This is a genomic window from Levilinea saccharolytica (assembly GCF_001306035.1).
In the GTDB taxonomy this organism is placed as follows: domain Bacteria; phylum Chloroflexota; class Anaerolineae; order Anaerolineales; family Anaerolineaceae; genus Levilinea; species Levilinea saccharolytica.
Genome location: NZ_LGCM01000055.1, coordinates 57,672 through 113,843, shown reverse-complemented (window position 1 = coordinate 113,843; position 56,172 = coordinate 57,672). Strand labels below are relative to the sequence as shown.

The following is a 56,172-nucleotide window of genomic DNA, read 5'->3' as shown; positions in this document are numbered from 1 at the left end:
ATAGCCCAATTCACGCGCTTTCTGCTCCACCGCCTGAATCAACATGCGCCCTACCCCCTTATGTTGGTAGGCTTCCGCCACAGCGATATGCGAATACTGACCCACACCGGGTTCCTTTTCAAACAGTTTAACCGCGCCTATGATTTCGTCCTTCTGATCATCTACCGCAGCAAAGTGGATACTGATGGGCTCATAATCGTCTTTTTCACTGCCGTGCGGCTGACCAAGCGGCTCGCGTAAAATCTTGTAGCGGAGGGCATAATACGCTTTAAATTCTTCTTTGGTGCTGGGGGTGCGGATGACGATCATAGTGTTCTCTCCTGACAGTCGCGGGTTAGCCGCGTAATAGAATTGCTTGAGACTATCATATCGCATTTTTTTGGAAATGGCGTATCAAACCAACAGATAAACCGTTGGCTGTCCAAAACGACCGGTAAGATGTTCCGGCAGTCCCGTTTTCTTTTCCCCCGCCCCATCTTCAAGTACAATAAGAGTATCTTGCAATGCGGGTCTTGCTGGATCAGGAGGTCCATCATGAACGTGGTTCATGCCTGTTTGCCCCTTCCCGGTGATTCTGCCCTCGAAATCGTGCACGGCGACCTGACCGAAGAGCACGTGGGGGCCATTGTCAACGCGGCCAACCAGCACCTCGCCCACGGTGGAGGTGTCGCGGGGGCCATTGTGCGCAAAGGCGGCGAGCAAATCCAAAAGGAGAGCCATGCCTGGATCAAACAGCACGGCCTGGCCGCCCACGACCGCCCCGCCCTCACCGGCCCCGGCCGTCTGCCCTGCACCTGCATCATCCACGCCGTTGGGCCGGTTTGGGGTTCAGGGGATGAAGACGCCAAGCTCATCACTGCCCTGTATGCCGCCCTCGATGTAGCCGACGCCCAAAATCTGCCCTCTATTGCCGTACCGCCCATCTCTACCGGTATTTTCGGCTTTCCCAAGGAACGCGCCGCCAACATCTTCCTCACCGCCCTGCCCCATTGGCTGGCCGTCCACCCCCAAAGCACGCTGCGCGAAATCCGCATCACCATTCTAGATATCCCCACCCTCAACGTCTTCCTGCATACCTTCCACACCCTTTACCCACCCCTGCCCGCATGAGCCTGCCGCCCATCACGTCCATTCACAACCCCAAGATTCAGCGGGTGCGCGCCCTGTTGGGGCGCCGTTCCGAACGCGAAGAGCAATCGGCCTACGTGGTGGAAGGCGTGCGCCTGCTAGAAGAGGCCGCCGCAGCCCACCTGCACCCCCAACTGCTCCTCTACACCCCCGATCTGGCCCCGCGCGCCCAACAGTTGGTGCACACCTTCCAGAAGGCCGGTGTAGAGTGCCTGCCGCTGGCCCCTGCCTTGTTTGCCTCAGTGGCCGGAACGGAATCCCCCCAGGGGCTGCTAGCGGTTTTACCCTTGCCCGCGTCCCAACTGCCCTCCCAGCCCAATTTCGTAGTCATCGCCGATAATTTGCGCGACCCTGGCAACCTGGGCACCCTGCTGCGCACTTCCGCCGCCGCTGGGGCACAGGCGCTGCTCCTCTCGCCGGGCTGTGCGGATGCCTTCTCCCCCAAGGTGGTGCGTTCAGCGATGGGCGCCCATTTCCGTTTGCCTATGTGGGCTGCTGCCTGGGATGAAATCGCTGCCTGGATCCATCAGCACAGCCTTTCCGTTTTCCTGGCGGATGCCAACCTGGGGCAGCCTTACTGGCAGGTGAACCTGCGCCCGCCGTTGGCCCTGGTCATCGGCAGCGAAGCCGAAGGCCCCGGCCCCCAATCCGCCGCCCTCGCCACCGGCTACCTGTCCATCCCCATGCCCGGCGGGGTTGAATCACTCAATGCCGCCGTAGCCGCGGGAATCCTGCTCTTTGAAGTAGCTCGTCAGCGCGCCGCCGCCTGATAATTTTGCAAACTGTCACTTTTTCGCTGCGCGCGCATCGGATAAATAGTATAATATTGATGTGAATTCAATCCTGGCTGGCCTCTGGCTGCCAGGGTTTTTATCGGAACATTACAGGTAGTAAAGGATACAATCAAACGACCGATGGGAACCTCCATGACAGAACCCTCCAGCCCTCTTGCAGAACCTCGCCGAGCGGAATCTCTTTTTCCTCTCCCCCCCACCTCAAAATTTCACAGGCGCATTCAGCAAACCGCAGCCAGCGTGTTGGCGGGCTACCTGCGCTTTAAGCTGAAAAGCCAGCTCAATCTTCAGCCCGCCTCCCCCGACATCCAGTTACCCCCACCCACCCCTGGGCAAAAGTACGTTCTCTATGCGCATGTCCCTTTTTGCGAAAGTCTCTGCCCGTACTGCTCCTTCAACCGCTTTCTCTATCAAGAGGACCGCGCCCGCAAATATTTCCAGCGTCTGCGCGAAGAAATGCGCCGCGTAGCTGACCTGGGCTACCGCTTTGAATCCCTTTATGTGGGCGGCGGCACCCCCACCATCCTTCCCGAAGAGCTGGCGGCCACGATTGATCTGTCGAAATCGCTGTTCGGCATCCAGGAAGTCTCCTGCGAGACCAATCCCAATCACCTTACTGACGAAATCATTTCCATTCTTGCTGGCCGCGTGGATCGCCTCTCCGTGGGCGTGCAGAGTTTTGATGACGACCTGCTCCAGCAGATGAACCGCTATCAAAAATTCGGCTCTGGTCAGCAAATCCTGGAGCGCATCCAGTCTGTTGCCGGGCGTCTCCCTGCCCTCAACGTGGACATGATCTTCAATTTCCCCACCCAAACGGAAGCAAGCCTGCGCCGCGATGTGCAGTTTGTCGTGGATTCGGGCGCCGAACAGGCCACCTTTTACCCGCTGATGAGCTCCCCCTCCGTGGAACGCTCCATGCAGGTCTTGGGTACGGTGGATTACCAGCGCGAGGCCGATTACTACCACATTCTCAGCCAGGAGCTCAGCCGCGCCTTTGTGCCCATGTCAGCCTGGACCTATTCGCGCAAGGGCATCGCCATGATTGACGAATACATCGTCAAGTACGATGAATACGTCGGCACCGGCTCCGGTTCGTTCAGCTACCTCAACGGCACCCTCTACGTCAACACCTTTTCGCTGAACGAATATGAAAAAGCCCTGCGCGAAAGCCGCTTCCCCATCACCGCCACGCGCACCTTCGCCAAAACCGAGCGCATGCAGTACCGCTTTATGATGGAATTGTTTGATCTCATGCTGAATAAAAAGAAATTCCACCAGGATTTCGGCCTTCCGGTGGAATTGGGTCTCTTCAAAGAAATGTTCTTCATGAGTTTACTGGGCGGCCTGCGCACAGATGGCCCCGACTTCCTGCGCCTCACGCATCAGCAGCGCTATTTGCTGGTGGTGATGATGCGCGAATTTTTTGCCGGGGTCAACCGCATCCGCGACCAGGCCCGCCGCGCCCTGCATCCCAGCGAACAGCTCATGTGTCAGGTGGACAACCGCGTCATCGTACCCTGATTTAGCTCAATCTTGCTGGAAGGTCTCGCAGTTGACCGCGGTGTCCCACCCTGGACCGCCGTAGCAAACGTCGCCTTTGTTGTTGCCGCCGTCCAGGTAATCATTCCCTTCACCGCCCAACAGCACGTCCGCGCCGTTCCTTCCATAGATGGTGTCGTTGCCGCCACCCCCCACTATACAGTCGCTGCGGTTCATTGCGTCAATCGTATCACTCCCAGAGCTGCCCAGGATCAGATCGCTCTGATTGGTGCCGTTGATGCTCCCGCTGCCAAGGATGATATTCGTTACTGGCACTGCACTGCATTCATCGGGCCGGAAATACAGCGGTTCGGTAGTTTCGGAATAAATGCCCGCCGAGGAAGGCGGAATCACATTCGCCGCCGCAAACGCCCCAATGGCGCTCAGCAGCACCAGCAGTACCAGAACCCCCATCACCCCCAGCGCCGTTCGCAGGGGCCTCATGCCGCACCTCCGCTGCCGTTGCCCAAGGCCGGGTTCTTAAAGTCAGGCCCGGCTTTCAGCGCGCGCGTCAAATCCTCCGCGGGCATGGGCGGGCTGATAAAGAACCCCTGGGCCTCGTCGCAGGCACTGAGTTGGAAGAATCCGTACTGCTCCTGGGTCTCCACCCCCATCGCCACCACCTTGATGTGCCGCTGGTGCGCCTGGTGAATCCACTGCCGCGCCGACTGGCTGTTGCTCTCTGTAGCCAGCACCTGCTGCACCATATTCCGCCCAAATTTGACCTGATCCACATCCAGCAGGGAATGTACCGCCTCCAGCGATTCACCTCGTGGGGCCGTGATAGAGATCCCCACCCCCATCGCCTTCAACTGGCGCATATTGTCCAATATGGCGGGCTGCAGGCTGAGGTCTGATTCGTCAATCTCCACCCGCAGCATTTCTGCACTTAATTCATGGCGCTTCAAAACCGTCTCCACCAGTTTGGCCAGCCCTTCCTGACGCAGTTCGTACGAGGAAATGTTGATCGCCAGAGGCAGGTTGAGGTAACCCTGATCCTGCCAGCGACGCAGTTGCAAACAGCCGGTGTTCAGCACCCACTCATCAATAAACTGCACCAGGCCGCTCTTTTCGGCCCAGGGTAAAAACTGCATCGGCATCAAGAAGCCGCGCTCTGGATGCTGCCAGCGCAGAAAAGCCTCCACCTGTGAAATCTGCCCGTCCTGCATGGAAACGCTGGGCTGGTAAAACAACACCAGTTCATCGTTGCGCAGCGCCCGCACCAAATCTTCGCCCCAGTTGCCCACCTCTGGCGCAGAATCGCGGTTGGCGGCCGAAAGCGTGCGGTAGTAATACGAAACCCCGTTTTCGCGCACCAAATAGGTGGCCCACGGAGGGTCTTCATGAAAAAACACCACGCTGCCGGCTTTTTCTGCCAGGCGCGTCAAATCTTCCAACTGCCGCACCTCCACCGTGCGGTCGCCAAAAGCCAGCAAGCTGCCGGCCGCTTCCACCAGCTTCGGCCCCGCCACCAGGTGTGCCCGCAGCTTCTCTTCCTTCTTTTCCGCCTGCTGCAGCATCACCACCGGCACCGCCAGCCCCACCAGCGACAGCACCACCAACAGCACCGCCAGGCCCCGCGCCGTGTTCACGGGGATGCGCACCCGTGAAATATCCAACGTGTTGGCTTCCAGGCGCGAACCCTCCAAAAGGCCCGCCGCCGAGGGACGCAGAACATCGGCCCCAGGGACTGCGGTGGTGTTCAGGAAAACCTGCTGATCCTCCACCACAAAGCTCAGCGCCGGGGCAAAATCGGTTTTGATGATCCGCCCGCCCAGCGTCCCCGCCACCTGCACGTTGGGGGTGATATCCAGATAATACTGCGGGCGCTGCACGCCGGTCATCTCTTCCATCTCTGTGATCAAACGCTGCGCCGCGCACACATCCAATACCTGCTGAGCCTGAAAATCACCGCCGCTGAAATTCGCCGCTTCGCCCAGGGGAAAACTGCGGTGCCAGCCCGCCGCGTCGCGCACCCGGGCCTGCAAAGCATAGCTGCCCCCGCCCGCGAACTCCGCCGCCGAAAGCAGCTGGTAATGGAACAAAACGTTCACCTGGCAGTTGAGCTGTGGATAAATGGCGTCGCCGCTTTCTAACCGGCGGTTGTCATACAGATTCACCGGCAGATCGGCGTAATACACGTAGTAGCCCGTCTGTTGGTAAGGCAAATTATCCGCCACCTGGCGCAGCGCCGGGCGGGTAAACGCAAACAAGCCCAGCACAATTCCCGCCGCCGCCAGGATATACATCACCATAAAATACGGTTCTTGCCAGCGTGCCAGCCAATAACTGGCGCTGCGCGTCCAACCTTTCCACCAGAAAGGCGTTTCGCGCTTACCACGAGGTTCAGGCAGTTTTAACATAAGCACCCCTAGAACGAATATCGTCCCTCCAGCCACCGCCGCAGCCGCCCACGGCTCACGCAGCCATCCGAACGCAATTCCCACACGCGGGATATGCAGCCAAAACGTACCAGCAATTTCACTGGTCTCCGGCTCGTAGCTGTCTTCCCAGCCATTGTTATCACCCTTCAGGACAAAACGCGTCCCATTTTGCCGCACAATGCGGTGGATCACCGGTCCCAGCCCAGGGTAGCGGTACATGACAATTTCGCCCACCGTATACTGTTGGGCCGGGCGCAGCAGCACCAGGTCGCCCTTGTGAAACCCCGGCTCCATGCTGTTGCCGTTGACAATCACATAGGTCGTGCGGCCCCCAAACGGCATCGGCGCGAAAATACCCCACAGCGCCGCCGTGATCACCACCATCAGGGCGCTGCCCATAACCGCGGGGCGGAGCAAAAAAGAACGCAGCATACGCTTTATGATAATAGAAAAAGGGCGCGAGCGCCATGATCAGCGTCCGCGCCCTTTTCCAGGGTCAAAGAAGGCTTACTGGGCCGCGACAACCGTCAGGCGGTCAGCCTGCAAAACAGTCACACCCGTGATGGGGCAGGTCCACGTGCCGGCCGTCAGCGAGCAGGGGAACCAGGTGCCGCCATTGACCACCTGCACCTGCACCGAAGCCGGAGCCGCAGCGCCGGTGGCGGTGAAGGAAACACTCGCCAGATTCTGGGGGTTGGCAGCCAGGGTGTAGTGGATGTTGGTGATGGTGTAGCCGGAAATCGCGGCATAACCGTCGCCAGCGCTGCTGGGGTCCACCGTGTTGGCGGCAGCAAAAGCGTAGGTGGAAGCGGCAATCACTAAAGCGATTAAGATAACTGCGATGGAACGAAACGACTTAGACATTTGAATTTCCTCCCGGTTTGTTTCTAGTTATTTAATTTTTTATTTTTCCTGACTTCTTTTACGGCTTCATTTTACATCAGATTCCAGCGACTGAATATAGCAATCTCATTGCAATATCCTAACCAGATAGGTCTTTTTTGGTAATATTCCTGAAAGGTCATTTTCCACCAGAGCGCAAATTCTCGTTTCCGAGGGGCTTGTCCCCTGACGTGGGGTTTCATCCGTGGTTGAAAATTAAGAGTTTCATGAGAACACCTTGACTTTTCTCTTTTTTTGATTATTATTTTGATATCAAATCATTTGACGTGAAAGGATTTTATGCCCACGCATTTCCGCGGTGACCCGCAAACCGTTCTGGCTCTGGATACCTTCATCAAGTTCACCCGCGCCGCCTCTGCCCTGGAGAACCGTTTGTTCTCTCGCGGCATTTTGGCCCCCCTCACTCACAGCCAGTTCGGTGTTCTCGAAGCCCTCTATCACCTCGGCCCGCTTTGCCAGGGAGTGCTCAGCAGCAAGCTGCTCAAATCCACTGGCAACATCACCCTGGTGCTCGACAATCTCGAGAAGCGCAGCCTCATCCGCCGCGACCGCGACCCGCAAGACCGGCGCATGATCACCATCTCCCTCACCCCCGCCGGGCAAGACCTGATACAAGAGCTGTTTCCGCTGCAGGCTCAGGCCATCGCCGAAGAACTGTCCGTGCTCACCCCAGAAGAACAGCGCACCCTCAGCGACCTTTGTCGTAAACTCGGAAAAGGTCAGACAGCCTGATCTTTTTTTGAGACTATCGTTTGACATCAAATTACTTGTAACCCTAAGGAGCTTAACCATGTCTTGGACCGTTGATCAAGCCCATACCGCTATCGAATTTTCCGTTCGCCACATGATGATTTCCAAAGTGCGCGGCTCATTCGAACAGTTTGAAATCTCCGTTCAGGCGGACGAAGATAACCCATCTGCTTCTGTGGTCGAAGCCAAAATCGCCACAGCCAGCATCAACACCCGCGAAGCCCAGCGCGACGCGCACCTGCGCTCCGCCGATTTCTTCAACGCCGAAGCCTTCCCCCACATGATCTTCCGTTCCAAGAGCTTTACCATGCAGGGCAGTTCGCGCGGCGTCCTCGTCGGCGACCTCACCATTCGGGATGTCACCCGAGAAGTGACTCTGGATGTTGAATATTTGGGCCAGGCCAAAAGCCCCTGGGGCGCCGTCAGCGCCGGTTTCAACGCCGCTACCAAAATCAACCGCAAGGATTGGGGCCTCGAATGGAACGTCGCCCTGGAGACCGGCGGTCTCCTGGTAGGCGAAGAAGTGGAAATTCACATCGAAACGGAGCTGGTCAAGCAGCCTGAAGCCCAAGCCGCGGCCTAAGCATTCTTCCACACACTCCCCCTCGCTGTCACAGATGAAATGCCTCTGGATGGCGAGGGGTTTTCTTTTCTCTGGGCGCTTATGCTATAATCCACACACGTTCTTGACCCCTATGCCCAAAGAGGATGAAGCGCATGAGCCGTTATCAACTGATCTTAAACCCCCTGGCCGGCAAAGGAGCCGCCGCCGAAGCCATCCCCGAAATTGAGGCCGCCTTTCGCCGCCTGGGGCTGGAATACGACATCGCCCTCACCGAACACCCCTTCCACGCCGCCGAGCTAACTCAGAACGCAGTCGAGGCGGGCTGCGAGATCGTTGTGGCCGTGGGCGGGGACGGAACCGCCAACGAGGTGCTCAACGGCATCATGCTGGCCCGCCAGGTGGGCGCCAACGGCGTCAAGTTTGGCGTACTCCCCATTGGCCGCGGCAACGACTTTGCCTTCAGCATGGGCATCCCTACCGATTTTGAAGCCGCCTGCCAGAATCTGGCGGCCGCCGAGGCTCATCCCATTGACGCTGGCTTCATTAAAGGCGGGCTCTATCCCCAGGGCCGCTACTTCTGCAACGGCGTCGGTATCGGTTTTGACGCTGTGGTGGGCTTTGTGGCCGCCGAAAGCCGCCTGACCGGCTTCATCGCCTATCTGGTGGCCGCCCTCAAAACCATGTTCCTCTACTTCAAGGCCCCCACCATCGAGATTCAACTGGATGATGAAACCATCACGCAGCCCTGTCTGATGATTTCCATCATGAACGGCCGCCGTATGGGTGGGGGCTTCTTCATGGCTCCCCAAAGTGCCCGCGATGACGGCAAATTTGACCTGTGTATCGCCGCCCAGGTGGGGCGCATCCGCATGCTCGACCTGATCGGCAAAATCACCAAAGGCGCGCAGATCAACGACCCTGCCATCAAAATGCGCCGCACCGCGCGTATCACTGCCAAAGCTGTGGTAGGCAGCCTTCCTGCCCACGCCGACGGTGAAACCATCTGCACTCAGGGCGATCTCCTCGAAATGTCCATCGTTCCCAACGCCATCCAGCTCATTTGCCCGCCCCAACCCCCGGCCCTGGTATGACGCTTACCGCTTCTTTGGTCAATTCAGGAGTCAAAGGTCTGGCGCGCCTGCTTTGCCGCGTACACGACCAGCCTCTGGCGTTGGTCCCTCACCAAGGCCCGCTGATCCTGGCGGCCAATCACGTCAACTTTTTGGACGCCCCCATCATCGTCACCCACCTTCAGCCGCGCGCCGTCACCGCCCTGGTGAAAGAAGAGACCTGGGACTCACCCCTCATGAGCTACCTGTTCAATATTTGGGAGGGCATCCCCATCCGCCGCGGTGAAGCCGACCTGCAAGCCTTCCAAAAAGCCCTGCAGGCTCTGCAAGAAGGCAAAATCCTCGGCGTCTCCCCCGAAGGCACCCGCTCTGGAACCGGCGTGCTGGGCAAAGGCCACCCCGGTGTGGTGCTTTTGGCCCTGCGTTCGGGCGCGCCCATCCTGCCCCTGGTCTATTACGGCGGCGAACGCTTCCATCAAAACATCCGCCGCCTGCGCCGTACCGACTTTTTCATTAAAGTGGGCAATCCTTTCACCCTCCGCCCCGTGCCCAGCCCCATCTCGCGCGAGGTTCGCCAGCGCATGGTGGATGAGATCATGTACCAAATGGCTGCCCTGCTGCCGCCCGCTTACCGCGGGGTCTATGCTGACCTTGAGGCCGCCACCCAGGATTACCTGGTCTTTGCCCCCGGCGTCCAAAGCAATCTGCCTCCACCGCCGCTCCGCTGACCCTGACGCTCTCCTTAAAGGTACTGCCGTCATGTTTGAGAAAAAGTACACTCGCCGCGAATTCATCCGCCTGGCCGCCGCCGGCATCATCGGTTTGGCCTTTCGCCCCCTCTTCAAACGCTGGGAATCCTTCGCGGGTGAAGACGTGCTGCGCATCTGCACGGAATCGGTTTCGGTTTACAGTCAGCCAGACGACACCAGTGAAATCCGTTTCCAGCGCTTCCGCGACGACCTGGTGCATGTCTACCGCGAGGTCATCTCCGACCGTACCCCCAAGTACAACCCCCGCTGGTACCGCGTTTGGGGCGGTTACATCCACAGCGCCCACACCTACCGCGTCACACCCCGTCTGAACCCCGTCCTGCCGCATATCCCCGAAAGCGGCCTGCTGGCCCAAATCACCGTTCCCTACACGCAAGCCATGCGCAAAGATGGGCGCGGCGGCTGGCGGCCGGTGTACCGCCTGTACGCCGATTCCAACCATTGGATCACTGGCGTGGAAGAAGGCCCCGACGGTGAGCCCTGGTACAAGATCATTGATGAGCTGCTCGAAGTGGATTATCACGTCCCCGCTGCCCACATGCGCGCCTTCACCTCCGCCGATTTCGCCCCCATCTCACCGGATGTCCCTCCCGAAAAGAAGCGCATCCTGGTGTCCATCGCCGAGCAAACCCTGACGGCTTATGAGGGTGATCAGGTGGTACTGCATACCGAGGTGTCAACCGGCATCCCCTCGCCCAAAGTCCCTGGGCGCATCCCCACCAGCACCCCGCGCGGCACCTTCCACATCCAGGTCAAAATGCCCTCCAAGCACATGGGCGACGGCAACCTCACCGATGACATCGAAGCCTATGAGCTTCCCGGCGTGCCCTGGACAGGCTTCTTTGAGCCCAAAACCGGCGTTGCCTTCCACGGAGCCTTCTGGCATAACAACTTTGGCCGCATGATGAGCCACGGCTGCGTCAACATGCGCGTTCACGAAGCCCAGTGGCTTTACCGTTGGACCACCCCCGTGGCTGAAAAGGATCATTGGGATAAAAAAGGCTACGGCACGGTTGTGATTGTGGATTAATCCCCGCCCAAAAAAGCGCTGAACACGCGGTTGCCTAACAGCCGCCCCCGGCGGGTCAGGCGCAGGCGGTCATCGGTCAGCTCCACCAACCCTTCGCGCGTCAGCTGCTCAATCTGCCGCGGGTAACGGTCTTCCAACGCTTCCCCAAAGCGCGCCCAAAAAGCCTGCCGCCCCACCCCCTCATCGGTCAGGCGCAGCCCCACCATTAAAGTTTCTTCGATCTCAGTCTCGCGGTCAATCTCCAACACTTCCACCGTCGCCGGTCCGCGCGGATAGGCCTGGCTTTCACCCGCGGCACAGCGCGTGATGTACTCTGCCATCTCGGCCGCATTCACCAGGCGCAGCCCATTCAAGCTGCCGTGCGCCCCCGCCCCAAAACCGTAATACGGCTGGTTGCGCCAATACTGCAAATTGTGCAGGCTGCCCCAATGCCCGCCCTGTGCCCGCCGCCGCGCCCAATTGGAAATCTCATAATGGACATACCCCGCCGCTTCCAGCCTCTCCATGGCCCATTCGTACTGCTCCGCGGCGCTGTCCTCATCCGGCGCTTCCACCTTGCCGGTTTCCACCCAGCGGGCCAACGGCGTGCCTTCTTCCACAATCAGCGAGTACAGGGATAAATGTTCCACATCCAGCGCCAGAGCTTCCTCCAGGGTGATCTTCCAGCGTTCCAGGCTCAGGCGCGGCAGGCCAAAGATCAAATCCAGGCTCAGGTTCTCAAAACCAGCTTCGCGCGCCCAGCGCACCGCCTGGCGCACATCCTCAGCCGTGTGGCCGCGCTGTAAAAGCTGCAAATCCTCTGCGTGCGCCGACTGCATCCCCATGCTGAGCCGGTTCACCCCCGCCGCGCGCAGGGCTGCCAGCCCCTCGCGGCTCACCGTGCCAGGGTTCGCTTCCAGGGTGATCTCAGCCTCCGGCTGCACAGCAAACACCTCGCGCGCCGTCGTCAAAATGCGCTCAACCGATTTTGGCGGCAGCAGCGAGGGCGTGCCCCCGCCAAAAAAGAGGGTGTGCACCCGCACCTTTTGGCCGCTGCGCCCGCCCACGCTGCGCATTTCGCGGGTCAGGGCTTCCACATACGCAGGAATATGCAGCATCATCCCCGCGGTTGTGTTAAAATCGCAGTAACCGCACCGTGTGCGGCAAAATGGAATGTGGAGATAGACGCTGTGGTTTTCCATCTCCCATAGAATATCACACTCTGGCCGAAAAATCAGCCAGACCTTGACCCTCCAAAGGATATGGTATAATCCCACCGACCGGGGGCAGCACCCCGGTTCCTGAATCCTATGAGTCCTGAAAACACTTCCGCTACCAAAATTTGTCCAACCTGCGGCACCCGCCTGACGGAGAACGCCACGCGCTGTCTCGTCTGCGGCCGCAATTTCGTCCCCGCGCCCACCAAATCTCCGGCGAAGGCGATCAAAGGCCCCAAAATGCCCGAGGTCACCATCAGCCTGCCGGTTGCGCTGGGTCTCCTTTTGCTGGTTTTGGCCATCGGTGCGGCTGTGGTGTACTTTGTCCTCCAGGGGACGGGGCGGGTTGTGGAACCCACCGTCACCCCCACGGTCACCGTCACCGCCACCGCCACCCCCACCCCCACCACCAGCCCCACTGCCACGGCAATCCCCACCTTCACCCCGCTGCCTACTTTGGAATACATCGTCAAATCCGGGGATTACTGCTCCACCATTGCGGGGTTCTTCAACGTTTCGGTCAACAGCATCATCCTCATGAACAATCTGCCCACCGACTGCAGCAGTCTGGTTATCGGTCAAAAATTGTTCATCCCGCAGCCCACCCCCACCGCCTCACCCCAGCCCAGTTCCACCCTCTCCGGCGTGCAGGCCACGGATGCGGCTTGTGAAAAAATTGAATACACCGTGGCCGAAAACGACACCCTGGGCGGCATCGCCCGCAATTACAACGTGTCGATGGATTCAATCAAAGAATACAACGGCATGACCAGCGACATCGTGTACCAGGGGCAGCAGCTCACCATTCCGCTGTGCGAACGGCTGCCAACCCCCGGCCCCACTTCTACCCCCACGCCGCCCCCGCCCTATTCCGCGCCGAACCTGCTTCTCCCCGCGGACGGTACTGCCTTCGCCAATTCGGCTGATTCCATCACCTTGCAGTGGGCCTCGGTCGGCACCCTGCGCGATAACGAATCCTACATGGTCACGGTAGAAGACATCACCGAAGGCACCGGTCGGCGGTTGACCCAGTATGTCACCGACACCAAGCTCATCATCCCCGCCACCTTCCGGCCCAACGATACCGTTCCGCACATCATCCGCTGGACGGTGACCACCGTACGCCAGACCAGCACCGATAAAGAAGGCCAGCCGGTGTGGGTTTCTGCCGGTGCAGTCAGCACCCCGCGGGTCTTTACCTGGTGGGGCACAGGCAGCGCACCGGTCAACACACCCGCGCCCTAACCAACAACATTCTCAAGAAAAACCAACGCCCTGGCACATGCCAGGGCGTCATTTTTTTATTCTTTGCGCCAGTTCAGACTATTCTTCGGCTTCCAGGAAGCGCGTGGCCGAAATGGCCGCCGCCGCCCCCATGCCCGCCGAGGTGATCACCTGGCGAAAATGCGGGTCGTTCACCTCGCCCGCCGCGTACACGCCCGGCACGCTGGTGCGCATCTCCATATCCGTCACCACATACCCCGCCGGGGTCATCTCCACCTGCCCCTGGTACAGCTGCGTGTTGGGGGTGTGCCCAATGAAGATAAACAGTCCGTCCGTGTCCAACGTGCTCTCTTCGCCAGTTTTCACGTTTTTCAGGCCCAGCCGCTCCACCGCTTTTTGACCCTCCACGGCCGTGACCACCGTGTCGAACACAAAGCGGATCTTGGGGTTTTCCTGCGCTCGCCGCTGCAGAATGGCCCCCGCGCGCAGTTGATCGCGCCGGTGGATGATGGTGACCTCGCTGGCAAAACGGGTCAAAAACAAACCTTCCTCCAGGGCGCTGTCGCCGCCGCCCACCACCACCACTTTTTTATCCTTAAAGAACCAGCCGTCGCAGGTGGCGCAGTAGGAGACGCCCTTGCCGGTCAGTTCGACTTCCCCCGGAATCTGCAAATGGTTGGGGCTGGCCCCCGTGGTCAAAATCACCGAATCTGCCAGATACTCTTTGGAATAGGTCTTCACCGAAAAAGGCCGCTTGGAAAGGTCCACGCTGGTGGCCGTGTCAAATTCAAAGCGCGCCCCAAAGCGCTCGGCCTGCTTTTGGAACAGTTCGCCCAATTCCAACCCGCCCACGCCTTCTGGGAAGCCGGGGTAATTTTCAATCACATGCGTCAGCGAGGCCTGCCCGCCCAAAGCCGTGCCCGTCAGCACCACCGGTGCCAGCTCGGCCCGCGCCGCATACAGCGCCGCCGACATGCCCGCCGGGCCTGCCCCCAAAATCAGCACCTTCACCCGCTCGCTTTCCAGGCTGCGCTTGGCGCTCGATAATCCGCTCAGGTTAAAATCCATGTTCGATGCTCCTCATCGCAAATTTGTTCATTAATTGGACGCGGTACTGCCCGAAAAGTGACATCAACGCGCAGCCTGATCGGTGATCTCCAAAGCCTGATCCAGCACCGAGAAGCCTTCCATCAGCTGCTCGGTGGTAATCGGCAGCGGCGGAATGATCAGCGCCGTGTGCCAGTGGGTGTACAGGAAAACGCCGTGATCCAGCATGTACTTGCGGAAGGCGGTCATCTCTGGGCTGCCCCCGTTGAACGGCGCCATCGGCTCTTTGGTTTTGCGGTCGCGCACCAGTTCCAAAATGCCAAACAGGCCAATCGAGCGCACCTCACCCACCGAGGGGTGGCGTTCCTTCAGCTCCGCCAGCATATCCGCCATCGCCTCACCCGTGGCAGCAGCCTTCTCCACCAGCTTATCCTCCTGCATCACCCGGATGGTGGCAATCGCCGCCGCCAGAGAAATGGGGTGTCCGTTATAGGTCAGCCCGCCCTCATAGGTGCGCTCGCGGTAAGCGTCGGCAATTTCAGGTTTCATAGCCACCGCCCCCAGCGGCGCGTAACCGCTGGTCAGCCCCTTGGCCATGGTCATGATGTCCGGGGTCACATCCCAATGATTCACCGCGAACCACTTACCCGTGCGCCCAAACCCGCTCATCACCTCATCCGCGATCATCACAATGCCGTAGCGGTCGCACAGCGCGCGCACACCCTGCATGTAGCCCTGAGGCGGGATGATGATCCCGTTCGTTCCCGTCACCGATTCCATCATAATGGCCGCGATGGTTTCCGGGCGCTCATACAGGATGATCTCTTCCAGATGGTTGAGGTAATCCTGGGTGAATTCTTCCTCGCTGATATCGGGGTTGTGCCGGTGGAAGGTGGAGCGGTAGCGGTACGGATCCAGGAAATGCACTACCCCCGGCATCACCGCCGGTTCCCAGGGCGCGCGCCGCGGGTCGCCCGTGGCGGCGATGGCCCCATAGGTGGCCCCATGATACGAGCGGTAGCGCGTCAGAATCTTAAATTTGCCTGTCTTCCCCCGCGCCAGTTTGATGGCATTCTCGTTGGCGTCAGCCCCGCCCAGGGTGTACAGATAGCGCGTCAGCCCGGCAGGCACAATCTCGCTCAGGGCCTGGCCCAGCAGCGCCCGCGGCTTGGTGGCCATCCCCGGCCCGGCAAAAGGCAGCTCACGCGCCTGTTCCACCATCGCCTCAATCACCCGTTCTTCCCCGTGGCCGATGTTCACGCACATCACCATCGAATTGAAGTCCAGATAGCGCTTGTCATTCACATCCCAAAAATACACGCCCTTGGCGCGCTTGACCGGAATGGGGTTGACCTTGCCTTGTGCAGACCAGGTCCAGAAGTTATGTTCCAACGAAAGCGGGAGAATATCCTGATCGTCCAGTTCGAACATGGGTTCCTCGAAAGGTGAAATGGGTTGCTTCCCGTTAATCGTATCATAGAACCGCGCTTTTGGTCCGCTCTGCTCCCACCCTTTTCCGGCGCGTCCCCATGCTATAATCAAGCCACGATGAACCCGCCCGAGCCACTTCCCTTCACCCTCACCCCCGCCGAAAAGCGCGCCGCCTGTCAGGGGTCGCTGCCGGAAGATGTACTCCTCGGCCTGCGCCTGTTTAACGCCGGGGCCTATTTTGAGGCCCACGAAGCCCTGGAAACCGCCTGGCGCGCCGAAACAGGCCCGGTGCGCGAGCTGTACCGCGGCATCCTGCAGGTGGGCGTCGCCTATTACAAAATTCAGCAAGGGAAATACAGCGGCGCCTGTAAACTCTTCGCCCGCGCCCAGGGCTGGCTGGCCCCCTTCCCAGATGTGTGCCGCGGTATCCAGGTGGAACGCCTGCGCCAGGACGCTGCCGCCGCCGAGCAGGAACTGCTGCGCCTTGGCCCCCAGGGCACGGCCATTTTCCCCACAGCCCTCTTTCGCCCCGTCGAATATAACTCTTAGGAGACAACCGCATGAGCCTCTCCCCCCTTCAAGGCAAAATTGCCCTCGTCACGGGCTCCGGCCGCGGCATCGGTCAGGCCATCGCCTTGCGTCTGGCCGCGGATGGCGCGGATGTGGTGGTCAACTTCCACCGTAATCAGGCCCCCGCCGAAGAAACCGCCGCGCAAATTCGCGCCCTGGGCCGTCAGGCTCTGGTGGTGCAGGCCAACCTCTCCAAACCCGAAGACATCGAACACCTATTTGCCCAGATTCAGCAGCACTTCGCCGGTTTGGATATTTTCATCAGCAACGCCGCTTCCGGCTTCAACCGCCCCGCCATGCAGCAAAAGATCAGCGGTTGGGATTGGACCCTCAACGTCAACACCCGCGCCTTTCTGTTTGCCGCCCAACAGGCTTTGCCCCTGCTGCGCGCCCGCGGCGGCGGCCACATGGTGGCCATCTCCAGCCCCGGCGGCCAGCGTGTGCTGCCTGAGTACGTGGCGGTGGGCGCCTCGAAAGCTGCCCTCGAAGCCCTCACCCGCTATCTGGCGGTGGAACTGGCCTCTGAGAATATCAGCGTCAACGCCGTCAGCCCCGGCATCGTGGAAACGGACGCCCTCAAGCACTTCGCCGCCCTCAGCGACCCGCAGACCATCACCCGCGCGGTGGCCAACACCCCCGCCGGACGCCTGGTCACCCCCCAGGATGTGGCCGGCGTGGTGGCCTTTTTATGCTCACCCGATGCCAGCATGATCCGCGGACAGGTGATTGTGGTGGACGGCGGCTACACCCTGCCTGTCCCGCGCTAAGCCAGCAAAATCGCCCGCGCAGGCGCGCCCTCCACGCCCATCAGTTTGAGCGGCAGGCACATCAGGGTGTACTCCCCCGGCGCCACCGCGCCCAGGTCAATCCCCTCCAGCGCCATGATGCCCGCCCCCAGCAGAATCTGGTGCGTGGGGGTGGGCGCATCAAAGGGCGCCACCGAGTAGTAATCAATCCCCACCAGCTTCAGCCCGCGCTGCGCCAGAGCATGCGCACCGTCCGCCGTGATGGCCGTAAACTCACCATGAAAGCGCAGCGGCTCTTCCCGCCAAAAGCGGGAATTGCGCGTCTTGAACAGCACGCGCTCCACCCCGGGGCGCAGGCCGCAGCCCGCCACCACCCCGGCGTCCACCGCAGTCACATCATCGCTTACCTCCACCACCTGCACCGGCCCCACCAACGGGTCCAGGCCCATCGCGTCCACCGTGGCGGCCCCGTCCACAAAGTGCAGCGGCGCGTCCACGTGTGTGCCGGTGTGCACCCCGAAGGCCAGACGTGAAATGTTAGCCACGGACCCGTCCGCGATGCGGTCCGGCATGCTGATCTCAATCGCCGGGTCCCCCGGCCAGGTGGGCAAACTGGGACTGATCGGCACAGAAATATCGTAGATTTTCATGGTTGATTCTCCTCATCGGCGGGCCAAAGACTGACCCGAAAGGCTTCCTGTAAAAACACGCGCCGTTCCGCCGCGCTCATCGGGCGCGGCTGCGCGTAATCTTCCAACACAGCGGTCAAAATCTCGCTGCCCACATAGCGGCCATCGTAAAACACGTGCCGGTCAATGAATTCCAGCCGCGTGCCGGGGATGGGCAGATCGGGGTGAAACGACTGTCCCCCAAAGCCCTCCGGCACATACATCTGGTCAAAGAACAAATTGCCCAGGCCGTAATGGATCAAACTGTTGCCCACAAAGCCAAAGCCCTGCGGGTAATGCGCCTGACTGCCCTGCACAATCACCGCCCCCGCCTCGGCCAGCGGTGGAAAATCGCGCTGCTGGAAAGGGGTGATGGTCATGGCGTAGTGCTCAAAATACTGCACGGTGGCGATCACCAGATAGCCCTGGTCTCGCAGTTCGCCGATTTTGGCCGTCATCCAATCGTCATCACAGTTGGCCACCCCTGGCCGCGTTTCGGTAGCCCAAACGGTTGGCGGGCCGGCCGGGTTGCAGCCCACAAAGGCAATCTTGTTGCCGTGATGTTCCAGCAGCAGCGGTTCGCGCGCTTCTTGCTGGGTCATGCCTGCGGCGTAATAGCGCATGTTGCGCTGCCGGTACTGCTCCAGCGAATAGGGCAGCGACCCCACTTCGTAATCCATCACGTGGTTACCGCTCAGCTCCACGATATCCACCCCCACGTAGCTGAGCAAATCCAGATATTCCGGGCGGCTGCAAAACATCAGGCTGGTTTGGTGCGGGTTGGCGGGCGGGCAGCGCGGATCAAAACTTACTTCGTTGGACACATGCGTAAAATCCGCATCCCGCAGCCAGTCTTTGATCTCTTCGCCCGGATAGCGCATCCCCAGGGTTTCCATCTTCGCCCCCGTGGAGCGCACCAGGGCCGTCACCCCGCTCATCACCACCACCGTCAGGCGTTGGCTGTCGCGGTTGCTGGCCGGAAACTGCACCCACCCCGCCGGGTCGCCCTCCACCACACCGTAATACACCGTCAGCGGGTAGGATTGCGCCTGAAATTCGCGGTCCAGCGGCGAGACGCCGTCCACCCGCAGCACCTTCCAGCGCGGTTCCAACGCCTCAAAGGGGATCAGCGCCCAGCGCTGCGGCTGGCCCCAGGCAATCTTCAGCAGATCTTCCGCTGAGGCCACTTCCACCGCCCCCGCCGCGGCCTGCCCCCAGCGCGCCTCAAAAGCCGCCAGAGTCTCAGCGCTCATCAAAATCGGCTCCTCCGGCATCCCTGGGGCTTCCTTTCCGCTCCAAAAAGCCCGCAGCGCCTCACCATCCACCCCATCGTCCAGGCTGGAAAACGGCGCCGCCAAAGCATACACCCATTCCGCCGCACGCTTGGGAGTAAAGGTTACCCCCAGGTGCAAATTGGCCTCTTCGAAGCGTTCGGCCGTTTTCACCGCACCCACCGTCTGCACTGCCTCGCGCAAGTCTGCCGGAAGCATGGGATCCACCCACAGACGCGCCTCCGGCGTGGGGGTGAAGGGGGCTGGCGTGGGCATGGCGGTGGGCATCAGCGGCTGAAACGGCGTCGGCACAGCCCGCGGCAGCGGGGCAGCCCGGCAGCCCGCCAGCAGCAGGCATACCAGCAAGAAAGCTGTCCGCGCCCGTCTCAAGGCGTCACCTTTGGCCACACGGCCGCGCCAAACACTTTACCCAAGAATACCCTGCGCTCCTCGGCGGTCATCGGCCGCGGCTGCGCGCCGTCTTCCAGAAGGATCGTCATCAGTTCCGTCCCCACATAGCGTCCGTCATAGAAAATATGCCGGTCGATAAATGCCGGCCGGTTGGCCTTGGTCATCTGATCAAAAAACAGGTTGCCCAGCCCGTAATGCACCAGGGAATCGCCCACAAAGGTCATGGTTTGGGCATGGTGCGCCTGGCTGCCGCTCACGATCACCGCCCCCGCCGCTGCCATGCGCTGAAAATCAATGCGCTGGGCGGACTGCGGGCGGAAATCATCCAGTTCAAAGTGCTGAAAGGTCACGATGGGCAGCTTTCCGGCCTGCGCCAGGGCGCGCACCTGGGCTTCCAGCGCGTCCAGATCACACGGCGCCGAGCCTGGGGTGGTTTCCGTCGCCCAATCCACCTCCGGCCCCATCACATTGCAGCCCACAAAGGCCAGCTGGTTGCCGTTGTGTTCCATTTCAAGCACCGCCTGAGCCTCTTCCAGGTTGCGCCCGCCTCCATAGGTGGGCACATCGTGGGCTGCATACACATCCATCGTCTCCAACATGGCTTCCGGCCCCCAGTCCATCAGGTGGTTTCCGGTCAGTTCCACCACATCCACCCCCAGCCCGCTCAGCAGCTCCATATACTTCGGGTCGCTGCAAAAACGCATCTCCCGCCGCAGCGGTACGGCCGGAGGGCAGTTGGAATCAAACGGCACCTCGTTGCTCACATGGGTGATGTCCGCTTCACGCAGCCAATCCCCAATCTTCAACCCGGGGTAATCCACCCCCTTCTCTTCCATGCGCAGCGCCACCTGCCGCACCAAAGCGGTCGTGCCCGTCAGCACCAGGCTGGTCATGCGCCCGGCCTCGCGGTTGGTCTTAGCCCAGCTCAGTCCTGCGGGGATCTCGCCCGTCCAGCGGTAGGGCACGGTCAGCGCGTAGTTTTCCGCGGAAAAACCGGCGTCCAACGGGCTTTGCCCGCCCACGCGCAGCACCTTCCAGCGCGGCGAGAGCGCCTCAAAGGGGATCACCACCCAGCCGGGCTGCTTTCCCCAGGCCGCGGCCAGCAGTTCCCCTTCGGGTAAAATTTCCACCGCCTCAGCCCCGGCCTGGCCCCACAGCCCTTCCAGTGCCGCGGACGTGGCCGCGCTCATGCGCAGGGCGTGCCCCCCCAGCATCGTTTTGCCCTGCCAGGCCGAGCGCAGCGCCGCCGCACTGACTTCGTCTTCTACGGTCGGGAAGGGGGCCGCCAACACGTACACCCACTGCGCTTCCGGCCCCTCTGCGCCGCTTTCCGCCAACCCCAGGCGCACATCCGCCTCGGCAGAGCTGCTGGCCCACACCGCCCCATCGCCCAGTTTCACACTGCGTGCGAGAGCCGGGGGCACTTCCTCCCCCACCCACACGCGCACGGGCGCGGCCTCCGCGGGGACGGTGGCTGTCTGCTCTATCCGCTCCAGGCTGGATGCTGCCGTGGAGGTTAGCACGGGGGTGTCTGGCGCGGCCTGCGCGGGAATGCACGCGCTCAGCACCAAACTAACCACGCTGGTCAGTACCCATAATCTCAGGAAATGCCGTTTCAACCTTTGATTCCGCCTTTTGTACAAGGTTTGTATCGTTTTTCTCGCCTCGCGATCGGCTTTGGGGTATTATACCCCTCAATCTGATAGTTCCTGACAGCCCCGCGGCTTATAATCAGGGTGAAGATGATCACAGAAAGGTGGGCCGACAATGCGTGAAGTAGCAGTACTGGGAATTGGACAGACCAAAGTCGAAGAACAGTGGGATAAATCGCTGCGCGAACTGGCCGGGGACGCTGCCCTGGCCGCTCTGCAGGATGCGGGTGTGGGCCGTGTGGATGCCGTTTACACCGGCAACATGATGTCTGGCTCCGCCAACTTCCAGCAGCACCTGGGCAGCTATATCGCCGATTGGATCGGCATGCGTTTTGCCGAAGGCCTGCGCCTGGAGGCAGCCTGCTCTTCGGGCAGCGCCGCCTTTCGCACCGGCGTGCTGGCCGTGGCTTCCGGTGCGGTGGATACCGCCCTGACCGTGGCGGTCGAAAAAATGACCGACTCCCCCGCCAATGAAATCACCGCCGAGCTGGCCACCGCCGCCGACGCCGAATGGGAGGGCGATCAGGGACTGTCTTTCGTGGCCCTCAACGCCCTGGTGATGCGCCGCTACATGCACGAATACGGCTGGCAGCACGCCGACTTTATGCCCTTCACCCTCAACGCCCATGCCAACGGCGCGCATAACCCCTACGCCCGCTTCCAAAAAGCCATCTCCGAAAAAGCCTATCTCAACGCTCCGGTGGTGTGCGATCCCATCAACGTGATGGACGCTTCCCCCATGGGCGACGGCGCCGCCGCTGTGCTCCTGGTGCCAGCCGAAGCTCTGCGCCGCCTGCCGGGGGCGCGGGTGATCACCGTGCTGGCTTCCTCCGGCGCCACCGACACCATCGCCGTCCACAACCGCCGCCACGGGCCTTTCCTGCAGGCCGCCTACCTTTCGGCTCAGCAAGCTTACCGCCAGGCGCGCCTGACCCCCGATGATATTGATTTCTTCGAGCTGCACGACGCCTTCACCATCATGGCTGCCCTTTCGCTGGAAGCCAGCGGCTTTGCCGAACGCGGTCAGGCCCCCCGCCTGGCCTTAGACGGTGAAATTCGGCCCACCGGGCGCATCCCCATCGCCACCCTCGGCGGTCTCAAGGCCCGCGGCCATCCCGTGGGCGCCACCGGTATGTATCAGATCGTGGAAGTCATCCGCCAGCTGCGCGGGGAGGCGGGCGGCGCCCAAATTGACGGTGCTCGCATCGGCATGACCCAAAATATCGGCGGCAGCGGCTCCAATATCCTCACCCACATCCTCGGCTGTTCATAGCGCATCCGCTTTGGATTCTTAAAGATTTCCAGCTTTGCCCGTGAAGCGGGTATAGTTGGATTCTGTTGATTCAGCCGAGGAACCATGCCGCAGATCACACCTCAACAGCTTGCCAGTTACCGCGCGCGCACCTTCCGCACCCAGCCCGGGCTGCGCCTGCACACCCGCGAAGACGCCGTGGCTTTCGCCCAGGAGCGCGGTTTCCTTTTCTTCTGGCCGATCAAAAATGTGATTCTGCCCTCCCTGTGGGCCGCAGCCGCCGGGGATCGTCCCGTGCCGGATGAACACGATGACCCCGGGCACGTTACCTGGGATTGGAAAGACAGTCTGCTGGGTCAGCGCCGCTGGTATTACGGCCGCCTGCTGCGCCGCAGGAACACCATCGCCTCGCTGGACGCCCTGCCCCATTTCTACGCCCTCTCCCCCAATTACGGCGATTACGAAAATGACTATCAGGATCAATATCTATCCGGCACATTGACCCTGGAATCCAAGCTGATCTACGAAGCTCTGCTGCGTGAAGGCCCCCTGCACACCCTGGATCTGCGCCGGGCGGCCAACCTCACCGCGGCGACCTCTACCAGCCGCTTTAACAAAGCCCTCGACGACCTGCAAGTGCAGCTCAAGCTGCTGCCAGTGGGTGTGGCCCAGGCCGGAGCCTGGCATTACGCCTTCATTTACGACATCCTCCCCCGCCATTTTCCGCAGATCGAAGCCCAGGCCGGCCCCATCCAGGAAAACGAAGCCCGCGCCTATCTGCTAGAGACCTATTTCCGCGCCGTCGGCGCCGCCAGCGCCCCCCAGGCCGCCCGCCTGTTCGGTTGGCCTATCCCGCTCACCCTTATGCTCATCCAGGCCAGCGCCGCGGCAGGCCGCCTTTTAGCGGACGTCACCCTGCCGGACGAACCCCAGCCTTTGTTTGCTCATCCCGAGGTCCTGCCATGAACCTGAATGATCTGATCTCCCGCGTCCCCCAGCCCCTGCCTTGGTCCGAAGGCGATAACATCCCTTGGCACGACCCAGCTTTCAGTCAGCGCATGTTAAATGAACACCTCTCGCAGGATCACGACTGGGCCAGCCGCCGCACCGAGAAAATTGCCGCCCAGGTGGCCTGGATTCATGAATATGCCCTGACCGCCCGCCCGGGGCGAGTGTTAGACCTGGGCTGCGGCCCGGGGCTGTATCTCAGCCGCCTGGCGCAGTTGGGGCACATCGGTTCGGGAATTGATTATTCTCCTGCCTCCATCCAATACGCTCTGCAAGCCGCCCAAAGCGAAGCCAGCAGCACGCAGTACCACTGCGCCGATTTGCGCGAAGCGGATTTTGGCGAGGACTTTGACGCGGTTTTGTTCCTGTTTGGCGAGATGAACGTGTTTTCCCCCGGCGACATCCGCCGCATTTTATCCAAAGCCTACGCCGCCCTGCGCCCGGGCGGGGTTCTCGTCCTGGAGCCGCACACCTACGAAGCCGTCCAGGCCATCGGCCAATCTTCCTCCACATGGTACACGCAAGACGCCGGTCTGTTCTCTGACCAGCCCCATCTCGTTTTGGAAGAACATGTCTGGGATCCCCAAGAGAACACCGCCACATGCCGCTACTACATCGTGGACGCTGCCTCGGCTGAAGTGACCCGCTATGCCCAATCGTTTCAGGCCTACACCGCCCGCCAATACGGCAGCCTGCTGACCTTGCTGGGCTTTCGCGACATCACCATTTATCCCTCGTTGGGCGGCATCCACACCAACGGCGATCAGGATCTGCTGGGCATCACCGCCTATAAATAGCCCGCCTCATTCGGTGCGCACGCACAGCAAGCCCTTGAGATACGCCCCCTCCGGAAACTCTAACCCCACGGGGTGATCGGGGCCTTGCGTCATCGTCCCCACCATGCTGGCGCGCACACCTGCGTCGGCCGCCGCCCCCGCGATGATCTTCTGGAACAAATCTGCGCTAATCCCCCCCGAGCAGGAAAAGGTGGCCAGAACCCCGCCGGGGCGCAGTAGCTTGAAGCCCAGCAGATTGATGTCCTTATACCCGCGCGCTGCCTTCTCTGCCTGGGCCGCCGTGGGGGCAAATTTGGGCGGGTCCAAAATCACCGCGTCAAACGATTCGCCGCGGTCGCGCAGCTTGCGCAGCATCTGGAACACATCCCCCGCCACCCATTCGGCGCGATCAGCGTCCAGGTTGTTTAATGAAATCTGCTCCTGGGCCTGCGCCAAAGCCTCGGCTGAGCTGTCCACCGAAAGCACGGCCTCTGCCCCCCGCGCCAGCGCGTACACGCTGAAGGCCCCCGTATAACAAAAGCAGTTCAGCACCCGCCGCCCGCGCATCCACTCCCCCACGCGCTGGCGGTTCAGGCGTTGATCCAGGTAAAAGCCAGTCTTCTGCCCTTTGCGCACATCCACCCAAAAGCGCAGCCCGCTCTCGGTGATCTCCACCCGCTCCGGCGCTTCGCCGCGCAGTTCGCCCACCCGCTCCGGCAGCCCTTCCAACTTGCGCACGTCCACATCCGAGCGCTCATAGACGGTGCGCACACCGGTCAATTCCACCACCAGGTCCACCAGGGTCTCACGCCAGGCTTCCGCGCCCGCCGTCAAGAACTGCATCACCACCACATCCCCATAGCGGTCAGCCACCACCCCCGGCAGCCCGTCCGATTCGGCGTGCAGCAGGCGCATGCCCGTATCCTGCGCAGGGATAGCTGCCCGCCGCAGGCGCAGGGCCTGTTCCATCCGCTCGCGGAAGAAATCCCCTCCAATGGTCGCGTCCGCAGAGCGCGTCCACATGCGTGCGCGGATGCTGGAATGCGGGCTGTAGGCCGCCCAACCCAAGGCCTCGCCCTCGCTGGCCCGCACCAAAACCGTCTCCCCCAGCCCCGGTTCCCCTTCCTCGCGCAGCACGGCGCCCGAAAAAATCCACGGGTGGCCCGCGCGCACCGATTTATCCCGTCCCGGTTTCAAAATCAAGGTTTTACGCATGGCTGCTCCCGCCTGCCTTTCGCGATTCGATCAAGGCCGTCAACCCCGCCTCGTCCAACACCGGCACACCCAGGGATTGGGCTTTTTCCAGTTTCGATCCGGCGGCTTCGCCCGCCACCACATAGCTGGTCTTCTTGCTCACGCTGTCGGTCACTTTACCGCCCAGGCTCTGGATCAGCTCCTTCACGCCCTCGCGGGAATAATTGGGCAGCGTTCCTGTGATCACAAACACCAGTCCCGCCAGGGTGTCCTCCCCGGCCGCCGCGGTTTGGGGTGCGCTCACCGGCCACACGCCCACTGTGCGCAGCTTGTCCAGGATGGTCCGGTTGGCGGGCCGTGCGAACCAATCCACAATCTCGCGGGCGATGTTCGGCCCCACCCCCTCAATTTGCATCAGCTCGGCCTCACCCGCTGCCTTCAAAGCGTCCAGGTCCGAATACACGCGGCTCAAGTCCCCCGCCAAAACCTCGCCCACGCTGCGAATACCCAGCGCGTAGATTAGGCGGTTCAGGGGCTGTTCCCGCGAACGTTCGATAGCTTGCAGCAGATTTTCGGCCTTCTTTTCTGCAAAACCCTCCAGTTGCAGCAAATCCGCTTTTTGCAGCCGGTACAGATCCGCGGCGTCCTTCACCAGGCCGCTTTCCGCCAGCTGTTCCACGATTTTGATCCCCAGCCCCACAATATCCATCGCCCCGCGCGACACAAAGTGTTCCAGATTGCGCACCAGCTGCGCCGGGCAGGCGCTGTTCACGCAGTACCAGGCCACCTCTCCTTCCAGATGTTCCACCGCCTGCCCGCAAGCCGGGCACACCGCGGGCGGCTGAAACACCGTCTCATCACCCGTGCGCACTTCCACCACCGGCCCAATCACGTAGGGAATCACATCCCCGGAGCGCTTTAACAGCACCCGATCGCCCACGCGGATGTCCTTTTCGGCGATATAGTCAAAATTGTGCAGAGTGGCCTGCTTAACAATCACCCCGCCCACCTCCACCGGTTCCAGCATGGCGTAGGGCGTCAGCACCCCCGTCCGGCCCACGTTGACACCGATCTGGTTCAGGCGGGTGGTCACCTCCCGCGCCGGATATTTCAACGCCAGCGCTCCGCGCGGGTCCTTGCCCACCACCCCCAAATCCGCCGCCAGCCGCAAATCATTGATTTTAATGACGACCCCATCCGTCTCATACGGCAGCGCGTCCCGTTGGGCCACCCAACGGTCCAGCGCCCCCAACATCGCCTCCACATTCGGGCACAATTCCACGATATCCGTCACCGGAAAGCCCATCGAGCGCAAAAACGCCAGGGTTTCCCACTGCGTGGCGGGGGTCTCGCCCTCCATCGCCACGATCTGGTAAGTCAACAGCACCAAGGGCCGCCCCGCGGTGATCTGCGGGTCAAGCTGGCGCAGCGAACCCGCCGCCGTATTGCGCGGGTTGAGATAGGTGCGCTCCCCCGCCTCCAGCAAACGCTGGTTCAGGGCCTCGAAATCCGCGGTGTGAATGAACACCTCGCCGCGCACCACCAAAAGCGGCGGGGCAGCCGGCCCATCCGGCGCCACCGGAATGCGCAGCGGGATAGAACGCAGCGTGCGCAGATTGGCGGTGATATCCTCGCCGACCTCACCATCGCCGCGCGTGGCCCCCTGCACCAGCACCCCGTTCTCATAACGCAGCACCACCGTCAGCCCGTCAATTTTCGGCTCCAGCACAAATTCCGACCCCGCCGCGCGTTCATCCAGCCGCACCAGGCGCTCAAACCACGCGCGCACGTCCTCGGCGTTAAAGCCGTTGGCCAGGCTCAGGATGGGGCCGGGGTGGCGCACCTTGGCAAAACGTTCGGAGGCCGGGCTGCCCGTGCGCTGGCTGGGGGAATCCGGCGTCACCCAATCGGGGTGAGCTGCCTCCATCTCGCGCAGCCGCGCCAGCATACGGTCGTATTCATAGTCGCTGATCACCGGCGCGTCCAGCACATGGTAGCGGTAGCTGTGATAATGCAGCGCTTGTTTCAGCTGCTCATAGGCTTCAAATTCGGAGAAAAGGGGGAGTTCTGGGGTCATGTGGGTATTATAGCAAGAAACCCCAAAAGCGGCCCTCACTCTGTTGCCCCTACCTCAAACCCATGTTACACTATTCACAATTCATGTTTGGAGGATTCAAATGAACGCCTTAAAAACCATCGCTTACATTGCCGCCGCGGTGTTTATCTTCTTCGGCGTGCTTTTCATCTGGGGCGCGTTCAGTCCAAACGGCTCCACAGGCTGGATCATCGTGGGCATCATCAGCGTTCTCATCGGCCTGGGCCTCATCTTCATCGTCGGCCGCCGGGCTGCCCAGGCGCAAGCCCAGGCTCAAAACGTCCAGGTGAAAATTGACCTCCCTGGCGGCGTCAGCCTCGATACGGTCAAATGCAAATCCTGCGGTGGGGTCATCACCTCCGATAACATCAGCCTGGTCAACGGCGCGCCCATGGTCACCTGTCCCTACTGCCACACCGCCTACCAACTGACTGAAGAACCGAAGTGGTAGTTCTCTCCCCTGGAGACCAATCCATGATCAAACGCTTTTCCATCCTCCTCTTCCTGTGTCTTTTCCTAGGTCTGAATGTCACCAATGCTGAGGCGCAGACCTACCGCTTCCAGGTTCCCAAAAGCGAGACGGTGCTCTTCATCAACGCCGATGGGACCGCCAGCGTTGAGTATTACATTGACTTCCTCAACGATGCATCCGCTGACCCCATTGATTATGTGGATATCGGCCTGCCCAACAGCAATTACGCCAACAATTCCATCCAGGCGGATATTGACGGCGTCGCCATCACCGATATCGCCGCCTCTCCCTATGTCAAGCCGGGCATCGCCCTGGGCCTGGGCGCCAACGCCATCCAGCCGGGCCGGGCCGGGCGCGTGCACGTTTACATCGGCAAAATTGAGCGCATGATTTACCCTTCCACTGAAAACGAGTCCGAACCTTACGCCTCGTTTCAGTTCCAGCCTAACTATTTTGGCAGTGAATACGTCTCCGGTCAAACCGATATGACCATGCGCATCATCATGCCCCCGGGCCTGAAGCCGGAGGAGCCGCGCTATTACCCGCCCAGCAACTGGCCCGGCAACAAAGAGCCAGAAAGCGGCCTGACCACCGACGGCGATGTCTTTTACGAATGGCGCGCCGCCAATGCCAGTTCTTCGGCCAAGTATGTCTTCGGTGGGGCTTTCCCCGCCCGCCTGATCCCAGATAACACCATCGTCCGCGCTCCCGCGGTCACTGTGGATAACGACACCCTGGGCTGCCTGGGCTTCGGCTTCTGCCTGACCGCCTTCATCGGCGTCACCTCCTATCTTTCCATCGTGGGAAGCCGCAAGCGCCGCATGGAATATCTGCCGCCCAAGATTGCCATTGAAGGCCACGGCGTCAAGCGCGGCCTGACCTCGGTGGAAGCGGCCGTTTTGCTGCAAACGCCGCCCGACCGTGTGCTCACCATGATCCTCTTCTCGGTGATCAAAAAGGGCGCAGCAGCGGTGAAAACCAAGGATCCCCTGGAGCTTTCCATCGTCGAGCCCCAGCCCGAAGGTCTGCGGCCCTACGAACTGGAGTTCCTGGCGGCCTTTAAGGAAACCAAAAAAGACGCCCGCCGCAAGGGCATGCAGGAGGTCATGATCGGTCTGGTCAAATCAGTGACCCAGAGTATGAAGGGCTTCAGCGCCAAAGAGACCAAACAGTACTACCAGGACATCATGACCCGCGCCTGGCAGCAGGTGGAGGCCGCCGACACACCCGATGTCAAGATGCAGAAATTCGATGAATACATGGGCTGGACCATGCTCGACCGCCGCTTTGAAAACCGTACCCAGGATGTCTTCCGCACCGGCCCGGTCTTCATTCCCACCTGGTGGCACCGCTGGGATCCCACCTTCACGGGTTCGTCGCCGGTCGTCGGCACGGCCGGGCACAACGCCTCGCCGGTTTCGGCGGGCATGCCCTCCGGCTCCGGCTCCACCACCATCAACCTGCCGCAGCTCCCCGGTGCGGATTTTGCCGCCTCGATGGTCAACGGCATCCAGAACTTTTCCTCCAACGTCATCGGCGACCTGGGCAATTTCACCAGTGCGGTGACCAACAAAACCAATCCCGTGCCCAAGTCCTCCTATTCCTCGCGCTCCTCTTCGCGCGGCGGTGGGGGCTGCGCCTGCGCTTGTGCCTGTGCGGGCTGCGCCTGTGCCTGTGCCGGGGGCGGCCGCTAGTTCCGGGCGATCATGGCCGCGCAGCCGACTGTTTCTGCCCCCTTTCCGCCCCCCAAGGTGGGGGTCTATCCCTACACCTTTCAGGCGCCGGGGGAGCAGTCGCGCGTGCATCTGCGGGTGGAAGCCGACGGCAGCGGCCTGCTGCTGACCAACGCCAGCCGCCGCTACGAATTAGATTCCACAGCGGTGTATATGGCCTATCTCTTCTTGGAGGGTGTCCCCGTCCCCGATGCAGCGCGCGCCCTTTCGGAGCGTTTCAAGCTCTCGGCCAGCCGCGCCCGTCAGGAATTCGCGTCCTTCACCGAAAAGATGGAAATCCTCATCCGTCCGGATGATGCCTGCCCCATCTGCGCCTTGGAAGACAGTCTCAGCTACACCATGCCCTTCTCCAGCCGGCCCACCGCTCCCCTGCGCATGGATCTGGCGCTCACCTACCGCTGTTCCAACGACTGCCACCATTGTTACAACGCCCGCCCGCGTCAGGGTCCAGAGCTTTCCACCGCTGAGTGGAAAAAAGTGCTCGACCTCACCTGGCAGGCGCGCATCCCCCACGTGGTGTTTACCGGCGGCGAGCCCACCCTGCGCCCCGATCTGGTGGAGCTGGTGGCACATGCCCAGGCCAACGGGCAAATTGCCGGGCTGAACACCAACGGCCGCCGCCTGAAGGATCCCGCCTACGTGGCTGCCCTGGTGGAAGCCGGCCTGGATCACGTGCAAATCACCCTCGAATCGCATGATCCCGCCGTTCACGACCGCATGGTGGCCCGTTCCGGCGCCTGGCAAGAAACCGTGGAGGGCATCCGTGCCGCGCTGCAATCGCGCTTGTTTGTCATGACCAACACCACCCTGCTGGAAGATAATGCCCCCTTCCTGCAGGATACCCTCACGTTCTTAACCGACCTGGGCGTGCCCACCTTTGGCCTCAACGCCCTGATCTACTCCGGCCGCGGGCTGAATGTGGGCCGCGGGTTGGCCGAAAGCCAGCTCCCGCCCCTCTTGGAAATGGCCCGCGCTCATGTCGAACGCAGCGGCCAACGCCTCATCTGGTACACCCCCACCCAATACTGCCATTTCGACCCGCTCCAATTGGAACTGGGGGTCAAAGGCTGCACCGCGGCCCTCTCCAATATGTGCGTCGAACCCGACGGCGCCGTGCTGCCCTGCCAATCCTATTACACCCCCCTGGGGAACCTGCTGAACGACCCCTGGGATCAAATTTGGAATCATGAGCTGGCCGTCAGCCTGCGCGAGCGGCGCGGCCTCCCCGCGGAATGTCAGGCCTGCACCTTCCTGGCAGAATGCGGCGGCGGCTGCCCCCTGGCGCGCGCAGCCGGCCAATCTGCCCCACCCGTTTGCATTCAACCCATCCCGCCCGCTTTTTAGCTGGAGGCCCCACATGAACTTCATCGATCAAATACTCGCCCGTATTTTCCCCCCTGCCAAACCCCTTCCCGCTGGCAGCTACGCCTACACCGCCCCCCTGAAAGAAGGTCAGCCCCCGCTGCGCCTGCACCTGCGCATCGAGGCTAACGGCTCTGCCCTGCTGATCGTCAACGCCTCCACCATACTGCACCTCAACCAGACCGCCGCGGAATACGCCTATCACCTCGTGCGCGGCGTCCCCGCCGAAGAGGCCGCCCGCAGCACCTCCCGCCGCTATCACATCTCCCAAAAAGACGCCCTGCGCGACTACCAGGATTTTGAAGACCGCCTGTACACCCTGGTGGATACGCCCGACCTCGACCCGGTTACCTTCCTCGATTTCGAGCGCACCGAGCCGTATTCCGCCGGTCTTTCCGCCCCCTACCGCCTGGATTGCGCCCTCACCTATCAGACCACTGCGTCTCAGGCCGGGCTTGCCCCGGTGGAACGCGTCAAGCGCGAGCTTTTACTGGATGAGTGGAAGACCATTCTGAACAAAGCCTGGGCGGCCGGCATCCCCCATGTGATCTTCACCGGCGGCGAACCTACCCTGCGCCCCGATCTGCCTGATCTCATCGCCTACGCCGAACAGTTGGGCTTCGTCTCCGGCATGCTCAGCGACGGCCTGCGCCTGGCGGAGAAGGATTACCTTCAGCAGGTGCTGCAAAGCGGCCTGGATCACCTCATGATCACCTTCGACCCCGCCCAAGATCAGTCCTGGGAAGCCCTGCGCGATGTGCTCGCCTCAGATCTGTACACCACCGTACACCTCACCTATCCCCTCCCCGCGGGTCAAACGGATCTACTGCCGCGGCTGAAGGAAATGGGCATCCATTCGCTTTCCCTCAGCGCCAGCGGCCCCGAACACAAAGACGACCTCCAGGCCGCCCGCAATCAGGCCGCCCAACTGGAAATCCCCCTGGTGTGGGATCTGCCCGTGCCCTACTCCGCCTTTCACCCCGTGGCCATTGAGTTGGAAGAGAGCGGCCAGAAGGTGGACGGCGCCGGTTTGGCCTGGCTGTACGTGGAACCGGATGGGGATGTGCTGCCCGCCCAGGGCGTTAACCGCGTTTTGGGCAGTCTGCTGACCGACCCCTGGGAAAAAGTGTGGGCCGCCGCCCGCGCGGAATAGCCCCACCCATGTCCACGCTGGCGGAACAGCACGCGCGCTTCATCCAACAGGCTCGCTGGACGGCTGAGCTTCGCCGCTATATCGCCCAATCCACAGGCCTGTCCGCCAGCCGCCGCATTCTGGAAGTGGGCTGCGGCACCGGAGCCGTGCTGAAAGAGTTGCCCGCCCAGGCTGCCCTGCACGCCCTCGACCATGATCTGCCCTCCCTGGCCTATGCACGCCAAAGCGCCGCGGCTGCCCGCTTCGTCTGCGCCGATGCACACCACCTGCCCTACCCCACGGGTTGGTTCGACCACAGCCTGTGCCATTTTGTGCTGCTCTGGCTGCAAAACCCGCTCCAGGCCCTGCGCGAGATGGTGCGCGTCACCCACCCCGGCGGCTGGGTCATCGCCCTGGCTGAGCCCGATTACGGCGGGCGCATGGATTACCCCACTCAATTTACCCGCCTGGGGCAGCTTCAGGCCCAGGCCCTGGCCGCTCAGGGGGCCGACACCCACATGGGCCGCAAATGCGGCGCGCTCTTTCATCAGGCCGGGCTAATCCACGTGCAGACCGGCCTGCTGGGCGGGCAGTGGAGCGTGCTCCCCTCGCCCGAAGCCTGGGAATCCGAATGGGAAACCCTGCAAAGCGATCTGCGCGGCCTGATTTCCCCCCAGGAATTGCACGACCTGCGTCAACAGGATGCTGCTGCCTGGGAAAAAGGCGAACGCATCCTTTTTGTCCCCACATTTTACGCCTGGGGGCAGACCCCTCCCCGGTATTAAGTATGCCTCCATCCCATTTCACATTTTCACCGCACAAGGAGCTTTCATGCCCGTCAAAAAACATCGTTCCATTCGCACGCTGATCGCCCTGGGCTTTGGCTATCTGGTGGATCAGGGCGAAAGCCAGGCCATGGGAGTGCTGCTCCCCATCATCCAGGCCCTATGGGGTTTTAACAACACCCAGTTCGGCCTCATGGAAACCCTGCGCAACATCACCCAAACTGTCAGCGCTCCCTTCTGGGGCTATGCCGCCGACCGCTTCTCCCGCAAGAAAGTCCTCATCTTCGGCACGGGCGTATGGGGCATCTGGACGGTTCTGGTGGGCCTGGTTCCCGATTTTGGCAGCATGCTCATCGTGCGCGCCATCAGCGGCCTGGGCCTGGGCGCTCTCATGCCCGCCACCTTTTCCCTTCTGGGCGATCACTACGCCCAAGAAAAACGCGGCCGCGCCCTGGGTTTCATCGGCTTCGTCGGCCTCATGGGCACCGTCCTGGGGGTTTTGGCCCTGGGCTTTGTGGCCTCACCGGAGCTGTGGCGCTGGGGTTTCATCGGCCTGGGCATCGCCTCCATCCTCACCGGTGTGCTCATGGCCTGGCTGGTGGAAGATTTACCCCGCGGTTCGGCGGAACCCGAGCTGAAAGACCTCATCACCGCCGAAAAAGCCGAGCGCTATATCATCAACTGGCCCGATGTGTTTAAAGTCCTGCGCATCCCCACCATCTGGGTGGCCATCCTGCAAGGCGCGGCCGGCACTATGCCCTGGGTGGTGATGAGTTTCTTCTTCATCAAGTGGATGGTGGAGGAATTGGGCTATTCCAACGCCATCGCCCTCAACGATCCCCGCGGATCGGCCCCGCTGGTCTTTGCCATCATCGCCATCGGCGCCGCCGTCGGCAACATGGCGGGCGGCTTCATCGGCGACGCAGCCGAAAAGCGCAGCCCAAAATACGGCCGCACCATCATCGGGCAGATCTCGGTCGTCTCCGGCGTCCCCCTCATGTACTACCTGCTCACCAACGGGCCGCAAATGACCTTCTGGCAGATGTTTGGCCTGGCTTTCTTCACCGCTTTCATGATCTCCTGGCCTGGGCGCGGCGCAAAAGAGCCCATGATGCAGGCCGTGGTGCCCCCCGAACTGCGCTCCAGCGCCTATTCGGTGGTCAACCTCATCGAAGGCGGTCTATCAGCCTTCGCAGGTCTCATCGCCGGCTCCCTGGCGGACCGCATCGGCCTCACCAACGCCCTGCTGTGGACCATCCCCTTCGCCTGGGTGGTGTGCGCCGTCATCTTCACCGGTTTCTATTTCACCTACCCGCGGGACGCCGCCCGCACCCGCCGCTTGCTGGCCGAACGCCGCCAGGAGCTCTTGGCGGCCAATGGAGAAAGTCAATTGAATTAAAACCATTGTCAAATCACGCAAAGCGGACTATAATAACGCCTGTCCTTCGGGGCGTGGCGCAGCCCGGCTAGCGCGCTTGCATGGGGTGCAAGAGGTCGAAGGTTCAAATCCTTTCGCCCCGACACAAAAAACGTTTGTGAGCAATCAACCGCTCACAAACGTTTTTGTTTACCCGGCGCCTTTCTGACTCATACCTCAGCGCGCGTTCACAAATTCCCCGGCCCAATCAAATTCACCTGAATCCTCAAACCACATGGGCCAATGCGCGCACCACGCCGGCACGCTCACCGCGCGCACCCGGTCAGAGCTGGGGGAATACGGCTTAATGTCCAACACCGGTGTGCCGTCCTCCGCATCAATATAGCCCAATACGATCAAGCCCTCCTCCACATCCACGCGCATCACCGGCGCGGCGCTGAGGCAAATCGGGTTGGGACGCAGCGGCGAGCGCGTGGCAAAAATGCCCAGTTCCGCCGGTCCTTTCACATACGGCTGCTCACACATCAACACGCGGCGCATCTCCGGCTGGTCGAGCCAATGGCTCCACCACAGCACCTGCACATAGCTGAAGCCTTCCAGCCCCTTCAGGGCTGGGCGAAACGCCGCATCCACCTGCACGGCAAACTGCCCATCCTGAGCGCGAATCGCGCCCACAGGCGACACCACCATCGTTGGGTTTGTCATGGGTACACTCCTATGAGATTTTTCGTACAGCAGCCGCTGTTCGTTACGGAAATTAAGAGTGGTTTCTCACCACCGGAATTTGCAGCTCGGTCACCGCATTCGCATCACTGTCATACCGCCCTGGCTCCGGCAGCCGCAGGTAGATCTCGCGGTCCGGCCCGGCGATGCTGTAACCGTTGGCGTCCATCCAGGTGATCAGAGCAGTAAAGCCGGTCACCAGGCCGGTGAACGGCCCGCGGTGCACCGTGCAGGCCATGGTCTCCACCGCTGGAAGCACGCGCGTTTCTACCCCCTCCCATGCCGCGTCTGCCGCCACCGGCATGCACACTTCCAGATCAATTTCCGGCTCGTTGGCGTGGCATAGGGTGAAATACGGTCCGCAAGGGCTGGGCGGTCTTTCTTCAAACCGCTCATGCAGCCGCATCCACAGCGGGTCCGCCTCCCAATACGAAGCCACCGTGCCCCGCTCCGAGACCATCCGCACGGCTTCTACAGATTTAATCACCACTTCATACAGCGGTGTCCGCTCACTATGCTCCAGCAGCCGCAGCCGGGCCTGAACACGTTCCAGGCGCTCCAGCGATTCCTGCACCTCACTGCGCAGCTCTTCCTGCTTTAAAAGCAGCACACGCCGCAGCTCTGCGGTATCCATCTCCTGCTCCAGCAAGGTTCCAATCTGCTGCAGCGAGATCCCCAGGTCCTTCATCGCCAGGATCTGCAGCAGCCGCGGCAATTGTTCCAACGTGTAATAACGGTAGCCGCTGAACGGATCGACCGCATGCGCCTTGATCAGCCCCAGGTCATCATAGTAGCGCAGGGTTTGCACACTCACCTGCCCCAACCGCGCGAATTCACCGATTTTGAGTTTCATCATCCCTCCGCCGTCAGGTTTACTATACACCCTCCAGTAACCATAGAGTCAAGAGGGAATTTCTACCCACCTACAAAAAAGAGCTGCCCCAAAAGGGGCAGCTCCAGGTTCATTTTGTAACGACTGGACCGTTTAGGGCACGGCGGTGATGCGGTTCGCCGCCGGAGGAGCCACAGGCGAGTTATCGGCCAGGTAGTCCACAAAGGCGTCAATATCGAAACGGCCGTACACCAGGTTTGTCCCGGCGGTGAAAGCGGTGAAGTTATCGCCGCCTGACGCCAGGAAGTTATTGCAGGTCACGCGGTAGGTCGCGTCCAAATCAATCGGCACGCCGTTCAGCGCCATATCGCTCACCTTGCTGCCCTTCGCTGCAGAAGCAGACCAGGTGTAGGTGAAGCCGTTGGAGATCTGCAGGACGCGCATCTGACCCGCCGAGGGGTTATCGAATTGCTGTTCCAGAACAGCCTTAATGTCCGAACCCTTCAGGTCAATCGTGGTCAGGTAGTTGTAGAACGGCTGAACGGTGAAAGCCTCACCGTAGGTCACGTTGCCGTCACCTTCGCCCGCCGCGCTTCCAGCATACGTCAAATCCGCACGAATACCGCCCGGATTCATAAAGGCGATGACCGCACCCTCTGCCGTCGTATCCGCCAATTGCGCGTCCGCAATCACATCCCCCAATGGGCTTTCGCCGTTCGCGCCAGCTGTGCGGGTGATGTTGGCCGTGATCGAGCCCACCACCTGGTTGGCGATCGGGGCGGTCAGGTTCTTGTACTTGGTCACCAGCGCCGTCATTTCGGCATCTTTGGCCACGGTGCGGGTCACAATGTGGTTGGCAGCCTGGGCCTGGACCACATTTCCGGTCTTGCGCGAAATCGTCAGGTCAATATCGGTCAAAATGCGGCCGTTTGACATGGCCCCGGTCACAATGCGGCCGTTGATATTGCAGTTGTAGGCCCCATGCGTGTGGCCGGTGATGAACACATCAATTTCCGGATCGGTCCCGTCCAAAATTGGGAGAATATCGCCCGACAGCCCCGTGCAGTCATTGTACAGGGTCGTCGAAGGCACTGCGCCGCCGTTGTGGATCAGGACCACAATCGTCTTGACCTTCATACGCTTCAAGATCTTCGCCGCGGCGTTAATCTGAGCAATTTCCGGTTCGAAGCGCAGCCCCGCCACGCCTGCCGGGGTCACAATGGTGGGGGTAGCTTCATAGGTGGAAGCGATCAGGCCCACACGCACGCCGTTGAAATTCAAGACCTTGTAGGCCGGGAACAGACGCTTGCCCGTGCTGTCAATGAAAATGTTGGACGACAGGTATTGGAAATCCGCGCCCAAATACGGGTCGCCGTCCGCATCGCCATCCGGGTGCTGGCCGCCGTTCTGCAAACGCAGTAATTCCATATAGCCCTTATCAAACTCATGGTTACCCACGCTGCTGAAGTCCATGCCCATCAAGTTCATGGCCTCGATGGTGGACTCTTCATGGAACAGAGCAGAGATCAGCGGGCTGGCCCCAATCAGGTCGCCGCCGCCCAGCAGCACGGTGTTGGGATTTTCGGCAGCGTGCATTTTCACATGCGTTGCCAGGTATTCCACACCGCCCGCGTCCACGTTGCCCGATGCTGTCAATACGCGTCCTGCCGACCCGGATGGGGGTTCCAACGCCCCATGGAAGTCGTTGAACGCCAGCAGCTGAACTTTAACCGTCGGCGGCGGAGGCGGCGTCCTGCCCAAATCCACCGCTCCAATGGAGGTGAACACAATCGCGAACATCATCAACAGCAAGAACGGCAGTTGCTTCTTACGATCCATCATTGGAATTACCTCCCGAAATGTGTAAACGAATGAATTTTAAACCCGACCCATCTTCAGGGATTCGCGCCCACAGGAACCGCGCGAACTTAACCATTTCCATCACAGATGGGGCGGATTGCACACCCAACATGGGTTTGATGTTGGCCTGATTCCCAGCCAGAGTATCAACCCTGGACGTGATGAAACGGCCTCACCAGCGGAACCGCAAAATCACTCCTTGGATTAATTCTATATGAATGCAAGGTGCAAGTCAATCATCTTACCGTATGCAGTTTCGCTCCCGCGGCGCACGCCATGTCCGCATCATGTCCGTTTAATGACCGTCCGCCAATTGAATTCCGCTCCTATTCACTCTAGTATTAGCATGTATTGTTTTGTACTTCCGCTGCAAGTCCAACTTAGATTCCTGCAAGGAGAGAAGATGAAGACGTTCAAATCCCTCATGACGATCGTGGCGTTTGTGATGGTTGCCAGCATTCTGCTGGTTGCCTGCCAACCCGCCGCCCCCGCTGCCCCGGCCGCGGCTGAGCCTGCTGCGCCTGCCAAAGACCTGGTTGCCGGCGTGGCCGTCTACAAATTCGATGACACCTTCATGACCGCCGTCCGCAACACCATCACCGCGGAAGCTGAAGGCAAAATCAAAGTCGAGATGGTCGACAGCCAGAACGCCCAGGCCACCCAGAATGATCAGGTGGATCTGTTCGTGAGCAAGGGCGTCAATGCCCTGGCCATCAACCCCGTAGACCGCACCGCGGCCTCCGTCATCCTCGACAAAGCCAAAGCCGCTGGCATCCCCATCGTCTTCTTCAACCGCGAACCCCTCGCCGAAGACATGGCCAAATGGGACAAGGTCTACTACGTCGGCGCCATCGCCCAGCAGTCCGGCACGATGGAAGGCCAAATCCTGGTGGATTACTGGAAATCCCATCCCGAAGCTGATCTGAATGGCGACGGCGTGATGCAGTACGTCATGCTCAAGGGCGAGCCCGGTCACCAGGACGCTGAAATGCGCACCGAGTACTCCATCAAAGCCATCACCGACGCCGGCATCAAGGTCGAAAAAGTGGCCGAAGATACGGGTATGTGGGATCGTGTGAAGGGCCAGGAAAAAATGGCTGCCTTCCTCGCCGCCAACGAAGGCAAGATCGAAGCCGTCCTCGCCAACAATGATGACATGGCCCTCGGCGCCATCGAAGCCCTCAAGGCCGCTGGTTACTTCGGCGCGGACAAGAAATTCATGCCCGTTGTGGGTGTGGATGCCACCGCCCCCGCCCTGGCCGCCCTCAAAGACGGCACCCTGCTCGGCACCGTCCTCAACGACGCCAAGAACCAGGGTAAGGCCACCCTCATGCTGACCTACGTCCTGGCCAAGGGCGAGACCCCCACCAAAGAAAACACCGGTTATGAAATCACCGATGGCAAGTACGTGTGGGTGGATTACAAGATGATCCTGCTCGAGAACATCGCTGACGCCGAGTAATCTTTCGTCCGCCTGTTCTACCGGGGTGCGGCAGTCCCTGCCGCACCCCGTTTCACGGAATGCTCCTCTTTTTCACATTGCACCTTTCATTTTTCTCGCTATAATTGATTTTTATCCTCCTCTTTTGAAAATTCCCCAAGAACTTGAATCATAAAGGTGATCGCATGGGTGATGAAAACAGATACGTTCTGGAAATGCGAAACATCTCCAAGTCTTTCCCAGGGGTAAAGGCCCTGGATGATGTCACGCTGCAAGTCCGCCCAGGAACCGTGCACGCCCTCATGGGCGAAAACGGCGCCGGTAAGTCCACCCTCATGAAAGTCCTCTTCGGCCTCTATTTCCAGGATTCTGGAGAGGTCATCCTGAATGGCGAACCGGTCAAGGTGGAAAATCCTCGCCAGGCCCTTTCCCAGGGCATTTCCATGATTCATCAGGAGCTTCACCCCGTCCCGCACCGCAGCGTCATGGAAAACATCTGGTTAGGCCGTTACCCCATCACCCTTAACCTCGGCCCCATCCAACTCGTTAACCACAAGAAGATGTTTGCCGACACCAAAGCATTGCTCGACGATCTCCAGATGGATATCCACCCCGAAACCCGCGTGCGCGAATTGTCGGTGTCAAAAATTCAGTCCATGGAAATCGCCAAGGCGGTCTCGTACAATGCCAAAATCATCATCATGGACGAGCCCACCTCATCGTTAACCGAGCGTGAGGTTGTCCATCTTTTCAAGATCATTAACGATCTCAAGGCCCGCGGCGTGGCCATCATTTACATCTCGCATAAAATCGAAGAGATCCTGCAGATCGCCGACGAAGTCACCATCATGCGCGACGGCAAACGTGTGGGCACCTGGGCCTCAGCCGAGCTGACCAACGACCTCATCATCAGCCGCATGGTCGGCCGCGAGCTGACCAACCGCTTCCCTGAAAAAACCAATACCCCTTCCGATGTCATGATGCGCGTCGAAGGGCTGACTTCCACCAACCCCAAAAGCTTCAAAAACGTCTCCTTTGAGCTGCGGCGCGGTGAAATCCTCGGCATTGGCGGCCTGGTCGGCGCGCAGCGCACCGAATTGGTCGAAGCCATCTTCGGCCTGCGAGCTGTGGCTTCCGGAAAAATCTTCATCAAAGACCGGCCGGTCCATATCAATTCTCCCATCGACGCCAAACAACAAGGTATCGCCCTGCTCACCGAAGAACGCCGCGTATCCGGCATCTTCCCTGTCCTCTCCGTCCGAGAAAACACCGTGGTGGCCAACCTGCGGCGCTACCGCGGGCGCGCCGGCCTGATTGATGAAAAACGCATGCGCAGCGACGTCGAAAACAGCTGCCAGCAGCTGCGCGTTAAAACCCCCACCATCAAGACCCTCATCGCCAACCTTTCCGGCGGCAACCAGCAAAAAGTCCTCCTCGCTCGCTGGCTGCTCACCGAACCGGACATCCTCATTTTGGATGAACCCACCCGCGGTATTGATGTGGGCGCAAAATATGAAATCTATACCCTGATGTTGGACCTGGCTAAACGCGGCAAAGCCATCATCATGATTTCTTCCGAAATGCCCGAACTTCTGGGCGTGTCTGACCGCATTTTGGTCATGAGCATGGGTCAAGTCTCCGGGGTCCTTCCACAGCAAGAAGCGACCCAGGAAAAAATTATGCGTCTTGCCACGCAATATATGTGATATTTGTGGAGAAGAGAGTCTATGAAACTGCCCGATAAAGCTGCCCTGCGCAAATTCGTAAACGACAACGCCATCTTCATCGTGTTGATCATCCTCGTTCTGGCCATCGCCTTCCAGAACCCGGCCTTCTTGTCCATGAACAACCTGCGCAACATCATGATCATGTCCTCCACCCGCATTATCATCGCGCTGGGTGTGGGCGGCATTCTCATCACCCAGGGAACCGACCTGTCCGCCGGCCGCATGGTGGGTCTGGCCGCAGTAATTTCAGCCTCCATGCTGCAAACGCTGGATTACTCCCGCCGCTTCTTCCCCAATTTGCCGGAAATTCCCCTGATCGTCCCCATCCTCATCTGCATCCTTACCGGCATCATCCTGGGCTTCGCCAATGGCCTCATCGTTGCCAAGCTCAACGTGCCGCCCTTCATTGCCACCCTGGGCACCATGGTGATCATCTACGGTATGAACTCAATCTACTTTGCCATGGAACCGAATAACTCCCAGCCCATCGGCGGCCTGCGCGCCGATTTCACCAAGCTGGGAACCGGCTACATCGGCCCATCCGGTCCTTATTCCATCCCCTACATTGTCATCATCGCCCTGATTGTGGCTGTGCTGGTGTGGGTACTGCTGAACAAGACCACCATCGGCAAAAGCCTGTACGCCATCGGCGGCAACCCCCAGGCAGCGCGGGTCTCCGGTATTAACGTTTCCCGCATGCTCATCTTCGTCTACTCCTTCGCGGGGGCCATGTACGGCCTGGCCGGGGTTCTTGAAGCTGGACGCACCGGCGGCGCCACCAACAACTACGGTAACATGTATGAATTGGACGCCATCGCCGCCTGCGTGGTGGGGGGTGTGTCCACCTCCGGCGGTATCGGCACCGTCCCCGGCATGTTGGCGGGCGTGCTCATTTTTGGCGTCATCAACTACGGCCTGACCTTCATCGGCGTCAACCCCTACTGGCAGCAGATCGTCAAAGGCCTCATCATCGTCTTCGCCGTCGCCTTTGATATCGCCAAATACTACGTCAAGAAATAACTGCTCACAACATCAGAAAGGCGAGCGCATCAAAATCCCGCGCTCGCCTTTCTTTTTGTTACAATACAACCAACTCATCTCAGAAAGGTCTTTACCATGCCAACCCACTATTTCCCCAAAAACTTCTTATGGGGCGCCGCCACGGCCTCCTATCAAATTGAAGGCGCCTGGAACGAAGACGGCAAAGGCGAATCCGTTTGGGACCGCTTTACCCACACCCCCGGTAAGATCGACAACGGCGATACCGGCGACGTGGCCTGCGACCATTACCACCGCTGGCCTGAAGATATCCAAATGATGAAAGATTTCGGCCTGCAGGCCTACCGCCTGTCCATCGCCTGGCCCCGCATCCTGCCCACCGGCCGCGGAACCGTGAACCCCAAGGGTCTGGATTTCTACGACCGGCTGATTGATGCCGTCCTGGAAGCCGGCATTCAGCCCTTCATCACACTTTTTCATTGGGACCTGCCCCAGGCACTTCAGGATCAGGGCGGCTGGACGGTGCGCGACACCGTCCCGGCTTTTGTGGACTATGCGGATATCGTCACCCGCCGCCTGGGCGACCGTGTGCAGCATTGGATCACCCACAACGAAATGTCGGTGGTCAACCTGCTAGGCTATGCCCTCGGTGAACACGCTCCGGGTTTTAAAGGCCAGTACATGAACGCCCTGGCCACCGGCCACCACCTGCTCCTCTCGCACGGTCTGGCTGTGCCCGTCATCCGCCAGAACGTGCCCAACGCTCAGGTTGGGCTGGCGATCAACATGAATTACCAGGTGCCCGCCTCCAACAGCGCCGCTGATCGCGACTTCCGCCGCCGTATAGACGGCATGTGGGTGCGCTGGTTCCTCGAGCCTCTGCATGGCCGCCAGTACCCCGCCGATGTTCTGCACGATTTCATCTCGGACGGCTACATCCCCGACGCCCCCCTGCCCTTCATTCAGTCAGGGGATATGGAAACCATCTCTGTGCCGGTGGACTTCTTGGGGTTGAATTACTACTTCCGCCAGGTCATGCGCAATCCCAGCGTCCCCGAAACCGAAAACGACCCCATCGAGATCCACTCCCTCCCCAAAACTCGCGAAAATGTCACCGAAATGGGCTGGGAAGTGTACGCCGACGGCCTGCTGAACGCCCTGGCGCGCCTCTACATCGAGTACCAGCCCAAAGCCCTCTACGTGACCGAAAACGGCGCCTCCTACTCTGACGGCCCCGACGCCCAGGGGCGCATCCACGACCCCGAACGCATCCGCTACCTGCGCACCCACTTCACCGCCGCCCACCGCGCCATTCAGATGGGTGTGCCGCTGCGCGGTTTCTTCGTCTGGTCCTGGATGGACAATTTCGAATGGGCGCGCGGCTATGCGCAGCGCTTTGGCCTGGTTTGGGTAGATTTCAAAACTCAGCAGCGCCTCCCGAAAGACAGCGCTTACTGGTATCAAAAAGTCATCGCGGCCAACGCCGTCGAGACGGAATAACGCCTTCCCGCCCCCCTGCGGCCTCACCACTGCAGGGGGGCTTTTTTCACTCCTCGGCGCCCTAAAGCGGGTATAATTCCCTCGGCATCCCGCAGCCCGTCGAGGTATGATGAACCGCATCCGCATTCAACCTCACACCGCTTTCCTCATCTTTGCCCTCTTTTTTGGGTTGATCTTCACTTTCCTCCTGCCGGTGGGGGCAGGCAACGACGAAGAAACCCACTTTGCCCGCATCTACGAAATTTCTCTTAACCACCCCCTGCCCAATTCCTATCTTGGCCGCGCCGGGCTGCCCCAGTCTTTTTACGCCGTCTCCTACCGCCAGCAAAAATTCCTCGCCCCCCTCACCTGGCAGCAATTTCAGAACAGCCTGCAATACACCGTGCGCGACCCGCAAACGGTGGCCTACCGCACCCGCGCCACCTACTCGCCCCTCAACTACATCGTCCAGGCTGTGCTGGTGCGCATCTTCGGCTGGTATCTCAGCCTGCCCATCCCCATCCTCTATTATTTGCTGCGCCTCACCTATCTACTCCTCTACGTCCTGCTTGCCGCCCTGGCTGTGCGCATCATCCCCATCGGCAAATGGCTGCTGGCCGCCCTCGCCCTGGCCCCCATCACCCTGCTTCAAGCCGCCACCGTCTCGTCGGACCCCATCACCAACGGCGTCAGTTTCCTCTTTATCGCCTGGTCGCTGCACCTGCTCATCTGTCAGCCTCATTTCGACCGCAAAATCACCCTCACCACCTTTGGGCTGCTGCTGCTCTTGTTTTCGGTCAAGGTCAACTCCATCCCCCTTCTGCTCCTGCTGCTGCTCCTCTCCCCCCGCCAGTTCCCCTCACGCAAAGCCTTTGCCCTTTTTTGGGCAGCGGCCGCCGTGCTGATGATCCTCGTGGCGGGCGGCTGGAATCTCATCGCCTGGCAGTCTGACGCCGTGCGCCGCGGGCTGGAAGGCACCAGCCCCCTCACTGTGCTGCTCAACTCGCTCAAAGATCCCCTGGGGTTCATCGCTTCACTCCTGGCGTACAGCGCCCAAAACTTGCCCAAAGTCCTCACCGGCTGGATCGCCGCCTACGGCTATGATTACTGGCCGGTTCCCTCCCTGGTCTTCGTGCTGTACCCCCTGGGGCTGCTGGGGGCGCTGGCCGCTTCTCACAGCGATCCCCGCCCGCCCACGCGCGTGCGCGTGGGCCTGCTGGTCCTCTTCGCCCTGACCTTCTTCGGCACCTTTGCCCTGCGCCTCATTCTCAAACAGAATATGACCACAGGGGTGGTTTCCACCCACGGGCGTTATTACGTGGCCGTGTTTCCCCTGCTGCTCCTGGGTCTCACCGCCTGGGGGCGGGTCTTGCCGCTGCGCCGCGCTCATCTGCCCCTGGCTGCGGCCTTTCTGGGCGCCGCCCTCAGCCTGTACACGGTGGGCATGGGCCTTTCGTATTACACCCTGTGCGGCCCCTCGCGCTACACGGGTGAGGAGTGTCTGCTGCCCGTCTATAAGAACTGGGCCCCCTCTCCCGATATCACCCTGCCGCTCCCGCCCAACACCGCCGTGCAGCAAACCTTCATCGTGGAATGTCCCTCCGTGGATCAAATCAGCGTGCGCGCCTTCAACCCCCAGCGTGACGCCGCCGCCGGGGCCTTCACCGCCGTCCTCAGCGACCTGACCACCGGGCAAACCCTGGTCTCCCAGGAAATCCCCTTCCGTTCCGTGCCCGCCAACGGCTCCTTCATCCTTCAGTTCCCCCCGCTGACCCAGGTGAACACCCACGAGCTGGCCCTCACCCTCACCCATTCCGGCCCCTTCTCCGGGCTGCAATTGGCCGCTACCCCTGCGGATGACTACCGCGGCACACTCACCCTCGATCAGCAGCCGCAAAACACGGATCTGCTCTTCCGCTACCGCTGTCAGGCTTCCCCCACTCAATAAAAAAAGAGGCTCTGCGGCCTCATTTTCAGCCCGAACCTCTCTACTGTCGCGTGAACCGCAGTCCTCGCGCTTCACTCCTTTTTATTCAGCAGCTGCATCCCCCCAGCCAAAGCGCCCAGAATCAGTTCCACCACCACGTACACAAAACGGTGTACGGTGGAATAAATCAACGCGTCCTCCGGCGCGATCACACTCGCCAGCATCCAGGTCAGCGTCGCCTCGCGCACGCCCAGCCCGCCGGGGGCAAACACCACCACGTAGCCCACAATCCAGCTCAAGGCGTACACGCTGATGTTGAGCAGCAGAGTATCTGCGCTCACCTGGGGGAAAACAAAGGCAAAACTGATCCCCAGCAGAACCCAAACCGCCGCCTGCACACCCATCAGCCGCAGCACTCGCCCCCAGGCCAATTGGGCTTCATCCTTTTTGCGGAAAAAGCGCTCAAACCCCACCAGCAGCCCCAGCCAGGCCAAAAGCAGCCCCACGCCCAAAGCCGCCAGTCCCCACCCGCCCACGCGCCAGCCGATGCGCTCCAGCAGTTCCGGCGCCTGGGGTGAAAGCAGCCCCGCCGCCGCTCCGCTGATTACCGCCCCGCTCAGCAGCCAGACGTTTTCGACGATCAGCGCCTTGGTGGATTTTCGGGCCGAAAGCTCGCGGTCGTGATACAGGTTAAAACGCCCCACAAAATGCCACACACCCCCAGGGATGTATTTGCCCAGTTGGGAAATGGCCACAATGCGGAAGATTTCGGCATACCCGATATTCAATCCTTCCCCCTGCACCGCCTCCTGCGAAAGGAACACCAAAACCAGCTTACCCGCCGCCAAAAACAAGGCGGAGAGCAGCAGGTTCTGCACAGCGATGGTGGCAAAGTATCCTGAGACGCTTGCCCAGTGGGTGACAAGGTACACCCCTCCCGCCACAATCACCGCCGCCACCCACAGCCATTTGGCGAATTTAAGAATGGTTTGGCGGTTCAAGCAGCAGCCCCCTCAAATACGCAAATTGAACCTCTGAGGAACGCTGCACATCCCCCACGAGCGTCAGCATGTCCTCATGAATTTCCCGGCTGTGCGTCAGCATCTCGGTTAACACCTGGCTCAGGTCTTTTCTCGCCTCGCGGTAATCAAACACATATTGTTCCAGGTGAAAACGCTGCATGGCCTCCAGGTACTTATGCCCCCAGCCAATCACCAGGGTCGGCACACACAGGCGCAGGCCAAACACCATAGCGTGAAAGCGCGAGGTCACCAGCACATCCGCACGCCGCACGATCTCGTCAATCCCGCGCGTATTCACATCGTACATCATCCAGGTGATGCGGTTCAGCAGCGGGCGCGGCAGGGATAATTCTGCTTCGGCCCGCAGGCGTTCGATGGCGATGATGTCGTTGTTGCGCGACTTCTTCGAGCGCTCCCGCGAAGCGTTGGGGAACACCACAAAATGCGCCTGCGGCGACCCGCAGCCTTCCATCATCCCCAGCAGCACGCGGTGATAATCAATCTTGCTCGATCCCGATTTTTCCATCACCAGCACACTCGGCGAGATCGCCACCAACGGCGCGCCCGCGGCCTTCAGCTGGTCCAGTTTTTCACACACCTGGCGCAGGGCGGTTTCGTTTTCGTGCGAAAGGCAGTAGGAGGGTGCATACAGAAACGCTGCGTCGGTGGCCGGCTGCACCTGGGTTTCGCTCAGTCCCAACTCACGCAGATAAGCATAGGTCTTCTCGCCGCGGGCAAACGTCTGCGCGCAGCGCGGTAAAAAGATGCGCGCCGCCCAGCGGATGAGCGGGTTGCGAAACGACCCCGCCGCCTGCGAGAGCTTGACCACCGGCGTGCCCATCAGCATCGCCGGCCACAGGGTCAAAATGTTGTACGGCAGGAAGATCAGGCGCCCATCCGCAAAGGTGATCCCGCCCACGTCCAACAGGGCATCTGCCCCGTCCATCGCCCCCAGCGCGCCCTGCGGCTGCGGGCTGCCGCCCAGTTTACGCCGCAGCCAAACCCACAGCGCCTGCACGAAATATTTCACCAGGGCCTGCGGACGGCTGTCATAAAATTCCAGGCTGTCATCCTGCGCCAGGGCCGCATCTTTCTGCGGGTACGGGGTGTACACGGCGATGCGCACATCCCCGCGCACCGCCCGCACCTGCGCGATGGTCGTCTCCAGCATGGCCGCTGCCCCGCGGTTGCCCCAAATGGACCCGCCGATAATCGCCACCTTGCCCGCTGTGCGCATCACAGCACCTCCAGCGCTTTCAGCGCGTACAGATAGAGCTTGATCAGCAGCCGCGGCAGCCGCCCCACCATCACCCGGCCTTTGGGCGTAGAGGTCCAGCGGTAATTGAACAAAATCACCGCCGCCACCAGATAATCCACCAGCCGCACGCGCTCGTTGACCGGGTCGCTCACCTTCACCCCCCAAAGCTTCCCCGCCTGGGCGCGCGCCGTCACGTTGTAATGCATCGGCAGCGAACGCGCCTGCGCGTCCGCCACCAGTTCCACCGGAACCGGCTGCAAGTTCAGTTTGCCCGCCGCCAAAGCTGACTGCAAATCCGCCTCGGCACGGGCGCTGCGCGCAATCACCGCGTTGTGTTTAATGGGATTGTCCTTCATCGCCATCAGCCACACATCCCCAACCGAAAGGTCGCAGTCATAGCCGGTGTGGTCGTGGCAGCGCAGGCATTTGCGCGCGCAAAAGAAATACAGATTTTGATAATCACTGAAGGCGCTGAAAGGCTTTTCTTTGGTGGAGCCGTCCTCAAACCCAAAGCGCAGCTTGCCGCGCCAATGGCCAATGCGGTTGCGGAAACTGGTCAGGCTGACCCCCGCTGGTTTGGCCTTGCGCACCACCAGGCGCGTCAGGCCCGGATCAGAGATGTGCCCGCAGAACAGGGCAATCGTCAGGCGAATTTTTGCGTCAATTTCTGGGCGATTCTGGCGCATGCGGTTCACCGTCCAGGTGTCGCACGGCAGCAGGGTCAAGGCCAGTTTGCCCTGGAAAGCCTCGATCAACGGCACGGCTTCGCCCGAAAAATGGGTTTCCATGTATTTGCTGCCCTGCGCCGCCAGCAGCTCCTCGCGCGTGGTGGCGATGCGGTAGCCCGCCTGCACCTCATTCCCCACCACCTGCGAGGTGCACACCAACGCCCCATCAATTTCGCCCGTCTCCAACAGGTGCGCCAGCAGGCCCGTAATCGTCCCGCCGGAGGCCGCGTTCAGCCGGATATCTTCATCCAGCGCATACGCCAGCCAGCACGAGCGGTACGCACCGATGTATTTGGCGATCCGTTCCGAAGTCCATTGCCGCTTGAACAGGCGGTCTACCCAGCTAGTTTTCATCCCGTCCATACGTCCGTCGTTTTTCGTAGTAAAGGATTTTCTCTTGAGTCTGCCGCAGCCGCATGAACATGTCGGCCAGAAAGCCAAAAATAAAAAGGATCAGCCCCAAAGACACCAGGTAAATGCCCACAAAACCCACCGCCTTATAGGGCGAAAAGGCCCGGTACATCCAATAATGCCAGAGCATGAACAGGAGCGCCGCCGTGCCGATGGTGAAGGGCGGCAAGCCCAGGTAGATAAAAAAGCGCAGCGGTTGGAAGTCGCGGTAGGCCCGCAGGATAATGTTCAGGGTGCGCAGCGTATAGGTGAATAAATTACCCGCCACGCGCGATTTGCGCTCCGGGAAGTAGCGAATGGTGACCGCCGCGGGCTGAATGCGCATCCGCTTGAAAGACAAATCTAAAAACGATTCTTGCGTGTACGTGAACACCCCCGTCAGGTTGAGCTGCAGCATGGCTTCGCGCGAATAAGCCCGAAAGCCGCAGGAAACATCATTAAAGCGCTGGCCGCTCAGCCGCCCAATCAGATCCGACATCACCTGATTGCCCCAATACTTGACCCCCGACATGTTCTCGGGCTTGCGCAGCCCGCCGTGACCGTCGCTGAAGCGGTCCGCAGGCACAAAATCTGCCTCCCCCGCCAGAATCGGGCCGATCAGCAGCGGGATTTCCTCCGGCAAGAATTGCCCGTCGCCGTCAATGTTGACCATCAAATCCGCGCCGCATTCCAAAGCCGCCTGCAGGCCAGTCTGAAAAGATTGCCCGACCCCGCGGTTGCTGTGGTGCGAGATTACCTGCGCGCCAGCGGCGCGGGCGGCCTGCGCGGTGCCGTCGCGAGAGCCGTCGTCAATCACAAAAATCATCGTCTCATCCACCCCTGCCATTTCGCGCGGGATGCCGGCGATGACTTTGCCAATATTCTCTTCTTCATTTAATGCTGGAATGATCACGGCCAATTTCATGGGATTGATGATACTTTTCCCTGGTATCTTTGTCAATAGAAACCGCCGCCCGCGTTGCCCAACCCGAGCCGACAATTTCACCCCCGCCTCGCCAGATGGCAGTAGAATTAACTTATGAAGCTGCCCTCTTTTCTCCTCTCTCTGCCTTTCAATTCTCGCCTGCGCTCCCGCGCCCGCATCTGGTCGGTTCCTCTGGCCTACATCCTGGCAGCTACGATCCTGGGCCACCTCATCCCCCAGATCAACTTTATCATCTTCCCCCGCCTCTTTTTGATTGACGCCGGAACCGCCTCAGCGCTGCTTTCCACGATCTCTTCCGGCATGATCGCCTTCACCGGTTTTGTCTTTTCGATGGTGTTTGTGCTGATCCAATTCGGCTCCACCACCTACACCCCCCGCCTGGCCGGGTATTTGCTCCAAGACCCGGTGGTGCGCCACGCGCTGGGCGTCTTCACCGGGACCTTCCTCTTTACCCTGAACGCCGCCTCCTACGTCAATGTGCGCGCCAGCGAAGCCGTCCCGAACCTGGCCGTCATCTTCGCCCTGCTGCTGGTGACGGCCTCCTCCGTCATGTTCCTGGCCCTCATCGAGCGCGTCACCTCGCTGCGCGTCTCCAGTGTGCTGCACATGGTCGGCTCTCGCGGGCGTCAGGTCATCGAGCGCATGTATACCCGCCGGTTTGCCGCTGGTGAAAGCGAGGACCTCACCGATCACCAGTCCATGCTGGAACAGGTTCCCCTGCCCCTGCCGCCCATCACCCAATCCCTGGTACATTCCGGTGAGCCGGGCATCATCCTCCAATACCACATGGATCAGCTTCTGATTCTGGCCCAGCGCGCCCAGGGGTTGATTGAAATTCGCTATCCCCCCGGCGACACCCTCCCGGACGGTGCGGTCATCTTAAACCTGCGCGGCGCCCGCCGCACCATCCGCCCGGCGTTTCTGCGCGCCGCGGTGGAATTGGGGCACGAACGCACCATCGAGCAGGACCCCAAATATGCCCTACGGCTGATTGTGGATATCGCCATCCGCGCCCTCTCCCCGGCCATCAACGACCCCACCACCGCCGTACAGGCCCTGGACGAATTGGACGACCTGCTGCACCGCCTGGGAACCCGCCACCTGGATGTGGGCATCCTTCGCAGCCGCCAGGGTGTAATCCGCGTGCTCTACCCCACCCCCGATTGGGAGGACTTCCTCAGCCTGGCCATTGACGAAATCCGCCAGTACGGCGCCGGTTCCATCCAGGTCATGCGCCGCCTGCAAGCCCTGCTGCAAGATCTGCTGGACGTGCTGCCCGCCGAACGCGCTGCGCCGGTGGAACGCTACCTCCAACGCGTTAAAAATTCCGTTCAGCATCATTTTGTCGATTTTCAAGACCGCCTCAGCGCCCAACAGGCCGACCGTCAGGGCATGGGCCTTTCGCGCCCCATCGAAGCCCTCGACGATCAAACTCCACCGGCTGCTTAACCCTCGTTCTCAGCCAACAAAAAAGGCGCGCCGATAGCGCGCCTTTAATATTTACGACCCAGTTCTAGCGAACCTGTTTGAAATTGATCACCACCAGGTTCTTTTCGCAGTCCCCTGAGGTGTCAAAATACACCCGGCTGGAAAGCGGCAGGCGCTGCTGGTCAATTAACTGGATCCACAGCTTACCCTGCGAAGCCACCGGACGGTTGTTCAAGGTCACTTCGTAGCCCGCCGCGCCGTATTTCAGCGCGGTTCCCGTCAGGCTGGGGTACAGGGTCAGCGCGTAGCCTTCCAGGCTGCCTCCCACCTGCACGGAGATACCCACCGCCGGGCCGCCCTGCATATCCAGCACCTGTCCGCCCACCCCCATCCAATCGCAGCTGCTGCGTTCCGGATACAGGATCGTGGCGCTGATCATGGCCGGGGGGCTTTGCAGGGCGAAGGCGTACACGGTGTTCACCGGCTCCGTGGCCGTGGGCGTGGCCGTCGGCCCCATGCCAATCAGCGTGGCGGTTGGTGTGGGCGGCACGGGCGTATCTGTGGGGGCCGTGGTCAACGTCACCGTCGGCGTCCAGGTGGGCGGCAGAGCCGGGATCGTCGGTGTGGCCGAAGGCAGCACCAAAGGCGCAGGCAGGGTGGGCGGTGGGTAGGGGTTAAAGGGCACATACGGATTCCAATAGATCAGCCCCGCCACCGTCAGCATGGCCGCCAGTCCCAGCAGGCCCAGCACCGTGAGCACATTCCACAGGCCGTCGGCGTTCTTGGGCCGCAGCGCCGCTTTGGGGGCGGCGGGCTGGATCGGTTCTTCCATCGGTTGCACGTCTGGTTGTTCTTCCTGGGTCAACGTTTTCTCCTTGCCGGTTTCCCGCGCCCCCTAAGGCGTTAATACCTCAATGGCAGACTTGGCCCGGGCTTCTTTCAGCCATTTTGCCACCGCTTCCTCTGCCAGCCGCAGCCGCGCATCTGGCGTCAGGGCGTGGCTTGCGCCCCGTTCGAGCACCTGCACAATATGAAACCCCAAAGGGGTCTCGATGATTTCACTGTACGACATCGGCTCCAGCGAAAAAGCGGCCTCTTCCACCGCCGGCTGCAGCAGGTAACCGCGCGGGAACCAGCCCAGCTCGCCGCCCGTCTGCGGGTCAAAGCGTGCGGCAATGGTTGCAAAATCCGCGCCAGCGCGCAGCTCTTCCAGAGCTTTTTCGGCGTTCTCCCGCTGATAGGCCAGAATCTGGCGAGCGTGCACCTGCTCCACGTTCTTGCCTACACTGGCCGCGAGCTGTTCACGCTGCCAGGCAGCCGCCATCTGGCGGGCCAGCGCACGCCGGAAACTGTCTTCGGTGTACCCGTTGCGTTCCCACCAGGCGCGCAGCGCATCCGCGCCGCCCAACTTCGCAGCCAGGGCGTCGATGCGCGCCGTCACCTGAGCTTCGTTGGCCTGAAAACCGCCCTCCACCGCCGCCTGCGCCATCAGCGTCTGCTCAATCAGCTCGTTCAACACCCGTTCGCGGGCCGCGTCCGCGCTCACCGTCTGCCCCAGGGCCTCCTGAGCCGCCGTGAAGCGCGCCAGCTCTTCCTCAAATTCGGCCAGCGTCACCCGCTCGCCGTTCACCACCACCGCAGCCGGCTCCGGAGTCGGCGTCACCGTGGATGTGGGCTGAGGCAGGGTGGGGATGGGCGTGTCGCCCGCGGGGACAGTGGGCGCCGGTTCCGCATTGGGCGTGCAAGCCCCCATAAGCAGCGCCGCGCCGAGAATCAGCAGCCAGAAAAAGGGTGTTTTCGTTCTCATTCTGAACATTATACCCGGATTTTGGAGTGGGCTTAGTCAGGGCGTAGAGGAATTTTGGACTTCCATATTATGATACGCGCACAAAAGACCGATTCTACCCTCATGCCTTCGCCCACGTGCTTCCTAAATGGGTGTATAGTTAGGAAAATTACGCAGAAACATTTGATACTGCATGTATCGTCTCGGACAACGCCTTTGATGAAGAAGCCTTCTGATGAGGTCTGACTGTACTCACAACGATTTCACCCATCAATCACCCCTCAAACCGCTGTGCTGGCACAGAAACACCGATATCAGTCCAGGCCTATTCATTTACACAGAGGTTTTAATAGAATTCGCACCTCCTAAGGAAATTCCTTCATGAACATTTTTAACTACATCCTTCCATCTTTACCCGATGGTAAAGTCGTCAGTGTAAACATTGGGTTGTTTTGGACTGCCGTCGTTGTAGAACGAAATGGGATTCAGCGTTGCGGTTTATCTGCCACATTAACGAATCCTGAATTTGAAAACGCTCGCATCCCTGCGGTCGAAAAAGCAGGCCGCCTAGAAGAGATGTCTGCACTCAACTTAGCCAGTTGGGTGTTTTCTAAAAGTTATACCGAAGCAGGAGTTGGATTAGCAGCGATCAACGCATTAATACCGCCGATAGATCATTCGAGCAACTTGGCTGCCGAGGATTTTATCGCTCAGCAAGGCCATGATAAGCAAATAGCGCTTATTGGACATTTCCCCTTTGTCCCACGGCTCAAGGAACAGGTTAAAAAACTTTGGGTTCTAGAATTGAACCCCCAGGAAGGCGATCTACCCGCATCAGATGCACCAGAGGTAATTCCTCAGGCCGATATCCTGGCGGTTACAGCTACGACCTTGATTAACCATACGTTTGAAAACATCTTCAACTTGCGCAAGCCGGGTGCAAAAGTGCTGTTGATCGGCCCCAGCACGCCGCTGTCTCCCCTTTTATTTCAATACGGAATTGATGTTTTATCAGGCTGCCTTGTTGAAGACCCTCAAAAGGTACTGCCTCTGGTCTGCCAAGGGGCTACATTTCGGCAGATCCGCAATCATGGCGTTCGCCTGATCACTGCTGAGGCTTATTCTACCGTTACAGTGATGGAAAACCCTTGACAAGCCCGTTTCATAAATCTATACTCCTTATACTCATTTAATGAGTATCAGCTTCGTGCGGCCAATTCAATCTGACTGCTGAGCAGACGTTTCTGATTCTACGATATCAGATACTGTGGTTAATTTTTAAGGAGACGTCAGTGAAACGGTTAATCAGTCTGTTGATCATTGCAATTTTTCTGCATGCATGCTCAAGCATACCGGTTCAAGAAGAACATTCGTCCTCTGCAAGTGCAACGCCAAACCAAAGCTTCACTGTAATTGATGCCTTGGGCAGACAAGTCACCTTCACCCAGCCTCCATCACGGATCGTAATTACCGGTAAGGGCATGATATTTACGTTGAATGCAGTGTTTATGTTCCCTGAAGCTCATGATCGGGTGGCGGCTCTGGGCGTTGCGAATCAAGGGAGTGGCAATTTTATTCCGCTGATTGATCCTCTGTTTTCCAAAAAAGTGATTTTACAAGGGGATGCCGGCGCTGAACAAATTGCGGCGGTCCAGCCAGACCTGGTCATTCTAAAAAGTTATTTAGCCGAAACCATGGGGCCAACCATCGAAGCGCTAAAGATCCCGATCGTTTATGTCGATTTTGAAACTCCCGAACAATATTCGCGTGATCTCATGATCCTTGGCAAGGTGTTTCAAAATGAACCCAGGGCACAGGAATTGTCCGATTTCTACGCAAAAAAAGTGAATGATATCCAAATGCAGCTGAAAGATCGTACGATACAACCTCGTGTTTTAATGCTTTTCTATAACGATAAGGATGGCGTAGTCGCTTTCAATGTCCCGCCCATGAGCTGGATGCAAAGCAAAATGGTAGACCTTGCTGGCGGTCAACCTGTATGGGCCTCAGCAAACCCGGGAAAGGGATGGGCTGCGGTAACTGTAGAACAGATTGCCGTCTGGGATCCCGACCATATCTTCATTATTTCCTACGAAAAGAACTCAGCCGAAATTGCGCAAAAGTTGAAAAATGACCCGCAGTGGCGGTTGTTACGTGCCGTGAAGGAAAATCATTTGTCTGGTTTTCCCGCCGACATGTACAGTTGGGATCAAGCCGACGCGCGTTGGATCCTCGGTCTTTCCTGGATGGCAGCTCGTTTACATCCAGACATTTTTCCCAAGCAAGACATCATAAAAGAGACGTTTGAGTTCTACGAGCAGATGTATAGAGTGGATACCAAACTGTTCGAATCAAAAATTCGTCCAACCTTCAGAGGTGATTTGCCGTGAGTGATACCGCGGCTGCGGTCGCTTTGCAAGAATTGGCTTTACGGAAGTTAACCCGGCGATGGATCCTATTAATCTTAGGAGTCACGCTGGTCGGAATCTTCATCTTCTCGTTGTTGTGGGGACGCTACCCGGGATTGGGGTTCATCTCCTGGCAGCGAGTTAACCAAGATGAATTGGCAAAACTGCTTATTTTTAATGTACGATTACCACGGTTAATAACAGCCTTGCTCTTAGGCGCAGTTCTTTCAGCGGGGGGCATCGTTTTTCAGATGTTGTTTGGTAATCCCCTGGTAGAACCTGGCTTTTTAGGGGTATCTCAAGGCGCTGCTTTTGGCGCAGCGCTCTGTATCGTCTTCCTGGGTGGATCGGCAGTTCTGCTTCAAGGCAGTGCAGCGGTATTTGCTTTGGCTGGTTTAGCACTTTCTTATTTATTGGCAAGACGCATTCGTTACGGCGGATGGGTACTGCGTTTGGTCCTTTCCGGAATCGCTGTTTCAGCCTTGTTTTCTGCGGGTCTGGGAATCCTAAAATATCTGGCTGACCCCCTGCGTCAGTTGCCAGAAATTACTTTTTGGCTGCTGGGTGGGCTTTCGAGTATCACCTGGAAGAAGCTGCTTGCCATCCTACCTGCCGTGATCTCTGGTCTCGTTTTTCTATACCTTTTCCGCTGGCGGCTGAACATTTTAGCCCTCAGTGATGAGGCTGCCTTTTCAATGGGGGCAGCGCCCAAACGAGATCGTCTGCTGCTGCTCACAGCCGCCGTACTGCCCACCGCCGCTGTGATCTCGGTGGCCGGAATGGTTGGCTGGGTAGGTTTGATCATTCCGCATATTGCTCGCCGCTTATTTGGCTCCGATACGCACTTAACCCTTCCCGCGGCCATGCTGCTCGGCGGAA

At 60.1% G+C, this 56,172-nt stretch carries 51 protein-coding genes and 1 tRNA gene (2 of these 52 running past the window's edge); 30 read left to right on the top strand and 22 right to left on the bottom strand.

Going from position 1 to position 56,172, the window contains the following annotated elements; all coding sequences use genetic code 11:
* On the bottom strand, window positions 1–309 hold the 5' portion of the coding sequence (locus tag ADN01_RS15305; RefSeq protein WP_062418798.1) for a GNAT family N-acetyltransferase. Its footprint begins 129 nt before the window's first position; 309 of the gene's 438 nt are visible here — the first part of the coding sequence; it begins with the start codon at window positions 307–309; its stop codon lies off the left edge, out of view.
* Between the two features lie 225 nt (window positions 310–534).
* On the opposite strand from ADN01_RS15305, the gene ADN01_RS15295 reads away from it, so the two are divergent.
* Window positions 535–1,110, top strand: coding sequence for a macro domain-containing protein (locus ADN01_RS15295; RefSeq protein WP_062418800.1), 576 nt, complete (start codon window positions 535–537; stop codon window positions 1,108–1,110).
* Entirely contained in the window at window positions 1,107–1,898 is a 792-nt protein-coding gene (locus ADN01_RS15290; protein ID WP_062418801.1) for a TrmH family RNA methyltransferase, read from the top strand. Before ADN01_RS15295 ends, ADN01_RS15290 begins: the two co-directional genes overlap by 4 nt.
* Here the strand turns inward: ADN01_RS15290 and ADN01_RS19715 are convergent.
* Window positions 1,880–2,056: a hypothetical protein gene (locus ADN01_RS19715; protein ID WP_160318447.1), complete on the bottom strand. Its 177-nt coding sequence runs from the start codon at window positions 2,054–2,056 to the stop codon at window positions 1,880–1,882. The two genes, ADN01_RS15290 and ADN01_RS19715, sit on opposite strands and share 19 nt — an antisense overlap.
* On the opposite strand from ADN01_RS19715, the gene ADN01_RS15285 reads away from it, so the two are divergent.
* Entirely contained in the window at window positions 2,055–3,446 is a 1,392-nt protein-coding gene (locus ADN01_RS15285; RefSeq protein ID WP_082389743.1) for a coproporphyrinogen III oxidase family protein, read from the top strand. The genes ADN01_RS19715 and ADN01_RS15285 overlap by 2 nt on opposite strands.
* 6 nt (window positions 3,447–3,452) lie before the next feature.
* Here ADN01_RS15285 and ADN01_RS15280 read toward each other — a convergent pair whose 3' ends face one another.
* From ADN01_RS15280 to ADN01_RS15270, 3 genes are all read right to left on the bottom strand, one after another.
* Window positions 3,453–3,908 (bottom strand): calcium-binding protein, encoded by a 456-nt coding sequence (locus ADN01_RS15280; RefSeq protein WP_062418803.1) that lies wholly within the window; start codon window positions 3,906–3,908, stop codon window positions 3,453–3,455.
* On the bottom strand, window positions 3,905–6,280 hold the full coding sequence (locus tag ADN01_RS15275; protein ID WP_062418804.1) for a signal peptidase I: 2,376 nt from the start codon (window positions 6,278–6,280) through the stop codon (window positions 3,905–3,907). Before ADN01_RS15275 ends, ADN01_RS15280 begins: the two co-directional genes overlap by 4 nt.
* 75 nt (window positions 6,281–6,355) lie before the next feature.
* Complete coding sequence (locus ADN01_RS15270) at window positions 6,356–6,712, bottom strand: hypothetical protein (RefSeq protein WP_062418805.1); 357 nt, start codon at window positions 6,710–6,712, stop codon at window positions 6,356–6,358.
* Window positions 6,713–7,030: 318 nt separating this feature from the next.
* Between ADN01_RS15270 and ADN01_RS15265 the strand changes: the two genes are divergently transcribed.
* The 5 genes from ADN01_RS15265 to ADN01_RS15245 all read left to right on the top strand — a co-directional run bounded on the left by ADN01_RS15265 (window position 7,031) and on the right by ADN01_RS15245 (window position 10,936).
* Window positions 7,031–7,483, top strand: a complete 453-nt coding sequence (locus ADN01_RS15265) for a MarR family winged helix-turn-helix transcriptional regulator (RefSeq protein WP_062418806.1) — start codon at window positions 7,031–7,033, stop codon at window positions 7,481–7,483.
* Between the two features lie 58 nt (window positions 7,484–7,541).
* Window positions 7,542–8,084: a YceI family protein gene (locus ADN01_RS15260; protein ID WP_062418807.1), complete on the top strand. Its 543-nt coding sequence runs from the start codon at window positions 7,542–7,544 to the stop codon at window positions 8,082–8,084.
* Between the two features lie 134 nt (window positions 8,085–8,218).
* On the top strand, window positions 8,219–9,157 hold the full coding sequence (locus tag ADN01_RS15255; protein ID WP_062418808.1) for a diacylglycerol/lipid kinase family protein: 939 nt from the start codon (window positions 8,219–8,221) through the stop codon (window positions 9,155–9,157).
* A 14-nt stretch (window positions 9,158–9,171) separates the two neighbouring features.
* Window positions 9,172–9,864, top strand: a complete 693-nt coding sequence (locus tag ADN01_RS15250; protein WP_160318446.1) for a lysophospholipid acyltransferase family protein — start codon at window positions 9,172–9,174, stop codon at window positions 9,862–9,864.
* Between the two features lie 31 nt (window positions 9,865–9,895).
* Window positions 9,896–10,936, top strand: coding sequence for a L,D-transpeptidase (locus ADN01_RS15245; protein WP_062418810.1), 1,041 nt, complete (start codon window positions 9,896–9,898; stop codon window positions 10,934–10,936).
* Here ADN01_RS15245 and hemW read toward each other — a convergent pair.
* On the bottom strand, window positions 10,933–12,117 hold the full coding sequence (gene hemW / locus ADN01_RS15240) for a radical SAM family heme chaperone HemW (RefSeq protein WP_075071250.1): 1,185 nt from the start codon (window positions 12,115–12,117) through the stop codon (window positions 10,933–10,935). The two genes, ADN01_RS15245 and hemW, sit on opposite strands and share 4 nt — an antisense overlap.
* 108 nt (window positions 12,118–12,225) lie before the next feature.
* Between hemW and ADN01_RS15225 the strand changes: the two genes are divergently transcribed.
* Window positions 12,226–13,377 carry a LysM peptidoglycan-binding domain-containing protein gene (locus tag ADN01_RS15225; protein ID WP_082389742.1) on the top strand — a complete coding sequence of 384 codons (1,152 nt, stop codon included), beginning with the start codon at window positions 12,226–12,228 and terminating at the stop codon, window positions 13,375–13,377.
* 78 nt (window positions 13,378–13,455) lie between these two features.
* On the opposite strand, the gene trxB is transcribed toward ADN01_RS15225, so the two are convergent.
* The gene (gene trxB / locus ADN01_RS15220; RefSeq protein ID WP_062418812.1) at window positions 13,456–14,424 is read right to left on the bottom strand and encodes a thioredoxin-disulfide reductase; all 969 of its coding nucleotides are present in this window, start codon (window positions 14,422–14,424) and stop codon (window positions 13,456–13,458) included.
* A 63-nt stretch (window positions 14,425–14,487) separates the two neighbouring features.
* Window positions 14,488–15,834 carry an aminotransferase class III-fold pyridoxal phosphate-dependent enzyme gene (locus ADN01_RS15215; protein ID WP_062418813.1) on the bottom strand — a complete coding sequence of 449 codons (1,347 nt, stop codon included), beginning with the start codon at window positions 15,832–15,834 and terminating at the stop codon, window positions 14,488–14,490.
* Between the two features lie 117 nt (window positions 15,835–15,951).
* On the opposite strand from ADN01_RS15215, the gene ADN01_RS15210 reads away from it, so the two are divergent.
* The gene (locus ADN01_RS15210; protein ID WP_062418814.1) at window positions 15,952–16,383 is read left to right on the top strand and encodes a DUF309 domain-containing protein; all 432 of its coding nucleotides are present in this window, start codon (window positions 15,952–15,954) and stop codon (window positions 16,381–16,383) included.
* Between the two features lie 11 nt (window positions 16,384–16,394).
* The gene (gene fabL / locus ADN01_RS15205) at window positions 16,395–17,171 is read left to right on the top strand and encodes an enoyl-[acyl-carrier-protein] reductase FabL (protein ID WP_062418815.1); all 777 of its coding nucleotides are present in this window, start codon (window positions 16,395–16,397) and stop codon (window positions 17,169–17,171) included.
* On the opposite strand, the gene ADN01_RS15200 is transcribed toward fabL, so the two are convergent.
* The 3 genes from ADN01_RS15200 to ADN01_RS15190 are packed head-to-tail and all read right to left on the bottom strand — an operon-like array spanning window position 17,168 to window position 21,119.
* On the bottom strand, window positions 17,168–17,800 hold the full coding sequence (locus tag ADN01_RS15200) for a cyclase family protein (RefSeq protein WP_062418816.1): 633 nt from the start codon (window positions 17,798–17,800) through the stop codon (window positions 17,168–17,170). The genes fabL and ADN01_RS15200 overlap by 4 nt on opposite strands.
* Complete coding sequence (locus ADN01_RS15195; RefSeq protein WP_147239075.1) at window positions 17,797–19,497, bottom strand: CapA family protein; 1,701 nt, start codon at window positions 19,495–19,497, stop codon at window positions 17,797–17,799. Before ADN01_RS15195 ends, ADN01_RS15200 begins: the two co-directional genes overlap by 4 nt.
* A complete protein-coding gene (locus ADN01_RS15190) occupies window positions 19,476–21,119 on the bottom strand; it encodes a CapA family protein (RefSeq protein WP_147239076.1) in 1,644 nt (547 codons plus the stop codon). Before ADN01_RS15190 ends, ADN01_RS15195 begins: the two co-directional genes overlap by 22 nt.
* A gap of 148 nt (window positions 21,120–21,267) precedes the next feature.
* On the opposite strand from ADN01_RS15190, the gene ADN01_RS15185 reads away from it, so the two are divergent.
* The 3 genes from ADN01_RS15185 (at window position 21,268) to ADN01_RS15175 (ending at window position 24,209) form a co-directional block, all read left to right on the top strand.
* Window positions 21,268–22,425 carry a thiolase domain-containing protein gene (locus tag ADN01_RS15185; RefSeq protein WP_062418819.1) on the top strand — a complete coding sequence of 386 codons (1,158 nt, stop codon included), beginning with the start codon at window positions 21,268–21,270 and terminating at the stop codon, window positions 22,423–22,425.
* 84 nt (window positions 22,426–22,509) lie between these two features.
* Window positions 22,510–23,370, top strand: a complete 861-nt coding sequence (locus tag ADN01_RS15180; protein WP_062418820.1) for an AlkZ-related protein — start codon at window positions 22,510–22,512, stop codon at window positions 23,368–23,370.
* Window positions 23,367–24,209: a class I SAM-dependent methyltransferase gene (locus tag ADN01_RS15175; RefSeq protein ID WP_062418821.1), complete on the top strand. Its 843-nt coding sequence runs from the start codon at window positions 23,367–23,369 to the stop codon at window positions 24,207–24,209. Before ADN01_RS15180 ends, ADN01_RS15175 begins: the two co-directional genes overlap by 4 nt.
* A 6-nt stretch (window positions 24,210–24,215) precedes the next feature.
* On the opposite strand, the gene ADN01_RS15170 is transcribed toward ADN01_RS15175, so the two are convergent.
* Both ADN01_RS15170 and ligA read right to left on the bottom strand, forming a co-directional pair.
* The gene (locus ADN01_RS15170) at window positions 24,216–25,403 is read right to left on the bottom strand and encodes a class I SAM-dependent rRNA methyltransferase (protein WP_062418822.1); all 1,188 of its coding nucleotides are present in this window, start codon (window positions 25,401–25,403) and stop codon (window positions 24,216–24,218) included.
* A complete protein-coding gene (gene ligA, locus ADN01_RS15165) occupies window positions 25,396–27,459 on the bottom strand; it encodes an NAD-dependent DNA ligase LigA (protein ID WP_062418823.1) in 2,064 nt (687 codons plus the stop codon). Before ligA ends, ADN01_RS15170 begins: the two co-directional genes overlap by 8 nt.
* A 100-nt stretch (window positions 27,460–27,559) precedes the next feature.
* Here ligA and ADN01_RS15160 point away from each other — a divergent pair, with 100 nt between their 5' ends.
* The 7 genes from ADN01_RS15160 (at window position 27,560) to ADN01_RS15130 (ending at window position 34,482) form a co-directional block, all read left to right on the top strand.
* Entirely contained in the window at window positions 27,560–27,928 is a 369-nt protein-coding gene (locus ADN01_RS15160; protein WP_062418824.1) for a hypothetical protein, read from the top strand.
* A gap of 23 nt (window positions 27,929–27,951) precedes the next feature.
* Window positions 27,952–29,643, top strand: a complete 1,692-nt coding sequence (locus ADN01_RS19935) for a hypothetical protein (protein ID WP_062418825.1) — start codon at window positions 27,952–27,954, stop codon at window positions 29,641–29,643.
* A 12-nt stretch (window positions 29,644–29,655) separates the two neighbouring features.
* Window positions 29,656–31,026, top strand: coding sequence for a radical SAM/SPASM domain-containing protein (locus tag ADN01_RS15150; protein WP_062418826.1), 1,371 nt, complete (start codon window positions 29,656–29,658; stop codon window positions 31,024–31,026).
* A 13-nt stretch (window positions 31,027–31,039) separates the two neighbouring features.
* Entirely contained in the window at window positions 31,040–32,197 is a 1,158-nt protein-coding gene (locus ADN01_RS15145; RefSeq protein WP_062418827.1) for a radical SAM protein, read from the top strand.
* 8 nt (window positions 32,198–32,205) lie between these two features.
* The gene (locus ADN01_RS15140; protein WP_062418828.1) at window positions 32,206–32,961 is read left to right on the top strand and encodes a class I SAM-dependent methyltransferase; all 756 of its coding nucleotides are present in this window, start codon (window positions 32,206–32,208) and stop codon (window positions 32,959–32,961) included.
* A 46-nt stretch (window positions 32,962–33,007) separates the two neighbouring features.
* Complete coding sequence (locus tag ADN01_RS15135; RefSeq protein ID WP_062418829.1) at window positions 33,008–34,360, top strand: MFS transporter; 1,353 nt, start codon at window positions 33,008–33,010, stop codon at window positions 34,358–34,360.
* A gap of 47 nt (window positions 34,361–34,407) precedes the next feature.
* Window positions 34,408–34,482 (top strand) — tRNA-Pro (locus tag ADN01_RS15130).
* A gap of 73 nt (window positions 34,483–34,555) precedes the next feature.
* Here ADN01_RS15130 and ADN01_RS15125 read toward each other — a convergent pair.
* The 3 genes from ADN01_RS15125 to ADN01_RS15115 form a co-directional block, all read right to left on the bottom strand.
* Window positions 34,556–35,044 (bottom strand): SAM-dependent methyltransferase, encoded by a 489-nt coding sequence (locus tag ADN01_RS15125; protein ID WP_062418830.1) that lies wholly within the window; start codon window positions 35,042–35,044, stop codon window positions 34,556–34,558.
* Window positions 35,045–35,096: 52 nt separating this feature from the next.
* Window positions 35,097–35,915: a MerR family transcriptional regulator gene (locus ADN01_RS15120; RefSeq protein ID WP_062418831.1), complete on the bottom strand. Its 819-nt coding sequence runs from the start codon at window positions 35,913–35,915 to the stop codon at window positions 35,097–35,099.
* A gap of 132 nt (window positions 35,916–36,047) precedes the next feature.
* Entirely contained in the window at window positions 36,048–37,736 is a 1,689-nt protein-coding gene (locus ADN01_RS15115; RefSeq protein WP_075071246.1) for a bifunctional metallophosphatase/5'-nucleotidase, read from the bottom strand.
* A gap of 421 nt (window positions 37,737–38,157) precedes the next feature.
* Between ADN01_RS15115 and ADN01_RS15110 the strand changes: the two genes are divergently transcribed.
* The 5 genes from ADN01_RS15110 to ADN01_RS15090 all read left to right on the top strand — a co-directional run bounded on the left by ADN01_RS15110 (window position 38,158) and on the right by ADN01_RS15090 (window position 45,348).
* Complete coding sequence (locus tag ADN01_RS15110) at window positions 38,158–39,216, top strand: galactose ABC transporter substrate-binding protein (RefSeq protein WP_082142843.1); 1,059 nt, start codon at window positions 38,158–38,160, stop codon at window positions 39,214–39,216.
* Window positions 39,217–39,410: 194 nt separating this feature from the next.
* Window positions 39,411–40,901: a sugar ABC transporter ATP-binding protein gene (locus ADN01_RS15105; protein WP_236691027.1), complete on the top strand. Its 1,491-nt coding sequence runs from the start codon at window positions 39,411–39,413 to the stop codon at window positions 40,899–40,901.
* 21 nt (window positions 40,902–40,922) lie between these two features.
* Complete coding sequence (mglC, locus tag ADN01_RS15100; RefSeq protein ID WP_062418833.1) at window positions 40,923–41,942, top strand: galactose/methyl galactoside ABC transporter permease MglC; 1,020 nt, start codon at window positions 40,923–40,925, stop codon at window positions 41,940–41,942.
* Between the two features lie 96 nt (window positions 41,943–42,038).
* Window positions 42,039–43,421 (top strand): GH1 family beta-glucosidase, encoded by a 1,383-nt coding sequence (locus ADN01_RS15095; RefSeq protein ID WP_062418834.1) that lies wholly within the window; start codon window positions 42,039–42,041, stop codon window positions 43,419–43,421.
* A gap of 106 nt (window positions 43,422–43,527) precedes the next feature.
* Complete coding sequence (locus tag ADN01_RS15090; protein WP_082142844.1) at window positions 43,528–45,348, top strand: DUF2142 domain-containing protein; 1,821 nt, start codon at window positions 43,528–43,530, stop codon at window positions 45,346–45,348.
* A gap of 71 nt (window positions 45,349–45,419) precedes the next feature.
* Here ADN01_RS15090 and ADN01_RS15085 read toward each other — a convergent pair whose 3' ends face one another.
* From ADN01_RS15085 to ADN01_RS15070, 4 genes are read right to left on the bottom strand one after another with little or no spacing between them, the layout of a single operon-like run.
* Entirely contained in the window at window positions 45,420–46,328 is a 909-nt protein-coding gene (locus ADN01_RS15085) for a lysylphosphatidylglycerol synthase transmembrane domain-containing protein (RefSeq protein WP_062418836.1), read from the bottom strand.
* Window positions 46,306–47,586 (bottom strand): polysaccharide pyruvyl transferase family protein, encoded by a 1,281-nt coding sequence (locus ADN01_RS15080; RefSeq protein ID WP_062418837.1) that lies wholly within the window; start codon window positions 47,584–47,586, stop codon window positions 46,306–46,308. Before ADN01_RS15080 ends, ADN01_RS15085 begins: the two co-directional genes overlap by 23 nt.
* The gene (locus tag ADN01_RS15075; RefSeq protein WP_160318444.1) at window positions 47,586–48,689 is read right to left on the bottom strand and encodes a Coenzyme F420 hydrogenase/dehydrogenase, beta subunit C-terminal domain; all 1,104 of its coding nucleotides are present in this window, start codon (window positions 48,687–48,689) and stop codon (window positions 47,586–47,588) included. Before ADN01_RS15075 ends, ADN01_RS15080 begins: the two co-directional genes overlap by 1 nt.
* Window positions 48,679–49,650 (bottom strand): glycosyltransferase family 2 protein, encoded by a 972-nt coding sequence (locus tag ADN01_RS15070; protein WP_062418839.1) that lies wholly within the window; start codon window positions 49,648–49,650, stop codon window positions 48,679–48,681. The genes ADN01_RS15075 and ADN01_RS15070 overlap by 11 nt, the downstream gene beginning before the upstream one ends.
* 114 nt (window positions 49,651–49,764) lie before the next feature.
* Between ADN01_RS15070 and ADN01_RS15065 the strand changes: the two genes are divergently transcribed.
* Complete coding sequence (locus ADN01_RS15065; RefSeq protein ID WP_062418840.1) at window positions 49,765–51,120, top strand: DUF2254 domain-containing protein; 1,356 nt, start codon at window positions 49,765–49,767, stop codon at window positions 51,118–51,120.
* Between the two features lie 64 nt (window positions 51,121–51,184).
* Here ADN01_RS15065 and ADN01_RS15060 read toward each other — a convergent pair whose 3' ends face one another.
* Complete coding sequence (locus tag ADN01_RS15060) at window positions 51,185–51,964, bottom strand: hypothetical protein (protein ID WP_062418841.1); 780 nt, start codon at window positions 51,962–51,964, stop codon at window positions 51,185–51,187.
* A gap of 30 nt (window positions 51,965–51,994) precedes the next feature.
* Window positions 51,995–52,906 carry a peptidylprolyl isomerase gene (locus tag ADN01_RS15055; RefSeq protein ID WP_062418842.1) on the bottom strand — a complete coding sequence of 304 codons (912 nt, stop codon included), beginning with the start codon at window positions 52,904–52,906 and terminating at the stop codon, window positions 51,995–51,997.
* Window positions 52,907–53,266: 360 nt separating this feature from the next.
* Here ADN01_RS15055 and ADN01_RS15050 point away from each other — a divergent pair, with 360 nt between their 5' ends.
* The 3 genes from ADN01_RS15050 to ADN01_RS15040 all read left to right on the top strand — a co-directional run.
* Complete coding sequence (locus ADN01_RS15050) at window positions 53,267–54,037, top strand: Rossmann-like domain-containing protein (RefSeq protein WP_062418843.1); 771 nt, start codon at window positions 53,267–53,269, stop codon at window positions 54,035–54,037.
* A gap of 140 nt (window positions 54,038–54,177) precedes the next feature.
* A complete protein-coding gene (locus ADN01_RS15045; protein ID WP_062418844.1) occupies window positions 54,178–55,275 on the top strand; it encodes an ABC transporter substrate-binding protein in 1,098 nt (365 codons plus the stop codon).
* Window positions 55,272–56,172 carry the 5' portion of a FecCD family ABC transporter permease gene (locus ADN01_RS15040; RefSeq protein ID WP_201778692.1) on the top strand. The gene runs 137 nt beyond the window's last position, so only the first 901 of its 1,038 coding nucleotides appear in the window; it begins with the start codon at window positions 55,272–55,274; the stop codon falls past the right edge of the window. The genes ADN01_RS15045 and ADN01_RS15040 overlap by 4 nt, the downstream gene beginning before the upstream one ends.

What these genes read in the sequence shown, in the direction of transcription:
- ADN01_RS15295 (WP_062418800.1), top strand. Translation starts at nt 535, where the DNA reads ATGAACGTGGTTCATGCCTGTTTGCCCCTTCCCGGTGATTCTGCCCTC.
- ADN01_RS15290 (WP_062418801.1), top strand. Translation starts at nt 1,107, where the DNA reads ATGAGCCTGCCGCCCATCACGTCCATTCACAACCCCAAGATTCAGCGG.
- ADN01_RS15285 (WP_082389743.1), top strand. Translation starts at nt 2,055, where the DNA reads ATGACAGAACCCTCCAGCCCTCTTGCAGAACCTCGCCGAGCGGAATCT.
- ADN01_RS19715 (WP_160318447.1), bottom strand. Translation starts at nt 2,056, where the DNA reads ATGGAGGTTCCCATCGGTCGTTTGATTGTATCCTTTACTACCTGTAAT.
- ADN01_RS15280 (WP_062418803.1), bottom strand. Translation starts at nt 3,908, where the DNA reads ATGAGGCCCCTGCGAACGGCGCTGGGGGTGATGGGGGTTCTGGTACTG.
- ADN01_RS15275 (WP_062418804.1), bottom strand. Translation starts at nt 6,280, where the DNA reads ATGCTGCGTTCTTTTTTGCTCCGCCCCGCGGTTATGGGCAGCGCCCTG.
- ADN01_RS15270 (WP_062418805.1), bottom strand. Translation starts at nt 6,712, where the DNA reads ATGTCTAAGTCGTTTCGTTCCATCGCAGTTATCTTAATCGCTTTAGTG.
- ADN01_RS15265 (WP_062418806.1), top strand. Translation starts at nt 7,031, where the DNA reads ATGCCCACGCATTTCCGCGGTGACCCGCAAACCGTTCTGGCTCTGGAT.
- ADN01_RS15260 (WP_062418807.1), top strand. Translation starts at nt 7,542, where the DNA reads ATGTCTTGGACCGTTGATCAAGCCCATACCGCTATCGAATTTTCCGTT.
- ADN01_RS15255 (WP_062418808.1), top strand. Translation starts at nt 8,219, where the DNA reads ATGAGCCGTTATCAACTGATCTTAAACCCCCTGGCCGGCAAAGGAGCC.
- ADN01_RS15245 (WP_062418810.1), top strand. Translation starts at nt 9,896, where the DNA reads ATGTTTGAGAAAAAGTACACTCGCCGCGAATTCATCCGCCTGGCCGCC.
- hemW (WP_075071250.1), bottom strand. Translation starts at nt 12,117, where the DNA reads ATGGAAAACCACAGCGTCTATCTCCACATTCCATTTTGCCGCACACGG.
- ADN01_RS15225 (WP_082389742.1), top strand. Translation starts at nt 12,226, where the DNA reads ATGAGTCCTGAAAACACTTCCGCTACCAAAATTTGTCCAACCTGCGGC.
- trxB (WP_062418812.1), bottom strand. Translation starts at nt 14,424, where the DNA reads ATGGATTTTAACCTGAGCGGATTATCGAGCGCCAAGCGCAGCCTGGAA.
- ADN01_RS15215 (WP_062418813.1), bottom strand. Translation starts at nt 15,834, where the DNA reads ATGTTCGAACTGGACGATCAGGATATTCTCCCGCTTTCGTTGGAACAT.
- ADN01_RS15210 (WP_062418814.1), top strand. Translation starts at nt 15,952, where the DNA reads ATGAACCCGCCCGAGCCACTTCCCTTCACCCTCACCCCCGCCGAAAAG.
- fabL (WP_062418815.1), top strand. Translation starts at nt 16,395, where the DNA reads ATGAGCCTCTCCCCCCTTCAAGGCAAAATTGCCCTCGTCACGGGCTCC.
- ADN01_RS15200 (WP_062418816.1), bottom strand. Translation starts at nt 17,800, where the DNA reads ATGAAAATCTACGATATTTCTGTGCCGATCAGTCCCAGTTTGCCCACC.
- ADN01_RS15185 (WP_062418819.1), top strand. Translation starts at nt 21,268, where the DNA reads ATGCGTGAAGTAGCAGTACTGGGAATTGGACAGACCAAAGTCGAAGAA.
- ADN01_RS15180 (WP_062418820.1), top strand. Translation starts at nt 22,510, where the DNA reads ATGCCGCAGATCACACCTCAACAGCTTGCCAGTTACCGCGCGCGCACC.
- ADN01_RS15175 (WP_062418821.1), top strand. Translation starts at nt 23,367, where the DNA reads ATGAACCTGAATGATCTGATCTCCCGCGTCCCCCAGCCCCTGCCTTGG.
- ADN01_RS15170 (WP_062418822.1), bottom strand. Translation starts at nt 25,403, where the DNA reads ATGCGTAAAACCTTGATTTTGAAACCGGGACGGGATAAATCGGTGCGC.
- ligA (WP_062418823.1), bottom strand. Translation starts at nt 27,459, where the DNA reads ATGACCCCAGAACTCCCCCTTTTCTCCGAATTTGAAGCCTATGAGCAG.
- ADN01_RS15160 (WP_062418824.1), top strand. Translation starts at nt 27,560, where the DNA reads ATGAACGCCTTAAAAACCATCGCTTACATTGCCGCCGCGGTGTTTATC.
- ADN01_RS19935 (WP_062418825.1), top strand. Translation starts at nt 27,952, where the DNA reads ATGATCAAACGCTTTTCCATCCTCCTCTTCCTGTGTCTTTTCCTAGGT.
- ADN01_RS15150 (WP_062418826.1), top strand. Translation starts at nt 29,656, where the DNA reads ATGGCCGCGCAGCCGACTGTTTCTGCCCCCTTTCCGCCCCCCAAGGTG.
- ADN01_RS15145 (WP_062418827.1), top strand. Translation starts at nt 31,040, where the DNA reads ATGAACTTCATCGATCAAATACTCGCCCGTATTTTCCCCCCTGCCAAA.
- ADN01_RS15140 (WP_062418828.1), top strand. Translation starts at nt 32,206, where the DNA reads ATGTCCACGCTGGCGGAACAGCACGCGCGCTTCATCCAACAGGCTCGC.
- ADN01_RS15135 (WP_062418829.1), top strand. Translation starts at nt 33,008, where the DNA reads ATGCCCGTCAAAAAACATCGTTCCATTCGCACGCTGATCGCCCTGGGC.
- ADN01_RS15125 (WP_062418830.1), bottom strand. Translation starts at nt 35,044, where the DNA reads ATGACAAACCCAACGATGGTGGTGTCGCCTGTGGGCGCGATTCGCGCT.
- ADN01_RS15120 (WP_062418831.1), bottom strand. Translation starts at nt 35,915, where the DNA reads ATGAAACTCAAAATCGGTGAATTCGCGCGGTTGGGGCAGGTGAGTGTG.
- ADN01_RS15115 (WP_075071246.1), bottom strand. Translation starts at nt 37,736, where the DNA reads ATGATGGATCGTAAGAAGCAACTGCCGTTCTTGCTGTTGATGATGTTC.
- ADN01_RS15110 (WP_082142843.1), top strand. Translation starts at nt 38,158, where the DNA reads ATGAAGACGTTCAAATCCCTCATGACGATCGTGGCGTTTGTGATGGTT.
- ADN01_RS15105 (WP_236691027.1), top strand. Translation starts at nt 39,411, where the DNA reads ATGCGAAACATCTCCAAGTCTTTCCCAGGGGTAAAGGCCCTGGATGAT.
- mglC (WP_062418833.1), top strand. Translation starts at nt 40,923, where the DNA reads ATGAAACTGCCCGATAAAGCTGCCCTGCGCAAATTCGTAAACGACAAC.
- ADN01_RS15095 (WP_062418834.1), top strand. Translation starts at nt 42,039, where the DNA reads ATGCCAACCCACTATTTCCCCAAAAACTTCTTATGGGGCGCCGCCACG.
- ADN01_RS15090 (WP_082142844.1), top strand. Translation starts at nt 43,528, where the DNA reads ATGATGAACCGCATCCGCATTCAACCTCACACCGCTTTCCTCATCTTT.
- ADN01_RS15080 (WP_062418837.1), bottom strand. Translation starts at nt 47,586, where the DNA reads ATGCGCACAGCGGGCAAGGTGGCGATTATCGGCGGGTCCATTTGGGGC.
- ADN01_RS15075 (WP_160318444.1), bottom strand. Translation starts at nt 48,689, where the DNA reads ATGAAAACTAGCTGGGTAGACCGCCTGTTCAAGCGGCAATGGACTTCG.
- ADN01_RS15070 (WP_062418839.1), bottom strand. Translation starts at nt 49,650, where the DNA reads ATGAAATTGGCCGTGATCATTCCAGCATTAAATGAAGAAGAGAATATT.
- ADN01_RS15065 (WP_062418840.1), top strand. Translation starts at nt 49,765, where the DNA reads ATGAAGCTGCCCTCTTTTCTCCTCTCTCTGCCTTTCAATTCTCGCCTG.
- ADN01_RS15055 (WP_062418842.1), bottom strand. Translation starts at nt 52,906, where the DNA reads ATGAGAACGAAAACACCCTTTTTCTGGCTGCTGATTCTCGGCGCGGCG.
- ADN01_RS15050 (WP_062418843.1), top strand. Translation starts at nt 53,267, where the DNA reads ATGAACATTTTTAACTACATCCTTCCATCTTTACCCGATGGTAAAGTC.